The sequence below is a fragment of the Streptomyces canus genome (assembly GCF_030816965.1).
GTDB lineage: Bacteria > Actinomycetota > Actinomycetes > Streptomycetales > Streptomycetaceae > Streptomyces > Streptomyces canus_E.
This window is the reverse complement of sequence record NZ_JAUSYQ010000002.1, coordinates 5379281-5436951: the sequence shown is the minus strand read 5'-3', so window position 1 is coordinate 5436951 and position 57671 is coordinate 5379281. Positions and strand designations below refer to the sequence as shown.

Sequence of the window (57671 nt, the reverse complement as noted above, 5' to 3'; positions counted from 1 at the left end):
CGGGTAGCCGACCGCCTGGACGAACAGCAAGGCGGCGAAAGACGCCATGAGGTCGGTGCCCACTTGGATCCGGCCATGCATCGTCCAGGAGCCCACGCCGGGTCCGAGCGCAATCATGAGCGCGCCCACAACCAGGCCGCCCACGGCGAAGCAGGTGGTCAAGCGGAAAAGGTCCCGCCTGGGCTTGCCGGACGACCTCCTCCGACGCGCGAAAATCGCCCACAGCGGCAACCCCGCAGCGCCCAGCAAGCTGCTTGCCGCCAGGAAGAATTGGGCACCGGCTGAATACTCGGCCACCGCCGCTGCATCAGCCGTGTGGCTCAGGACCAGACGATCCGTGGCATACGCCACCGCCGTGGCAGCAGTGACGATGGCCATGGGAACCGCGAGCTGCCCGATGCGGACTCGGTCCTTCCGTGCCCGGCCACGGGCACTGCCCATGATGATCCGCAGCAGAGGCAGGCGGAGGTACCGGCTTGCCAGGACGATACTGACCACACCTACAACGCACTGCGAGAAGAAGAACGTGGCGACAAAGGCCTCGCAGGGAGCATCCAGCGCGGCGACAACCAGGACGAGAGCGAGCAGGAGGATGCTTGCCGCCGCTCGCAGAAGCAATGCCGCCGGGGTGCGGTTCACCGCCGTCAGGAGCGAGCTGCCAAGCCCCAACGGCATGCTGAAACCGAACAGCAGCGAGGCAATGGCACATGCAACGCCTGAACCCGGCTGAGTAACATCGCCCAGCACCCATTTCCACAACCCGAGGACGGTCATGGTCACGCCCATTGTGGCGATGAGGGCACCGGCACACATCAGGTTCCGGGCTGCGGACAAGACAGTGCCGCATACCAGTGCACGCCTGGCCGACCGGTCGCGGGCGACGGCGTCGACAATGGCGGCGCCACCCCCCAGGTCAGTGATGGGCAGTGCTGCCGGAAGAGTGGTCACCAGGGCGAACAGGGCGTAGCCAGGTACCCCCACAGCGCCGACCAGGGTGTGGGTCACGGCCAGCGCGGTGAACGCGGTGATGGGCAGGGTGGCTGCCCTGACCCCGAGGGACTGAATGATCGACCGGAGAGGATGCACACTCGACCGCTCCGACGCCTCGCCGGAGCGTTGTCCGGGCGGGATGCACGACTCAGCCTGCTCAGCCGCGAGGGCACCGGCATGGGAGGGGGGCGCCCCCCCTCGGCCAACATCGGCGGGTGGTCGCGAGGCCGTCACGACGTGACCGGTGGGGCGGGGAGGGCGGCCGGGTCCACCGTGGCCGGTCTTCCTCATCTCGCGCCGTCCGAGCAGGCCGACGCGGCGCGGGGAAGGGAACGGCGGGCACCGCGGCTCCGCCGCTTCCCCAGGAGTGCTTCAGGCTCTTCGTCGGCGCGGCAGACGCTGCCGTACACGGTGCCGCCTTTGTCCAGGAGCACTCCCGCAAGAGAGAAGCCGTGCCGGCCCATGCTCCTCGTCATGAGTGCCTTCCGGGCTGTCACACACGCTCCCTGCTTCGATGTGCGGGCACTCCCACCGCGACCGCGACGTCTTCCCGGAAGCGGCGCACCCGCTTGACGGACACCGGTGGAAAGGAGGTGAAGTAGGCATGGACTCCTTCGGCCACCTGCGAGCGAGGGAGTCCAAGACGGGCTGCAAGTTCGACGACCATCCCTCGGGGATGCGTCAGCTCCCGGACCACTGTGGGCACGTCGACCCATCGAAGGATCGCTCCAGCCTGCACCAGGTAGTGGATCAGATCGCCCAGAGGCTGGTCCGCGAACCTCGCGGCCTCCCAGTCGATGACACCGATCTGCCCGGGGGTTCGCAGTACGTTCCATGGCGCCAAGTCACCGTGTATGAGAGATGCATTGCCCGTCTTGGTCGCGCCGAGAACCTCGGTGATGCCCAGCACCTCGGACCTTGAGAGCGGCCCCGCGAGCCGTGCCTTCCGCCAGGCGTGAGTCACCACCACGTAGCGCTCACCCACAGAGTCCGCGTACACCAATTCCGGGACCCTGAAGCCAAGCCTCATGCCTGAGACCTTCATGAGGAACTCGGCTTCGTTACGGAGTGGATGGTCGTCGGCGCGTCCAATCTTGAGCACATAGCACGGATTCCCCCCGCTGGAGAGCGCAATAATGCACCTTCCGGGCATGGACGAGTGCATGAAAGCGGCGCCATCCGCGTCGCGCAGGAACCTGTGAAGGAACGGCTCCACATCCTCCAGTGGATTGGCAACCTGCGGCCCGACGTTCATGCGTACGGCGATCTGATCGAGCAGCGCAGCGAATCGGCCAATGGGCCGTGACGGGCGGTCGATAAGGCGGGCCGCTGCTGCGGCATCTCGTCCACCCGTGGTTCTCAGTCCGACACGCCGCCCAAGCGGGCCTGCGCGCAGCAGCCCAAGTCGCCACTCGGAATCTTCCATCAGGGTTGGCTCACAGCTCTGGCAATGTACAACTGCTCAATCATCATCCTTCCCGCGAGCGTTCTTACGTTGGGCGATGCAGCAGCGGCATCGGCTCTTCGCAGAACCGATGCAGGCAGGGCGCGGTGGAGAGACGGCGGAAACAGCGAGAAGCCACAGCGACGCTCGATCCTGAAACCCGACGCGTCCAGAAGGTCGACGATGTCACGGTGCCGCAGTTCATTGGGCTGCTGCGGCCTCGGCCTCGGTACGCGAATCGTGAGAGATCGCAGACTTGGACAGTGGCCATGGTTGTTGAAGACGAGCAAGGCACCCTGTTCCATGTGTTGTCTGATCTTTCGCAGGATGGGAAGTCTGAGTCCTTGAGGCGCATTCACGAAAAAGCGAAATACGGTGACGGCATCGTAAGGACCCGTCAACACGTCCTCGGTCAGAACACAGCCGATCCTGACATTGGTTCTCGGGCTTACGGCAGCAGCACGCCGTGCCATCTCAGCGGAGATGTCCACGCCCGTGATTTCGTCCGCTACTTCATCCACTGCTTGAAGGATGCGACCGGTCCCACATGCAAAGTCGAGCAGGCGGAGGCGACCTCGCCTTTCGCGTTCCCGCCGCAGCGACTCGACGACAGCGGGGCGCTCCAGGGCCCAGACATAGTCGTCATAAGTACCCTCGCCGTATAGGCGATCGTACGATTCGACGCTCTTAGTATCGACGAACCGTGCTGCGTAGTCGCTCCAGCCCGAACGCATCATGTTAGGGTCCGTTCCTGTAATCGCAGCGCGAAGCCAAATGCCTCGACGCAGGTTGTTTCATAACTCTAAATCGACCGCTTGGCCACCTTTGGGAGGCTGTCGACAAGGTAACCCGCGTGTCCGTCGCGCCGCGGGGACAGCCGAAGCTGACCAGGTGTGAAACGAGTCGTCACGGACGCACCTAGGCTTTAGGTACCATTTGGACCCACAGATGCCAGCCGAGGGCCCGCTCTCCGATCATGCCGTGAACCGGAAGCGGTGGGGCATGCATAAACCGCTTCTCCGAGCGGCGCACCTCGAAAAGGGGGAAGTCTCGCTCGACCCGCCGGAGGTCATAGACTCGGGAGAACGGATTGTGGGGGCCGTCGGTGTTGCGGTGGATGAAGTTCTCCATGCGAAGGTAGCGCAGCAGACCGAGGCAGCGGGCGTTCTCCACGTGGGAGCCGATAAGCGACCGGCGGCCGCCGAACAACCCCAACCGCATCAGTGGATAGCCCGCCAACAACGCAGCACGACGCACCAGACCGATCGCGACCAGATAGTTGAGGGACCAGCGGGCGTAGAGCATGACGACCAGTTCCCCGTCCGGCTTCAGGACCCGGCGGATCTCCCGCTGCGCCCCGAGGATGTCGGGCACGTGATGCAGTACACCGTGGCTGAAGACGACATCGAAGGAAGCATCGGGAAACGGCAGGTCCAGGACGCTGGCCTGCTGGATACCTTCGTGGGGCAGCTTCCGCAGGGCGAGCCGGGTTCCTGTCCGTTTGACAGCCTCTTCGGTGAGGTCGACGCCTGTCCACACACCTCCCCTGCGGATCAACTGCTCCGCCTCCGAGCCCTGGCCGAGACCGATCTCCAGGACCCGGCGCCCCGCGATGTCCAGGCGCTCCAGACACCCTGGAATATGGGACTCCAGCTGATACTTGGCCATGTCGTATCGCGTGAAGAACGCCTCATAGTCTTTCTGCCCGTCTCCGTCCGGCGGGCCGAAGACGTTGTCCCCGCATGGGTGGGCGGACCAGAAGTCTTGGATGGCCGACTGCCGCATGGGAATCTCCCGATCGTTTCACAAGCGCCTGTGAAGAAGGACGAAGTACGACCTCAACCCCGTGAGCACACCGTCGGCACGCCGGGCAGAATCCGCGGTCCCCGGCCCGGGACTGCTCCCTGCTCGCTGCCCTGCTGAACGCTCGGCTTCGGTTCACGCCGCTCGGCCGTCTCCTCGCCGCGGGGCACGCCCACGAGCGAGTAGGCACCGGCGATAACCAACCACGAGGGAAGCCCGATGTATGTGGTCTCGAAGGCCACGTTGGTGAACGCTGTCACGCACACCCCGACTGTCGCTCCGAACCAGGACGCGGCGACCAGATGATGCCGGGCCCGCCATGTACGGCGCAGGGTGACGCCGACGATCAGGATCACGGCGATCCCGGCCGGCCAGCCGACGTAGTAGATGTAGCCGACGAACGAGTTATGCGGGCCGGACTTGGGATCGTTCAGGGGTTGGCGTTCGAACACCACATCCAGCGGCCTCCCTGCCCCCGTCCCGAACAAGGGTTCTTCGCTGGCCGCCCGGAGCGCTTCCTTCCACATCAAGAGCCTCAGTTCCACATTATTGGCCGACTCGCTGTCGGGGTTCTCCGCACTCGCCTCCACACGAGCGATCAAACCACCCACCACGGGAGCCTCAGAAAGGCGTTCACCTGACATGGAAAGCCCTATCGCGCCCAACACCCCCATGGTGACGAGGGTCAACGAGACGAACGGCAAGCGCTTGACACGCCGACGATTGGACCGGGACGCGATCGCTGTCGCCAGCATGGCAGCAACGACCGCAAGCAAGGGGCCTCGTTTGCTGCCGATGGCGGTGAGCGCAGCAGTCCCTACAAGAGTCCAGACGAGCAGCCGGCTGTCTCCCAGATGGTGCAGCTGAATGCTGAAAGCGCTGGCGATCACCAGATAGAGCCCGGAGGCAGCAGGCGTAATGGGCATACCCAGCGCCGCGTTGAGAAATACCCCGAGAGTGGGGACGAACAGGATCCAGCGCCACCGAGTGAGCTCCCATTCGGAGCGTGTCAGCATCCATGTCGCCGCCAGCCACCCCAAGACCGGGTACAGGCCCAGGATTCCCCCCTTGAGCGGGTCCGAGTATCCCGCCTCAAGACCCCGGTAGACGGCCAGCGCGGCGAGGACGGCCAGCAGAAGGGCCGCTCCTCGGAATCCGCGCATGCGCTGCTCCGAGAAAGCACGGGGACCCCACACCCCGACCGCTGAAATCGACGCTATGACGGCGAATAGGTCCAGGAGGTACACCGGTGAAATACCCACCGCCGCGTACGTCCGACCGAACAGGAAGAGTGGAAGGAGACACAGGCCCCACAAAAGCCAGACGGTGCTCTGAACGCAGATGCTCACCACAAGAACAGCCGCGGTACAGACCACGGCGAAGACGCACAAGAGCAGCAGTTCGGTATCGCTGGGCGACGTCACGTTGCTCCTTCCACCAGTCTCCGAATTTTTGTATCACGCGCAGGCGGCACATTCCGCGCCGACTTGCCGCATGGTTCCACGCCGACGTGTTGTGGTACTTCTGGGACCGGCCTCACATATCCTGTGCACAATAAATCTCGAAGTGTTGGGCTGGACTGCTCCAGCCCAGTGATGCCCGTGACGTTATGCGGATGTATGACGAACTACCAAGTTCCGCATCCCTACGTGGAAAGACGGGAGAATGCACCCGATCTGCCGAATGAATCCACAGCAAGGCTCGCCACCCACCGTCCTCGTCCTCAGGCACAGTCCGGAACTCGGTGGAATGGGAAGGGCAGCCGAGTTCTTCACACCTGTTCTTGAGAACAACTGCCATGTCACGGCTGTCGTTTCCCTCTCGGCGGACCGCGCCGGTTCGGACCGGTTCAAGGCGTCCTGGGATGCGAAGGTAAGAGCTGCGGCGGCGGTCCTCGGGCAGTGTGCCACCCTGCTGGCGGTGAGAACACCGGAGGCTTTCTACCTGCCGATCGCTCAGTGGGGCCTGGCACTGCTTCGGGACTGTCTTGTCGTCACACTGGGCAGAGTCGCCGGCTGCACCCCCGTGCTGCACCTTCACGGTGCGCAACTCCCGTCCCGGCTGTCCGCAAGCCGGGGACTTCGCGCAGTGCTCGCCGACGCCCACTGGATCGTGCTGAGCGAGGCCGTCGCGGAGCAGTTGCGAGCCAGCGGCTGCCGGACAAGATCGGTCACGGTGATCCGGAATCCGGCCCCTCCGGCATCGACGTTCCCGCAGACGCGGCCGACCGGCCCGTCTCTGGCCCTGCGCGTCGGCTGGCTCGGCACGGTGTGCCGGGCCAAGGGGTTCGACGTGCTGTGCGGAGCGGTCGAGCGGCTGAAGAGCCAGGGCGCCGACGTGGAGTTCCGCGTCGCCGGGATGCGCCTCGACGTTCCGGCTTCCGCCATGGCATGCGTGGACGAGGACTTCGGTGTCCTCGACCCGGCGGACGTCCCCGCGTTCTGGGCCGAGGTCGATGTGTTCGTCCTTCCGGCCCGTTGGGCCGAAGGGCTGCCCTTCGTCCTGCTCGAAGGGCTCCAGGCGGGCTGTGCCGTGGCGGCGACCCCGTCCCCCGGCTGTGCCGAGCTCTTCGGCCAGGGATGCGTCGAGCCGGTCGAGGCCACCGTGGACTCGGTGGCCGGATTCCTCAAGGCGTGCGGTGACGATCTGGCGGAGATCCGCGGCCGCCAACAGAAGGCCTGGGAGGAACTGCGGCCGCGCTACGAACCCGGGCGCGTCGAGGAGGCGTTCGTGCGGTTCTGGCGGAACGCGGCGGTGCGGCTCCGGTGACATGAGTGACGCGGCCTGACGGGGCGGAGGGGTGACGCGGCTTTGGGACAGGACCACGACGGAACGGAGGCACAGCGTGCGTACGACCGGACTGCTGGACGAGGACCCATGGCCCGGGCAGGCCGGCCCGGGTCGGCCTGTGACGGTGTGCGGGCTGCCCGTCCACCCGCTCACCCTGGAGGCGTCGGTGGGGGCCGCCGAGGCGCTGATCGCGACCGGCGGCCCCCACCAGCACGTCGTGCTGAACGCGGCCAAGGTCGTCAAGGCGCACGACGACCCGGAGCTGGCACGGATCATCCGGTCGTGCTCACTCGTCAACGCGGACGGGCAGTCGATCGTGTGGGCCGGACGCCTTCTCGGAAGTCCGCTGCCGGAGCGGGTGGCCGGCATCGACTTCATGCTGGCCCTGTGGCGCAGCGCCGCGCGCAACGGGTACCGCGTCTACCTGCTGGGAGCCGAGCCGGAGGTGGTCGCGCAGACCGCGCGCGTCGCCGCCTCGCGGGGGATCGAGGTCGTCGGACACCGGGACGGTTACTGGGACGAGGCGGCGGAGGAGGCAGTGGTGGCGGCCGTCCGCGAGACCCGCCCGGACATCCTGTTCCTCGCGGTGCCGAGTCCGCGCAAGGAGTACTTCCTCGCACGCCGGCAGAACGACCTGGCTTGCGCGCTGGTGGTCGGTGTCGGCGGCTCGTTCGACGTGGTGGCGGGGCTGCGCAGCAGGGCACCGCGATGGATGCGAAAGGCCGGCCTGGAGTGGTTCCACCGGATGGTCCAGGAGCCACGCCGGATGTTCCTGCGCTACGCCGTGGGCAACGCCCGGTTCGTCGCGCTCACCGCCTCCCACTGGGCACGTCGGGCCGGTCGGTGAGGGGCCGGGAGACGAAGGGGCGGCACGAGCACCTCACTACCGGACATGAAGGAGCGGCACGAGAACCTCGCCGCCGGACATGAAAGAGCGGCGCGACTCCCTCACTGCCGGACACGAGGGAGCGGCACAAGCATCCCGCCACCGACCCCGAAGAGCGGAGGCAAGTACCTCACCGCTCGCGCATCCCTCGCCTCACTGCCCGCCGCCTCCCGGCCTCGCCGATCCCGCGGAGCTCCTCGTCGCCGTACCGCCCGGCACCCACCCCGGTGCGGACTGCCGGGGCGGCCGCGCTGAACCGTAGGACTCGCCCGCAGGCCGGGTCGCGAGCCCCGCGGCGGTGCGGCGGGTGCCGTGCACCCCGGTGCGCACCCCGGTGCCGGGCGCTCCCGTGCCGCGCACCACGGCCTGCCGCCCCACCCTGTGCACGCCCGTCGGGCGCCGCAGCCCGTACACCGGAACCCTGAGCAGTCCCAGGACGACCGCCAGGGTCACGCCGGCCACCCACAGCGTGGCCGTCCGTGTGCCCCAGCCGATGTGCACGAGCACGCCGACGACCACCGCGGAGAAGGCGGCGGCAGCGACCAGCACGGTCGCGCCCGATGGAGTGAGCCCGAGCCGCCGCAGCCGGTGGGCGAGATGGTCCGGGCCCCCTCGCAGCAGGGGCCGCCCCGCCAGCCGCCGCGACAGCAGCACCAGGAGTACGTCCGCCGTGGCGACCGCCGTCAGCGCGAACAGCACCTCCGCGCTGGAGGCCAGTGCGTACCCGGTGCGGGCGAGCGCGGCCACCGAGGCGAGCAGGAACCCGGTGAACAAGGAGCCGCAGGAACCCAGCCCGACGCGGGCGGGAGGCCAGTTGTGCATCAGGAACCCGGTCAGCGCGGCGGCCAGCACGCTCAGCAGCACGGCCGGCCCGTCCATCACCTCGGCCGCCGCCACCACGCCCACCCCGAAGGCGGTCACCACACCCACGGTCCCGGCCAGCGCGTCCGCGTGGTCGAGCGCGCGGAACCCCAGGGCCACGAAGACGATCCACCCCACGGCCAGCACCCCGCCGCCCAGACCGAGTTCGCCGTACGGCACCACGCAGGCCGCCGCCACGGCCGTACCGCAGACGAGGAACCGTGCCTTGACCCGCCGCACGTCGGCGACCAGCCCGAGCGCGGCGACGGCGGACCCGGCCACGAGCAGTTCCCGGATCCCGTCCCCGAGCGGCGGGGCCCCGGTCCACTCCCAGGCCGCCACGACCAGACAGGTGGTGAGCACGACCGCCACGCCGCCGCACAGCGGCACGGCCCGCTGCCGCCGTCGGTCGATCACCCCGAGGCGCCGGGCCGGAACCCGGAGCAGGGCGGCGAGCGCGGCGGCGAGGAGCAGGGCGGCGACGGCGGCGAGAATCTCGTAGAGCACAGGTCCAAATTAAGCCGGATGTAATGATTTGCCGTGAATAACACGAGCGATTCGGCGCGCCGCCGCCGCAGGGCCACTGAGGTCTGCCTCAGTAGCACAGATCACCGCACCTCTGGCTACAGTGCGGCGCAGGATGCGGGTACTCTCAGAGGACCACATAAGTTACCGCTTAGTAATTCCGGGGAACCCCCTTCAGGGAGAGACCCCCGACAACACCCCTCGCAGGCCCGAGGAGCCCCGAAATGCAACTCGCCGCGATCATCGTGTCGCTGGTTCTGATCGTGGTCGGCGTGGCCCTGTTCGCCCGCGCCCTCCTTCAGATCTACGCCTTCATGCGGCTCGGTCAGGACGTGCCCGCGGGCACCCGAACCGACGAGCCCGGCCGGCGCACCGTCACCGTGGCCAAGGAGTTCCTCGGCCACACCCGGATGAACCGCTGGGGCATCGTCGGTGTCGCGCACTGGTTCGTGGCGGTGGGCTTCTTCACCCTGCTGCTGACGATCGTCAACGCCATCGGCCAGCTGTTCCAGGCCGACTGGATCCTGCCGGTCCTCGGCGACTGGGCGCCGTACAACGTCTTCGTCGAGTTCATCGGGACGATGACGGTGCTCGGCATCCTGACGCTGATCGTGATCCGCCAGCTGAGCAGGCCGGGCAAGCCGGGCCGCAAGTCCCGCTTCGCCGGCTCCAACGTCGGCCAGGCCTACTTCGTCGAGACCGTCATCCTCGTCGTCGGCGTCTGCATCTTCATGCTGCACGCCCTTGAGGGCGCCCAGCACCACGTGGACGGCTACGAGGCCTCGTTCTTCATCTCGTACCCGGTGGTCCACTGGCTCGCGGGCATGGACCTCTCCACGCTCCAGAACCTCACGTACTTCTTCGCCGGCCTGAAGATCGCGACCTCCTTCATCTGGATGATCGTGGTCGCCCTGAAGACCGACATGGGTGTGGCCTGGCACCGCTTCCTCGCGTTCCCGAACATCTGGTTCAAGCGGAACGCGACGGGCGAGACCTCCCTGGGCGCCCTGCTCCCGATGACCTCCGGCGGCAAGCCGATCGACTTCACCGACCCCGGCGACGACGACGTCTTCGGCGTCTCCCAGGTCGAGCAGTTCTCCTGGAAGGGCCTGCTGGACTTCTCCACCTGCACCGAGTGCGGCCGCTGCCAGTCGCAGTGCCCCGCCTGGAACACCGGCAAGCCGCTCTCCCCCAAGCTCCTGATCATGTCCCTGCGCGACCACGCGCACGCCAAGGCCCCGTACCTGCTGGCCGGCGGCGGCAAGACGATGGAGGGCGAGGAGAAGGCGTCCGAGGAGCAGCTGGCGGGTGTGCCCGCGTCCGCTCTCGCCGAGGCCGAGCGCCCGCTGATCGGCACGGCCGAGGAGAACGGCGTCATCGACCCGGACGTCCTGTGGTCCTGCACGACCTGCGGCGCCTGTGTCGAGCAGTGCCCCGTCGACATCGAGCACGTCGACCACATCGTCGACATGCGCCGCTACCAGGTGATGATCGAGAGCGCGTTCCCGTCCGAGGCGGGCACCATGCTCAAGAACCTGGAGAAGAAGGGCAACCCCTGGGGCCTGGCGAAGAAGCAGCGCCTGGAGTGGCTCAAGGAGGTCGAGTTCGAGGTCCCGGTCGTCGGCCAGGACATCGAGGACCTCACCGAGGTCGAGTACCTGTACTGGGTCGGCTGCGCCGGCGCCCTGGAGGACAGGGCCAAGAAGACCACGAAGGCCTTCGCCGAGCTCCTCCACATCGCGGGCGTCAAGTTCGCGATCATGGGCGGCGACGAGAAGTGCACCGGTGACTCCGCCCGCCGCCTCGGCAACGAGCCCCTGTTCCAGGAGCTCGGCATGGAGAACGTCATGGCACTGAACATGGCGTTCGGCGAGGAGCTCGACGACGACGGCAAGGTGGTCCCGGAGTCCGCCAAGCCCAAGTCGGCCAAGAAGATCGTCGCGACCTGCCCGCACTGCCTCAACACGATCGGCAACGAGTACCCGCAGCTCGGCGGCGACTACGAGGTCATCCACCACACCCAGCTGCTCCAGCACCTGGTGGACGAGGGCAAGCTGGTCCCGGTCACGCCGGTCGAGGGCATCATCACCTACCACGACCCCTGCTACCTGGGCCGCCACAACAAGATCTACACACCGCCGCGCGAGATCATCGCGAACGTCCCGGGCCTGCGGAACGAGGAGATGCACCGCCACAAGGAGCGCGGCTTCTGCTGCGGCGCCGGTGGCGCGCGGATGTGGATGGAGGAGCGGATCGGCAAGCGCATCAACAACGAGCGCGTCGACGAGGCCCTCTCCCTCAACCCGGACATCGTCTCGACGGCCTGCCCGTTCTGCCTGGTCATGCTGACCGACTCGGTCAACGGCAAGAAGAACGACGGCAAGGCCAAGGAGTCCATCAAGGTCGTCGACGTGGCCCAGCTGCTGCTGGAGTCCGTGCGGACCCCGCTCGACCCGGAGGACGAGGCGGAGACGGTGAACGAGCCGGAGCCGGAACCGGTGAAGTAGGAGTCGGTGAAGTAGCGGTCACAGCTGTGCCGTTCGGCGCCCCCAGGTCCCATCGGACCCGGGGGCGCCGTCGCGTCGGGGATCAGAAAGCCGCGGGTCAGAAGTGGGTGGCGATCCCGAAGACCCGCCGGAGCTGAACCATGTCGTGCCGATCACGCTCCGCGGGCTCGTAACCCTGGTGGAAGTAGACCTGCTGCTCGGCGGACAGACACGGAACGGCCGTCCCGCCGACGGTCCCGGTCACGAAGCAGGAGGCCGGATAGCCGAAGGGCCGCTCCGGCTCCCCGGACGCCTGCACGGCGGAGCCGTCCCGGGCGAAGACCAGCGGATGCAGATGCCGCCCGTCCAGGCTCTCCACGAACCCCGCGGCGGCCAGCGCCGCCACGACGGCCGGCTCCTGCTCCTGCCGGTGCATCAGATCCAGGTCACGGTGGTCCTTGGTCTGCCTGCCGACCAGCGCGTCGATCCCCCAGCCGCCGCCGATCCAGACCTCCGTGCCGGCCCGCCGCAACAGGTTGAGGACATGCAACACATCGTCAGCGTCCACCGCTGCCCCGCCTTCAGCTCTCGCCTTCAGCTCTCTCCGATACTCCGGCCCCGCTACAAGCATGTACGCCATCACCAGGAGCCCGAAGCCCCCACCCCGAGGAGCCCCTCCGCCACACTCGCATCGTCGCCCAGCAGCAAGGGGTGGCCGGCCGACGAAGACCGCGGTGATCAGGACGGCGCACACCGTCCGGACCGGGGCGGACCGCACGCTTTCCGCCTCTTCCCCGTCGACGGCGCACCCAGGGCTGTCGCCGTATGTCGAACAAGTGCATCATTGCTGGGGTCGTTGCCAATGATGCTGACGAGGTGAACGGTGCGCGTGCGGAGAGACGTGATGTGTACGACGCCCCCCGGCGGCACCCTGGTCACCGCACTCGCCGCACTCGCCGCCACCCTCCTCCTCGCCGCCTGCGGACCCACCCACCACACCGGCTCGGCGGACCGCACCCCCGTACGGATCGCCGACGCCCCGGCCCGGCTCCCGGTGCCGAAGGGCAAGGGCAGCAGGGCCCCGGACGACTTCAACGGCGACGGCCACCGCGACCTCGTCCTGGGCGATCTGGTCAAGGCGCAGGCCCACGCCGACGACCCCGGCATCGGCATCGTCTACGGCAGCGAGCGCGGACTGGTCCCGGGCGCACGGCAGTTGATCACCCCGAGCGGGCAGGGAGCGGCCACCGACGGCCAACTCCCCGCCGTGTTCGACGCGGAGGCCACCTGCGATCTGGACAAGGACGGCTTCACGGACCTCGTCGTCTCCACCGACCCGCCCTACGACGGCCAGGGCCGGCCCCCGGTCCCGCTCCAGATCCTCTTCGGCTCCCCGACCGGCCTGGCGGGCAAGGCCGTTCACCTCACCGTCCCGTCCGCCGCCCGCGTCGGCAACGACTGGCCCGACCAGCCGGTCTGCGGCGACTTCGACGGCGACGGCACGAAGGACCTGGCCCTGCACGCCACCGGCGGTCACCTCACCTACCTGCGCGGCCCGTTCACCCGCCAGGGCGAGCCGAGCAAGGCCGGCGCCCCGATCCCGTCTCCCGGCGAGGTCCCCACGGGCCCGGCCGCCGACGTCGACCGCGACGGCTACGACGACCTGATCGTCCGTACGACACAGGGCACCGGCCCCTCGGCCGTGGTCCTCGGCGGTCCGGCGGGCCCGACCCGCACCGGAGCCGTCCTGCCGTCCGGCATCGACGTGGCCCTCGGCTCCTTCGGACGCGGCATGGCCCTCGACGCGGCGGTCGGCGCCATGGGCGGAACGTCACTGCGCTACGACCTTCCCACCGCGGCGAAGGGTTCCCTGGCCACCCCGGGCTCGGTCCTGGACGCCGCCGACTTCGACGGCGACGGCCTGAGCGACCTGGTCTCCAGCGGCTCGCGCCTGCGCATCTTCCAAGGCCGTACGACAGGGCTGTCCGCCCGGACGACGGCCACCGTCGAACCCCCCGCCACCGGCACCAGCCGCGTCGTCGCCGTCGCCGACTTCGACGGCGACGGCCGGGCGGACCTGGCGGTACGGACGTACCGGAGCGAGACGAAGGACACCGTCGCCGTCTTCCCCGGCGCGAAGAAGGGGCTCGTGAGCGCCGAGCCGGCCGTCACCTTCTCCACGTCCGCGTTCCTCAGCCCCTGACCTCACCGGGGGCGACACGGCGCCGGGGTGCGGGAGCCCCGTAGGGGACGGATGAGAACCCCCTTAAGGGATGTCACAGCTCGGCAGCAAAGCCGTCCCCGAAACGCCGGGCCGCGCACACCGCTCCCCGGGACCAGGTACGTTCGAAGACGTGGCTGGATTCAGGATCGGACGCGGCCGGGACAACGGCGCTCCTCACGCGCGACCGCAACAACCTCCGTACGGGCAGCAGGCGCCCCAGGGACAGCCGTACGGCTATCCCCCCGCGCCGCAGCCCCACCCGGGCCAGTGGACCCAGGGCGGCGGCGGGGGTTACGACGAGCCGGAGTACTTCGGCGACGGCGCCGACGCCGGTGGTGCCCCGCACCCGCAGGGCGGCCATGACCCGTACGCGGCCAACAACCCGGGCCACACCCAGGCCTTCTCGGTCGGCGAGGACCCCTACAACCAGGGCGGCACCTACCGCGCGGGCTCGGCCCCGGCGGGCCCGGCGGGCCCCCGCCTGCACTGGAAGGAACTCCTGAAGGGGATCCTGCTCTCCCCCAGGCAGACCTTCCTCCAGATGCGGGACTACACGATGTGGGGCCCGGCCCTCGTCGTGACCTTCCTCTACGGCCTGCTCGCGGTGTTCGGCTTCGAGGGCGCCCGAGAGGACGCGATCAATGCCACCCTGTCGAACGCGATCCCGATCGTCCTGACCACAGCCGTCGCCATGGTCCTGTCGGCCTTCGTCCTGGGCGTCGTCACCCACGCCCTGGCCCGGCAGCTGGGCGGCGACGGCGCGTGGCAGCCCACCGTCGGCCTCTCCATGCTGATCATGTCCCTGACCGACGCCCCCCGTCTGATCGTGGCCATGTTCTTCGGCGGCGACGCGTCCTTCGTCCAGCTCCTGGGCTGGGCGACCTGGGTCGCGGCCGGCGCCCTGCTCACCCTGATGGTGTCCAGGTCCCACGACCTGCCGTGGCCGAAGGCGCTCGGCGCCTCCGCGATCCAGCTGATCGCGCTGCTGTCGATCGTGAAGCTGGGCACGTTCTAGCGTTCCGGGCTTCTTCAGGCGTAGACGAGAAAGGGCTCCCGGTACCGACCGGGAGCCCTTCTCTTTCGCGCCGTCCGCTACGCCGGGAAATCCCGGTCCAGAACCGACCGCACGTCCCCGATCTCACGCTTCCATCGGTCGCTCTTCATGAGCTCGCGATCCCAGACGACCACGGGCTCATCGCCCGTCACGCAGTAGCCGTAGACCTGGTCCGCGATGTCGTCCGTGAAGAGGTGGTCGAAATGGAAGGCTCCCTCGAACGTCAGCCACGCGATGCCCTGCGCGTGCGCGGACGCCTCGCGCAGGCACTCCCGGAGGTAGCCGGGAAGCTCCGGGTCGTCCAGCCGTTCTTCCTCGAAGGTGAGGTCGTAGGCCTGGACGACCGCCTGTCGATCCCAGGACTCGGTGGAGACCTGAAAGCGGCCGACGTCGTCCGGACGCGTGCCGACGAGGTCGAACGCGCCCTCCGCCATGGCGGATTCGGCCCGTCCGAGGGTGAAGAGCACGACGACCGCCGGGCCGCTCCACGTGAGGGCCTCCTTGAGGGAAGTCACCACAGTCCCCACTTCGTCATGTTCTTGGCACCCGGCACCATCGAGCTCAGGATCTTGCCCTGATAGGGCCCTTCCTTCGCCACGAAAATCACCACCACCTTGCCGTTGACCTTCTTGGCGAAGCCCTTGGCCTGGGTGCCGCCGATCTTCCAGTCGAACGTCTTCTCCGGTGACGTCAGAACGTGCCCGAAATTGTCCTGGAAGTACTTGACCTGCGAGGCGACGCTTCCCTTGTTGGGAATCAGACCGTCCGTGATCAGGTGCCGGATGGCGTGGCCACCGCCCTTGTTCATCCCGGTGAAGGCATCCGCGACGGTGTCCTCGGTGAAACCGATGGGGCAGCTCGCGTTGTGCACCAGAACAGGGGTCGCGCCCGCCAGCACATAGTACGTATGGAAGTCGGCGACGGTCAGGTTGTGGACCCGCTGCTCGGGCACCGCCCACGCCCGGGTCGTGTCGACCTTCGCGGCGGCACCGGCGTCGGTGCGCAGCGCGGCACCGCGCTCCAGGTCCCCGGCGTCGACCCAGGTGCCCTGGTCACCGTCCACCCGGAACGCGTGGTTCTCGGTGGCGACCACCGAGCCCGTGGACCGCCCGTCGGGACCGGTGACAGTGACGTCCACCAGATTCTTCGGACCGCCGCTGCCGATGGTCGCCCGGACCCGCTTCGCCTCGGTACGGCCCGTCTCCGGGTCGGTGGCGACGACCTGGTCGCCGATCCGGATGTCCTCGATCTCCGCGGTCCGGCCGTCGGCCATCAGCACCCGGGTGCCCGGCACGAAGCTGCTCTTCCCGCAGTGGATCTTCTTGAGGAACTTGAGCTTGAGGGCGCTGAGAGCGAGGCCCGTGAGGCACGAGGGCTTCTTGGTCTGCAGGCACTCCTCGATCTCCTCGGCACCGACGTACCAGGCGATCAGGCGGTCGAGGGTGGTGCTGGTGATGCAGCCCATTCCGCCGGCGCCGTCACCGCCGCAGACGAGCATCGTCTCGCCCGGCCTCAGTTCCCCGTTCTCCCAGAGGATGGAGCGGTAGTCGACCAACCGCCTCTCCAGTGCCGCGCGCAGCTCGTTGTCGGAGAGCGGCTTGCTGGTCTCCAGCGCGGCCTCCTCCTTGATCTGCTCCTTCAGCTCCGCCACCAGCAGGTCGGCCGCGGTCTTCATCGCCTCGGTGGCCGCCTTGGCGGCAGCGGCGGAGTCCGCTTCCGCGGCCAGCTTGGAAAGACCGGCCTGGTAGGCGGAGTTGTTGGCCTCCACGGAGTAGCCGTAGGCGATGGCGGCGGAGTGCTGGGCACGTTCGGCCGAACGGGCCGCCGACTGGGCGTCAGCCCGGGCCGAGGCGGCCGCGTTACGGGCCGTCCGCGCGGACTCGGCCGCCTCGGCGGCGGAGTCCTCGGCCTGGTCGGCGGACTTGTCGGCCTGCTCGGCGTACGCGTTCGCCTGCTCGGAGGAATCGTTGGCCTTGTTGGCCCACTCGGTGGCCTTGACGGCGTCCTTACGGGCCTCCGCGGCGACCTTCTGCGCCTCGGAGGCGTCCTTCTGCGCGAGCGCCGCCGACTTGTAGGCGGCCTGCAGCAAGACGTTGACCTCGGCGATGTGGGCGGCGGTGTTGGCGTCCCGCTGCCGCGCCTTGTACAGACCGATCTCCAGGAAGGGCCGCAGCCCGGACGCCGGACCCGACAGCACGGCCTGCGCCGCGGCCCGCACCTCGGGGCCTCCGGTGGCGAGGGCCTCGCTGACCGCGACGCGGTCGTCGTCCTCCTGTGCCTTGTACTGCCCCGTCTCCAGGAACGCCGCCAGATCGGCCGCGGTTCCGTCCAGCGCCCTGCTCGCCGCGGCCTTCACGCCCGGACCGCCCCCGGCGGCGATCTTGCCGACGGCCACCCGGTCGTCGTCCGCCTTGCCCGGATAGTCACGGGTCCGCAGCCAGGCACGCACCTCGTCGATCGGCTTGTCCAGCACGTCCAGCGCGGCCTGCCGCTGCGCGGGGACCTCGCTCGTCGTGGCAATGTGGCCGACGCCGGCGCGGTCGTCCTGTTCCATCGCGAGAGCCAGCCTGACGCGCACGAACTCGGCCACGTCGTCGTCGCTGCCCGCGAGCGCGTCCCCGGCGGCGTCCTTCACCCAGGTCCCGCCGCTGCTCAGCAGGTTGACCGCGGCCTGGCGGCCCTTGGCTGCCGTGACCGACAGGTCGGTCGCCGCCGCGGCCTCCGTCAGCAGTCGCTGCGTCTGAGCACCGAGCTCCTGGATGCGGCCGATCTCCCACTGGGAGGCGGCGACCTTCTCGTCGTAGGCCTCGGCGGCCTCCTCGGCCGCCAGGACCGCCTCGTCCTGCTGCTGGGCCAGCCGCTCGGTGTCCGCCTTGCGAGCCAGCTCCACCACGGTCGAGGCCTGTTCGGCCGCCGTCATCGCCCTGTTCGCGGCCTCGGTGGCCGCATTCGCCGCCTCGGTGGACGCCTTGGCCGCGTCCACCGCCTTGCCCGCCTCGTCGGCGGCCTTGTTCGCCGCGATCGCCGCGGCCTCGGCGTGCGCGGCGGTCTCGTTGGCCGCGTCGCGCGACTGCCGGGCGGCCGTGGCGGCCTGCCGGGCGTTGGACTGCGCCGAGTTGGCCGCGCGCGTCGCCTGGTCGGCGAGCCGCTTGGCCTTGGCGGCCGCCGCGGCGGCCTCCTCGCCCTTGGCACCCGCCTCGCCGGCCCACCGGCCCGCGTCCGCGGCTGCGGCTGCGGCAGCCGCCGCGTTCGCCCCCGCGCTGGCCGCGGCACCGGCGGCGGTCGCCGCCTGCTCGGCGGCGATACCTGCCTGGTCGGCGGCGTCCGCCGCCTTGCGCGCCCCGGCGGCGGCCGCGTTCGCCTTGTCCGCCGCCTTCCTCGCCGCCTCGGCCCGCCCCGCGTCACTGGCCGCCGCACCGGCCGCGGACCTGGCCACGGCCGCCGCGTTGCCGGCCTGTCCGGCAGCGAAGGCCGCCTGCGCCGCCGCCGAGGCAGCCATCCGTGCCGTCGCGTTCGCCGCGGCGGCCGCCGAGACCGCTGTACGCGCCGCCTGTGCCGCCCGATCGGCGGCAGCGGCAGCCCGCGACGCGGCCGCGGCCGCCCGGCCCGCCGACTCCTTGGACTCCTGCGCCTCCGCCGCCGCTTCCAGCGCCGCCGCCTTCGCCGCCTGGGTGGCTTTCGCCGCCTTGGCCGCCTCTTCCTTGGCGGTCTCGGTCAGCTCCTTGGCCCGCTTCTGCGCCGTGTCGGCGAGTTCGGCGAGCTGCGCGACGGTGATCGTCTCCTGGTCCCGCGCGGCCGCGACCGCCCACCCGTCGTCCAGGAACTCCTGTACGTCCTCGTCCGTGCCGTCCAGTGCCTGGCCCGCGAGCAGCCTCACGTTCGTGCCGCCGGTGTACAGCAGCTTGGCGACCTTGACCCGGTTGTCGTCGGCCCGCGCCTTGTACTGCCCGGTCTTGAGGAACGCGTTCACGTCGTCGGCCGTGCCGCTGAGCGCCGTGTTGGCGGCCTTCTTCACGCCCGGACCGCCGAAGGCCATGATCTGCGCCGCCTGGACGCGCTGGTCCTCCTCGTACGCCGCGATGTAGCCGTCGTCCAGGAAGGCCTGCAGCTCCGCCTCACCGCCGCCCATCGCGGCGTCGGCCCCGGCCCGCACGGCCGGACCGCCGATGGCCATGATCTGCGCGACCTCGACCCGCAGGTCCTCCAGCTGGGCGGTCGGCAGGTCCACGTCCATGAACGTCTGGATGTCGTCCATCGAACCCAGCAGGGCCGCCTCGGCCTCGCGCCGGACGCCCTGACCGCCGTACTCCCACTCCATGAGGACGGCGGCCCGGTCGTACTCAGGCTCCTCGTCCACCGCCGCGGCGGGGCGCGGATCGATGCCCAGGACCATGACCAGGGCTATCAGCGCTGCCACGGAGCCGCGCCATACCGGCGCGGTCCGCAATCTGACACTCAACGTGTTTCTCCCTCGCCGAGCACGGGGAGCGAATCCGGTGACAGATTTGCGTACGCCATCACATGCCCCCCGTACAGACCGTCAATCTTTAACGGCACCTTACATTTTTCACACCCAATTCACGGCCTGCTTCCATCCGAGGAGCCCCGTTTGACCAATTTATTATGCCTCGTCCTGACATTTTCGTTACCTTTTCTCAATCCTCTTCAGTACAACCATTTGCGAGCGTGACCGGCCTCACGTCACCCCGTCGACTCCCGCCCGATCTAGGAGAGTTCACGAAGCGGACAGGCTCACGGGTGCGCGGTTGCATTGCCGGGAGTGGGAGGCTGCGTATGTATTCCGTGTTCCTTCACGCCAGTGCGCGAAATGCGTTCCCTGCTGTTGTTCCTCGTCCGGAACAATGAGCCAGGAATGTGACGAAGGGACTTTTTCCCATGCCGTCGAGGTCGTATCGCAAGAAACTCATGGGCACGGGCGACGGTGCGCCCGCCGGCACGGCGGCAGTGGCCGGCGAGGCCCCCGGGCCGGCTGACCCTGGACTGCCGTCGGTCTACCTCATCCGCGGCAACGACTACACGACCGAGGCGGGCATGACGGTCGGCACCGAGGAGCAGTCGTACGACATCACCAAGAACGCCTGGACCCCGGTCGGTGAGAGCGCGGACGAACAGGCCCGTGAGTGGACGCTTGCTGGAGCTGCGCACCTCCAAGTAGCGCCGTGTCGCGCCCTAGAGCAGGCTGAGGCGAAAACCAGCCAACACTCTGCGTCATATTACTCACCGGTATATGACCTGGAGGTCATACAACTCTCCGTAATGCAAGCTCTTCTTGCATTTCCCATGACGCCCGGTATCCGTGGTGGTGGACGAATGATCCGAGAGTGATCGCACCGCCCAGGGAGTCCGCTTGTGGCTGGCTAGAGTCCTCATCGTCACGACGGAGCCCACCTGACCGCGCATGCTGACAGGCCGAGCGGCAGGTGGGCCATTGAACCCGGAGGCTCAGACATGAGTTTGCCCCTTGCTGAGGGCTGTGTGTCAAACCCGCGCCAGCAACTCGCAGTGATCACGATCATCGTCGTGGTCGTGCTCGCTTCACCGACTTGGGCCGAGATCGTGGGTGCGTACGCGGATGCAGCAGCGCTCCTTACGCTCGCTCTCACAGTCAGCGGTGCAGCAGCGACTGCCGGACCTGTCAAGAGGGCACCCGGTGCCTGACACCAGCGGCTGACACCAACAGTCACGGAGTCAGGCGGTCGACCGACCTCGCCGAGACCTCATGATCGACCTGATAAGGATGAGGCCAGGTTCCAATCCTGTGTCCAAAACGAAGATCCCTGGTCTACCAAGGCCGGGGATCTTGCAGAGCAGCAGGTCAGAGCGCTTCCTTCGACGGAGTGATCGGCTCGCCCGACTTACGAACTACAGGCAAAACACTCCACGGAAAGTTGATCCAGTCGTCCGTGCGCTTCCAGACGTACTCGCACTTCACCAGGGACTGGGACTTCTCGTAGATGACCGCCGAGCGGACCTCGGCGACGGCGTCGAGGCAGAAGTCGCGCACCAGTTTGAGTGTCTTGCCGGTGTCGGCGACGTCGTCGGTGATGAGGACCTTCTTCTCGGAGAAGTCGATGGTGTTGGGAACGGGGGCCAGCATGACCGGCATTTCCAGAGTGGTCCCCACGCCGGTGTAGAACGCGACGTTCACCAGGTGGAGGTTCTTGCAGTCGAGGGCGTACGCGAGGCCGCCGGCGACGAAGACTCCGCCGCGGGCGATCGAGAGCACGATGTCGGGCTCGTAGCCGTCGTCGGCGATGGTCTGCGCGAGCTCACGGACGGCCGTGCCGAAGTCCTCGTACGTCAGGTTCTCGCGTACCGCGCTCATACCTGGGTCCGGTGGAAGTTGAGGAAGGAGCGGGAGGCGGTCGGGCCGCGCTGGCCCTGGTAGCGGGAGCCGTAGCGCTCACTGCCGTAGGGGAACTCGGCCGGCGAGGAGAGCCGGAACATGCACAGCTGGCCGATCTTCATGCCCGGCCAGAGCTTGATGGGGAGCGTGGCCAGGTTGGAGAGTTCGAGGGTCACGTGTCCGCTGAAGCCGGGGTCGATGAAACCGGCCGTGGAGTGGGTGACGAGTCCGAGCCGGCCGAGGGAGGACTTGCCCTCGAGGCGGGAGGCGAGATCGTCGGGAAGCGTGATGACCTCGTACGTGGAGGCGAGGACGAACTCCCCGGGGTGCAGGATGAACGGCTCGTCGCCCTCCGGCTCCACGAGTCGTGTGAGGTCGGCCTGCTCGACGGAGGGGTCGATGTGGGGGTAGCGGTGGTTCTCGAACACCCGGAAGAAGCGGTCGAGGCGCACGTCGACGCTGGACGGCTGCACCATGGATTCGTCGTAGGGATCGATCCGTACCCGCCCGGCGTCGATCTCGGCCCGGATGTCCTTGTCTGAGAGAAGCACGCCCCGAGGATACGCAAGGCGCGCGGACCGACCACCATCGGACGGACCGCGCGCCTGGTACCGATCTTTCAGTGCTTCTCCAAGGTCACCGGAACGACACTCCGAAGCCGCGCACAGCGAGGACAGCGGACGAGCCGTCCGGGACCGAGTCGCTCGGCCTGCTGCATCGGGAACGAAGCGGTGCTGAACACGTGCCCATCGGCACAACGGACGACGGTGCGCTCCATCAAGTCCAAGAGTCCCTTCCCCAAGAGCCGCGTCGGGCTACTGCTCACCTGACGACAAATGCCACATTACGGGATGAACGGGACGGCCCTCCAGGCGGCACTCCGGTCCCGCCCGGACCCTCTTCCACCTCTCCACCGTACGCCCCAACTCCCGCCGCCCGCAGCCCCGTCCCGCCCCTGAGACGCACTCAGGCCCCACGGCTTCAGCGCCGGGGGCCTGGGATGAGGTAAGGTAACGTTGCGTTCGGCACCGGTCCGTCCGGTGTGTTACGCGGGTGTAGTTTAATGGTAGAACATCAGCTTCCCAAGCTGAGAGCGCGAGTTCGATTCTCGTCACCCGCTCCATGCGAAACCCCCAGGCCAGAGGCCCGGGGGTTCTTTGTTGTCTAGACCGATGGGCAGGTCGCGCACCACAACTGCACCATAAGGACTCGGCTAGCTTCCGGTGGACTTCTCCTTGTGGTGCGCGGGGCGGTCGCTCCCCTGCTTGTGGTGCTTCGCACGCTCGGCACGGACCATGTCGTCGAGGCCGGAGGCGATGTCTCGCTGCCGCTCCTCGTCGGAGTGCTGATAGATAAGCGCCGCCTTCTCGGAGGACTGGCCCGCGCGGACCATCGTGTCCTTGAGGGTGGCACCGGAGCGGGTCGAGAGCGTGTGTCCGGTGTGGCGAAGGTCGTAGAAGCGGAAACCGTCTGGGAGACCGGCAGCGGCGCGGGCCCGACGCCACTTCCGGCCGAAGGAAGTGCGCCGGAACGGAGCTCCCTTCTCGCCGACGAACACCAGCCCGTCATCCCCCTTCTCCGCGAACCAGGCGAGGTGCTGCTTCACCTCCTTGTGAAGAAAGGCCGGGAGGACGACGGCACGGACACCCGCGTCGGACTTGGTCTCACCGGGAGCCCGCTTGCCGTTCGTGCGCTCGGGTTCGGCGACGCGGACGTGGATCACGAGGTTGTCCGGGTCTACGTCTCGGCGGCGGAGGCCGGCCAGTTCCTCGGGCCGCATGGGGCCGTACGCGCCCAGGTAGACCATCAGGCGCCAGCGGATGCCGATGGCGTTGGCGAGGGCGTCGACCTGGGCGACAGTGGCGATACGACGTTCGGTGGCTGACTCCTTGCCTGCGCCCTTGATACGGCACGGGTTGCGAGTGATCAGATCGTCGTCGACGGCTGTCTCAAGAATGGCCTTGAGGAGGCGGTACGCCTTGGCGACGGTTGTCTTGGCTTTGGTCGTACGGAGTCGCTCGGCCCTCCATTCACGGACGCGGGGAGCGGTGATCTCGTCCAGGTCGAGGGCACCGAAGGTGGGGAGGATGTACAGGCGGAGCAGGTGCTTGTACAGGTCGTCGGTGCGAACGGCCAGCTCTCGTTCCTCCACCCACTTTTCGGCGTAGACGCGGAAGTTGACCTCTCCGGCGTCGGGAGCGCGCCAGTCTCCTCGGGTGAGGTCTGCCTCTACCTGGGACAGCCAGACTTCCGCGTCCTTCTTGGTCTCGAAGGTCTCCTCCGCGCGGATGCGTTCACCGTCGGGACCGAGGTACGAGGCGGTCCAGCGGCCGGACCGGTACTGCCGCACTGCCCCGAAGCGGCGACGTCTCCCCTTCTTGTTGGCCATCAGGCGACCCTCCGAAGTCCGGTGCGGCGGAGTCTGATCGGCTCGACTGTGCGGGACTGGACGAACTCCTCGACCGCGCTCTCCGGGATGCGCACATGCCGGCCGAGCTTCACGTACCGGATGCGCCGTTCCTCGATCAGCCGCCGGGGAAAGCGGGCGGTCGTGCCGAGCAGCTCGGCGACCTGGTCGACGGACAGGTAGCGATCGGTCATGCGGTGGGTTCCCCTTCCGTTCCGGGGGCGGGTTCGAGGGATGCGGACAGCCAGGCTTCGGTGTCGGAGAGGCCGGTTCCGGCGAAGACCCAGTGGGCGAGGACGTACGTCGTCTCCGGCTGAGGGTTGGTGGCTTCTGCGGCTTGGGCGCGGCGCCATTCGGCGCGGGCGTTGCGAAGAGCGCCGAGGGTGGTGGAGTAGCCGCGGGATTTGGTGGAGAAGTGGCCTCGGAAGCCGAGCATGTGGGCCCAGTCGCGCAGGCGGAGGTGTTCGAGGTCTTTGCGGGCGCCGAGGGTCCAGGCGGTGCGGATGAGTTGGCGGGCGTGGTCGTTGATGTCGAGTTGGGCAAGCTCGGCGACGAACTTAAGCGGGCGGTCGAGGGCGCCGGTCGCTGTTTCGGCGCCCTTGGTTGCGTACTTGGCGATGTAGGCGGCGACGGCTCGTTCGGTGAGCTCCTGGCCGTCGTTGAAGTCGGCGGATCGGATGGTGCGGACGTCGAGTTGGTCGCCGAAGGTGAAGGTGTGGGTGCGGCCGCTGATGACCGGGCCGTCCACGCGGACCTTCGTGGTCGCGGCTTGGATTGCGTCGGTGAGCAGCTCGGCGGTGGCCCAAGCAGGCGGTGAGGTGTCTCCACCGCCGGGGCCGTCGAGGCGGATGACTGCATGGAAGTGGACGGCTCCGCGCTTCTGGTACTCGGCGACCTTGGCGAAGGACACGCGGGCGTGGTCGCGGAGTCGGCGTTGTGAGAGGCCTGCGCGCTTGGCGACTTCCCGGCGGAGGTAGATCGAGAAGCGGCGCCAGAGAGCTCCCGCGTGGGCGTTCCAGAGGACGGCGGCTTCGTAGTCGTAGGTGTCGGGGTTGAGCGGGGTGCCGAGGGTGTCGTCGTCCTGGTCGTGGTGGAGGCCGCAGCGGCAGGGGCGGCCGTCGGTGCGGCGGTTGTGGACCGGGCCGAAGCCGGGGGCGGTGAAGGTGGCGAACACGCGGGGGTGGGCGCCGACCTGTTCCGGGGTGCCCTTGCCGCCGCGCAGTCCGGCGGTGATCAGGTGGAAGGTGTCGCGGCGGTAGACCTCTGCGCAGGCCGGGCAGCGGGTTGTGCGGCGGTTATTGCAGCGGACGAGGAGTTGGCCGGCGGGGAGGCTGGTCGAGTCGAGGTGGTGGAGGATGCGGCCGATCTCGCCGGTGGTGGTGTCGAGGTCGTATTCGGTGCGGTGGCCGTCGAGGCGGATGGGGTGAGTGCAGCCGCCGAGGCTGGAGAGCTGGCGGAGGATACCGGGGAGGGTGCCCTGGGCGGCCAGGTTCGCGAGTTCCGGCACGGGGGCTGGGGTGGTGCGGGTGAAGATGACGCTTCTCCTTCTGACTGGCTCGGTCGGGAGGAACAGGCCCCGGGGCGGCGAAATGCTTGGTCGTGTGCCGCCGCCCCGGAGGCCAGGTTCAGCGGCGGTTGTGGTCGCGGAGCAGGGAGCGCAGGACCACGGCGGCCACGGCTACGGAGATGGCCGTGACGGCGACGGCGGCCAGGAGCGCGGTGAGGACAACGCCACCGACGACCAGGGCGACGACCGTCTTCTGATCGATGGACACCGAGGGCAGTGCGCGGCGGGCGGGTGCCGGGTCGGTCGTTGCGGTGTGGGTGTGTGCGGGCGGCGGGGTCGGGTTGTCGGGGTACTTGGGCAGGAACACGGCAGAGCCTTTCTTATCTACTCGTCTAGGCGTGTGAGCCGTTTATGACGGTCACGCCGGAGCGCGTGCCGGACTCGATGGCGGGGGCGAGGAAGGTGTGCGAGAGCCAGAAGCCGAAGAGGGCGATCAGGACGACGATCCAGGTGCGGACGCCGAGGAACTTGACCGCTCCCCAGGCGAAGAAGCCGAGGACGACGACGAGCGGAAGGCTGACGGTCACAGGGCGACGGGTCCTTTCAGCGGGCGGGGCAGCGGTGGGTGCGGGCGGCCAGTTCGGCGGCGGCGCGGCTGTCGTAGTCGGCGGAGAAGCCGCAGCGCGGGGCCGTGCAGGCGGCGGTGTGCTTCTCGCGTCCCCGGCCGTCGTAGGAGGTGGCGACCTGGACGGGGCCGATGCGGGTGGCGTTGCGGAAGCGGCGGTTGGCTGGCACAGCCGGTTTCCTTTCCTTTGTTCGCTTGTCTGGGGCGCGCGGACGTGCGTAGATGAGCGGCATGTCACAAGGGGCGCGGCAGCTGGCCGCCTTCGGTTCGGCCGCGTTGGTACTCGGGCTCGCTTGGGTCGGGGCAAGGTGGTGGTTGGGCGAGTCCTGGGCCACCGTGATCACCACGTGCTGCCTTGAGGTACTGATCATTTCGGCCGTTGTCGGAACGCGGCGAGTGTGGCGGAAGCGGTAAAGCCTCCCGACAGGGCCCGCCTTCAGAGTTGGGCGGCGATGGCTTCGGCCAGGGGTGCGGGAACGCCGAGGCGGGCGCGGAGGGTTGGGGTGTCGATCCGGGTTCCGGTGCGGGTGTGGTGTTCGGCGGCGACCTTGCGGGCGTGGTCGACCAGGGCGACCGGGACCGGGACGGGCGGGTTTGGCGGGGTCGATTCGGTGGTGGGTTGGTCAGCCGGGTCGGGTGTGGCTTCGGGCTCGTCCTCCTGGTCCTCCATGACCTCTGTGCCGAGCTCGTCGTTGGCCGCCTTGGGCGCCGAGTGGGCGAGGAGGGTCCCGCCGAGGAAGGCGACCGCGGGCCAGCCCGCGACGAGGATGCGCAGCCAGGCCGGCACGTCGGTCATGTCGAGCAGTCCGGCGGTGGCGACGTTGGCGCCGAGGGAGGCGGTGAGTGCGATGACGAACCAGCACCAGGCCGCCGCTTTGGCCGTACCGGAGCGCAGTCGACGCCATGCGGCGACGAGCAACAGGTCAACGCTGATCGAGTAGGCCCACGCCTTCCAGCCGTCCTGTCCGGCCGCCATGGCGATGTCGTGGATGTGGGCGAAGGACAGCGCGGCGGCGATGAGCGCCTGGACCAACACCGCGTCGACACGGGCCAGATGGGCGCGCACGGTCCGGCTCCTTTCGGTTTCGGGCATGGCAGGGGTAGGGACGTGGCACGATGCGGTCACGCCGACCGGGTTGAGGGGAGCGTCAGTCGGTCACCGGGTGCGGCAGGATTACCGGGCCCGAGGTCTCTACGAGGCGTACGGGGACGTCGGGCCGGAAGGGCTTGAGCGCGGGCAGGTCGGGCACGAGGTGCGCCGACTCCCGGCAGATCTCGGCGGCATCGCCGAGGGAGAGATATGGCGTGCGGATGCGGGACCAGCCGCCGGAGTTGTCGCCCGCGACGGCCAGGCCGGGCAGTTCTGGGGCGATGGCGCAGGCAGCGGAGACCGCTTCCGGGGCGATGTCGCCGAGCGCCATCTTGGCGGAGGCCTCGTCGTTGACACGGTGGCAGACCCGGCCGGTGAGCTGGGCCCGGAGCATGGTGGCGCCCTTGCCGAGTTCGGCACCGAAGCGCTGCCCGCACACCTCCAGGTAGATGCCGGCCGCTCGGCCGAGCTGGGCGAGGCGGATGAGCTGGGTGACCATCTCGTCCCGGCGTTCCTCGTCCTTGCGGGTGGCGGTGAGGAAGAGCTCGGCCACCTCGTCGACGAACAGGACGATGGGCACGGGGCGTTCGCTATCGGGCAGGCCCCAGATGTCGGAGGTGATCTCCTCGTCCGGGGTGCCGGGCGCGATGCCCTGCCTGGCCTTGATCAGGTCGTATCGGTCCTCCATTTCCTTGACCAGCACGGGCAGCAGCTCTGCGGCTTCGTCCGGGTCGGTGGCGAGGGCGGACAGGCGAGCGGCGAAGGGCGCCAGTTCGACGCCCCGCTTGCAGTCGATGCCAACGAGAGCGACCGCCTGTCGAGCCAGTCCCGCGATGAGATGGCGCAGATACATGGACTTGCCGGACAGGGTTGCGCCGAGGGTGAGTTGGTGGGGAACGGTCTGGTAGTCGCGTACGAAGGGCGTGGCGTTCTCCCGCAGCGCTACCGGCACCTTGAGAAACCCGGAGTCTGCCTTACGGGGCATGCGCACCCGCCGCAGGACGTCGTAGCCGACGAGCCGCAGTTCGACCACACCCGGCTTGATCGTGGTGACGTAGACGGCGTGAACGCCCCAGGCGTGCCGCAGCCGTTCGGCCGAGGCGGCGACGTCGGCGGGTTCCTGCCCGGGTGCGAGCCGCAGCCGGATGCGCAGCCCGGTCGAGGTGGGTCGGATGAGTCCCCGGCGGGGCGGGACCGGCCGGACTTCTCGCCGGGTGGTGGCTTTCACGGCGAGAACCCGCAGCCGGGAGGGTGCGACGGTCAGGCCGCAGGCCTCCATGACGGAGCTGTACGAGTTGAGCAGGCGGACGGTGGATATCGGGCCGCCGACGGCGGACCAGTAGACCGCCGGGTACTTGGCCCGGGTGTAGGCAGCCCCGCCGCCGAGCGCGGCGACAGGACCACCCACCTCCAGGAGCGTCGTCAGGTCGGCCATCAGGCGGTGGCTCCCATGGCGGCCGGGAAGGCGGCCGGGGTGACGGCGGCGGCGCGGTAGGCGATGCCGTGACGCTGCTGCCCGTTGAACACGGACTCCCACGGCCGGGCGAAAAGCCCCGGCAGCGAGACCGGAGCGCCGAGGTTCAATCCCTCAGAGACACCGCCCTCCGGCACGGTGACCTTGATCAGCGAGGACTCGCCGTCCTCGATGTAGACGACGCCGAGCGTCATCAGCGCCTCACCACTGACGGCGTCCTTGGCGATCTCGCCGGTCTGACGGTCGCGGACCTTGGGCTCAGGAGCCTCGGTGAGGAGGATCGTGGCGGCGGAGGTCTCAACACGGATGGTGCGCAAGGCAGTTTCCCTATCTACTCGTCTATACATGTAGCGATCTGCGAACCCGATCTCCCGGGCTCACGACGATCACCCTGCCACACAACTTGCCCACTCGTCTATACGAGTATGCATGCTGAGGTGTACGAGTTCGGGAAGCCTCACGGACCAGGCCATTGTCAGACCCCTCCGACATGCTCTGCCCATGCTGATTGCGACCAACAGTCAGGGCCATGTGGTGAAGCGCCCTTCGAAGCCGAAGATAGGCACGATGCTCGCTGACCTGGATCAGGGCGATCACTTGATTCTTGAGCGGCAAGACGAGAGCCGGGAAGGCAACTGGTACGTCCAGGTGCTGGTCCGCGAGAACAACACCTACCAGCTGGAGTGCCGAGACGGCGTTCCCGCAGAGCACTACCAGACGCAGACGGTGTCGCAGGAGAAGGCCCTGCAAGCACTCCTCGACTGGGTGGCCGACAAGCCCGCGTGGCGGGAGGGCTTCATGTGGACCAACATTGGCCACTGGTTCACTCCAGCCCATGAGAATGAGGACCATCCGACCGTCCAGAACTGCGCCGCCGCCCATGCGATCAGGTCGCGGGGAGCTGGTACGACAGGACGTATGCGTCTGCCGCCATGACCGTGTCACAGACTTCAACGGCTCGACCCTCGGTGTCGAAGGCGGTGCGGACCAGGTGGATGACGGGCACGCCGGAGGCCAGCCGGAGCGTCTTGACCTCGTCCGGCGAGGGCATCCGGGCCCGGATCTCCTCCTCGAAGTGGTCCAAGCGGTGGCCGAGTTCTTCGAGACGGGCGTAGATACCGCCCGGCCCGGGGTTCGGCTCGGCGATCTGCGTACCGCGGGCGATGTCGAGGGGGAGATAGGAGGTCGCGAACTCGACCGGCCGACCGTCGAGGAGGTACCGCCGGCGCCGGGCGAGTACACGCCGTACCGAGCCGAGCCGCGTGGAGATGTCCTGACTGGCCTTCTCTTCCTTGACCTCAAGGCTGTCGACCTGGGGATGGCTGCCGACCGTGTCCGCCTCGACGATGAAGGCAGACTTGCCCTGCTCCCGATGCCGGCGGGCGAACCGGTCGGAGGCGAGTCGCCGTACGGGCGGGCGGGGCCGGACGAACACACCCTTGCCATGCTCGGCATGGACGAGTCCTTCCCCCTGCAGGATGGAGAAGGAGTTGCGGACGGTCATCCGGGATACCCCGTAGTGGTCCACAAGCTCAGCCTCGGAGGGCAGCTTCTCGCCCTCTCTGAACCGCCCACGGTCGATGGCCTCGCGCAACTGGTCGGCGATCTGCCGGAAGACCGCACGATCGCTCGTGGGGTCGAGATCACCGAGCTGGCCGGAGGGAAGGGCAGGGGTCACGAGTGCACTCCTTTAGGTATCTAGACGTGTGGGCGAGTGTTGTTGCTACGGTGGAGAGCCTAGCCATCCGAGAGGGCCGAGGAACGTGAGCAGAGAACGCCCGCACTCCGTGAGCGTGGCCGGAGTCGTCGTCGACAACCTGGGCCGGGCCCTCCTGATCCAGCGCCGCGACAACGGCAAATGGGAACCCCCGGGCGGCGTCCTCGAACGCGAGGAGACCATCCCCGAGGCCCTGCAACGCGAAGTCCTCGAAGAAACCGGCATCAAGATCGCCCTTCCTGCGACTCTCACCGGCGTCTACAAGAACATGACGGGCCTGATCGTCTCCCTGGTCTTCCGCTGCCAGGCCGCCGACGGCACACCCACCACAGGCGACGAGACCCGCGCACTGCGCTGGGCCACCCGCGAAGAAGTCTCCGAGCTTGCCGACGAGGCGTACGCCATCCGCGTCCTGGACGCGATGGACGCGGCGTCTCCACCCGCCATCCGCGCCCACGACGGCGTGAAACTCGTCTAGCCCGAACCCGCTGCACATGGCGGCCTACCAGCACGAAGGAACTTGTATGCACGAGTATACGAGTACGGCCCGGGTCTGGGGGCTCACTTGCCCAGGTTTCCCGGAAGAGGTCAGCCGGGCCCGCCGCTGGACCCGCGACATCCTGCACGGATCACCGCTGGCCGAGGACGCCGAACTGATCGTGAGCGAACTGAGCGCGAACGCGATCCTCCACACCGCCAGCGGCCAGGACTCGGGCAGCTTCCATCTGGCCCTGGCCGTATCAGCACAGGTAATCGCGCTGTCGGTCACGGACGACGGAGGCGCCGGCACCGCCCCGAAGATCGAGCGTCAGGACCAGGACGCTGAACACGGCCGAGGCCTGGGCATGGTCAGCGTGATCGCTCACCGGGTTGTGGTCCACGAGAGTGACGGCGGCCACACGGTCACCGCGGAGCTCTTCACGGGCCCGCCTGTGGGAGGCCACCCATGCTGATGGACAAGCCGCAGCGCGGCTACTGGTGCGAGTGCTGGACCGAAGACCTCACCGCCGAGACACTGCCGACCCTCCGGGCTTCCTTCGACGCGTACTCGGCACCACAGGCCGACAGATGGGTGGCGGTCGCACTGCGCACGATCTCACCGGCACTGGATCCCGACGCCTCCCAGGACGCGTGGGAGTGGCTGTACGACGGCCGCATCACCACGAGGAAGGCACTCCTACGCGCCGAGCCCTGCACAGTGACGCTCACCCAGGCCCGTACTCGCATCAACTGGACGATCCGACCCGTGATCTTCCTGCCACTGGCACACCGCCAAGAGGCCGAACTTCCGTCCTGCGCTCAGGACTTCAAACCACACACAGAGCCTCACACGCCCCGGCAGGCCGACTGAGTTACAACTTTCTCTACTGATTCAAGGCGGCTCGCTCCGCTCCCCGCGCGCGGCCCGGCCCCCGGCCGGGCCTGCGCTCCTGTCTCCGCCCCGCTCCAACCCGGCCGGCGTCCGCGCCGCGCTCAAAGCGTGCAGCCACCTGATGCCAGAGAAGGGGTACGTCGTGGCTGGGGCGGTCGGCTCCGCGGCTTTACGGAGCCACTTTGGCGCGAGCCTCGAAGATCATGGCCCCAACGTCGTGCTTTAACGGGCAGGTCCACAGACTGCCCGACGCGCCGGAAGCTTACGGGGCCATGATCACTCGCGCCAAAGCAGCGCCACCCCAAAGCCGCTCCACCGACCTTCACTCAGTAACTCACCTACGCGTTCAAAGCGATGTCGCATGTTGCGGTGATGTGCTAAAAGGGAATATGGAGATTCCAGAGCTAGACGAGACACTGCTGGCCCACCTCGTCGACGAACTGAACGACGATGGCAAGCGGGCAGTTAGCTTCCTGCGATCGGCCCAGGCCTTGACTGCTCTTGACGACAACTCCATCCCAGAGCACGGTTCACTCATTGCCTACGCCTTGAGGGAGGCGATGAAGGCGATCCCCTCTTCACAGAGCACAGCCAGCAGCGGCGGGGAATGGAAAGTCTTGTCTCGTGAGGTCGTAGAGGCCAAACAGCAGCTTCTGGCCGCTGCCGAACTGACTGATGAAGATAGAGAGAGTGCGATTCAACGCCTCTTCAATAAAGTCGACGCTCTCGACACCTTCCACAAACAAGACGCCGTACATCAACGGCGACTAATTGCGGTAATCGTAAACCGTACCGGCACTCAACCGCTTACTGCTGGAGACGTAGCCCCAATCACGTCATACCAGAAGATTTTGAGCCGCTTGGATAGGGGTCTACACAGCGGAATAACGATCAATGCAGCCAGAGACCTATGGCGTGACTGCGCGTCAATACTGCGGCAACTCTTCACGCCGCCAGAGGTCCGAATTGCCGAACTCGATGAATTGGCACTACTGCATTCTCCAACCCCTCAGGACCTTGAAAAACTCAAACAGCTGATTGTAAGTCCCTACCATCTACGCCGCTTCCTGGGACAGCTTAGTCACCCTGCATGGCTAGAACTCCTTTTGGATACGCAGCTTTTGGACCCACCCACAGATGGTCAGGGATGGCCTATGTTTGCTGCAGTTGACGAACTTAAGGATGAGCATGCCTATCAACTGGCTGGCATCCTTGAAAAAATAGCTAGGAAGTTCATCCGCACCGAGACAGCCACTTGGTATCCCGCACGAGCCGCTCTCGACATCGCTGAACACGGACACTCGATCCTAAGGCTTTGCCTGCAGAAGCATCCGCGGTCGCCAGCCATATCGACCTTTGCTGTGAGCTCGGCCGAGGCAAACCCCGATGCAGGCGCCTTCATGGAGTTCGTCGCCAATATTGTATTGAACCATTCTAATTGGTCTCACTCCCAGACCTACATCCAGAAATTCATGGACACCTATTGCTCTGGACTGAATCAAGAAAATGGCTTGAAGCGCCTGAAAATTCTGGCATACAGAATATCCGACGCGCCGAAGGAAGACTTGACCCACACCCTCTTCCTAATGCAAAATGCATCTTTGAGTGAATATAGCGGGCAAGAAAGTGATCGCGGAATACTTCCAATACTGTTGAAAGGATTGGTTTCCTGCCTCAAGCAGTTGGTTGAGCTGTTCAACTCTGGTGATCTACTTACAGCAACGAGCCCGCTTCCCGCTGCCTTGAGGGAGCGTGCTCGATCGTGGATTCTGGCGAACTCGCAGGATGTCGAAATTGGTCCGATTAATGACGAGCTAGTGTCGGCCATCGCAACGCGTGATCCACTTTCCGATGATGAGCTGCTGATACAGCGCGTGGTTGACGAAAGTCTAGAGGAGTCATACGTATCCGCTTGGCAGGATTCGCTGGGGACTCCACCTGGGCTGCAAGAGCTGGGAACTGCACTCGCTGAGCGCAATATGGACGACGAATGGCTTCGAGCCTATCGCTGGAGTGTCTTCCTTCCCGCCGAGGTAAGCGTATCTTGGGCAACTGTTGTAGCAGTGATCTCAGGCGCATACGGGCCACCGGTAAAGCACAAGGATCCTATTAGGACAACGTTTGGTTTCGGCAGAAGTCCGATAGCCAGCGAAGAACTGGGTGCCATGTCACCTCAAGATGCTGCGCTGTGGGTAGCTAACTGGTCCCCCAGCGACGCTGAGTGGCTGGTTAGTGCGCGCGAGCTCGGGAGGGCTCTAGAATCTGCCGTGTCATCCAACGCCGCAGAGTGGGCGCGAGATCCAGTAGTCATTGCCAGCCAGCTTCGCCATCCGACATATATCGCCCATTATCTGCAGGGCCTGGCCAACGGTATCTCCGCAGTACAGAATGAATCAGCCAGCAAGATAGTTGATTTGATCGAGCTGACTCGCACTCATCCGTGGCCAGTCGCGTCCCTGGGGAATAATGACTTTGATTATGACCCTACATGGCGACCGACGGAACATGCCGGTGTGGCTCTGATCAAAGCACTCGCGCAATCCAATATCGGTTTCGGTAATCGAGATGACTATGTCTGGTCCGCCCTTACAAGTGAGGTTGAAGACCGGTCTGAATCTTCCGGCATCATCTCGGACTCAGTCGATTACCTGGAGACGGCGATCAACAGGCCTTTCACGCGGGCCTTGGAGGCGATTTTCTCCGTAGTCTCAATGGAGCACAAAGCAGGCCTTGTTCGGCCAGATGGCCTGCGCATCATCGACTCACTGTTGACGCTTACCGGACGTGACGGCGCGGAGGCTCGCGCCATTATTGCACCAAAAGTTAGATTTATCGCATACGTCGCTCCTGAATGGCTACATGCGATTGCACCAAAACTCTTTGGTGACGAATCCCCTCCGGCCTTGGGGCAAACGGCTGTCGACCTTGCCTTGCAGTGGGGGCAACCCTACGAATGGCTCCTCGAAAATTATCGGAGCGCTATCAGGGATGCCGTTCGGAGAGGAGTGCAAAACGCACTCTCCCATTACATGATTGCAATGCTTTGGAGAGTTCAAGGTTACTCCCCTAGTGAGACCCTTGCCTTCCTCTCCGAAAACGAGGGGGAGGTTTCTGAGGCAGGAAAGACACTCGGACTCGTACTGAGAGGCGAAAGCGTCTCAGATGATCATGTTGCTGCGGCTACAGAATTCTGGGAGATAGCGGTAAGGGATCATTCTCACGAGTTGTTCGGATTTGGCTGGATGGCCGAAGTTCAGACTATTGCAGATAGCGACTGGAGTCGCATAACACAGGTCATGCTGACCTCCACCCGCGGAAAGATTGATTTGCCGCAATCCGTAGCCGAGAGAGCGGCAGGTCAGGAACAAACGACGGAAACTTTGGCAATACTTGACTCACTTGTTAGAGGGCTCGAAGAGGAATGGGATCGGAGGGAAGTGGCCACACACGCTCGAAATGCGCTACTTTCCGCTGGTTCACTTGCCAACACGGCCGAATACCGTCGGCTCCGCAATACACTGCTAGAGAGAGGGCTCATGGATTGATAGCCGCGCGTGCCCGATTACAGTTCGTTCGGGGAACCACGGGGAACACCGGGCAACTCGTCGACCACCCGCCAGGCGACGAGGCTACGCCGCTGCAGATCAGTCCTCGAACACACCCTGAACACCCTGAGCTTCCCAAGCTAAGAGCCAGCTTTAGGGATCACGCACCTCCCCGCTGCCGGATTCTCTTGACTCGGTTACGGCATCGCGCATGCGGCGAGGAAGCCCCTCCCAGTCCCCCATCGCACCCTGTATCAGTCGCTGTAGGCGTTCCTTGCCTTCGACCTTGAGCACGTCTCGCAGGCAGGCGCAGTCGGCTAGGTCCCGGTTGCCAACGATGCAGATGTAGATACCCGCGATCTGCAAGCCCCTCGCAGCTGCCGAGAGTTTCGCATCAATCGGCAGCGGGATCCTCCGGGCCAGCTCTTGTGCAAAGACCCGCTCGATCCTGGGGCGGCCCAACAAGCCGAAGAGGCCGCCTGCAGCGCGGCCAACGGCCTCATGCAACCGCTCCTTGCCTTTGAGAACGCTGCGCGCCAACTGGGCGAGGTCATCACAGCCTCGTCGGCGATGGCGCTTCACGAGCGTTTTCCACGTCTCGTCCGAGACGTAGGCAGACGCGCGCTCAGCGATGACCGAGGTGCCACCCCGTTCGATGACGTCCAGACATAGTCGTGCCGCCTCCTCTGCTCTCTGACGCTCTCTGGTGGCTTGGGTTGGAGACTGAGGGCGTGGCTGGGACCGAGTAGCGGGTCTGGGCGCGGCTGACCGCCGCGGTGCTCGACGCGGGGGGTGTGCGCGTTTCGCAGGTCGTTTGCGGGGCGTGGGGACGCGCCCAGCCGGCCGACCGCGATGGAGGTGACATCGCACGTCTGGGCCGGTCACTCGGTTCTTGCACAATGTCCTGTCGTCGGTCTGCGCACGGCACCGATACACCATGGCGGAAGTGTGAGGACATGCCAAGAAGTGGACAAGCGTGCCTGTTCGGCCAACAGAAGCTGTGTGACCTCCTCTTGGGCCTATCACGGCAGCAAGAAGGTCTGTAGAACGCGCGACCGCCTCAATTTCCGTCTCATACAGCTGCGTTCACGGCCGTTCAGGCGAGACTTGCACCCGTCCCTGCATCGGCGGCCAACCGGCCGTGAACCCAGGTAAACGCCCCTGAACTCAGCCCACAACCTCACCACCACAGTTGGAAGGCGTGTTGGTCCTCACGGCAGCGCCGGCCCACGACGCCGCCAGTCGCGGCAGCTAGGTTGAGGGCGTGGACGAGGAAGCGATCAGCATCAAGCTCACGCGCGATCAAGCGTTCGTGCTGTCGGACTGGCTCTACCAAGTCATGTTCCAGTCGGACGACCTTGACGGGATCGTGCACGACCGAGCCGTCTGGTCGCCGATCTACGCGATTTCCGGAACGCTGGACAAGACGCTGAGCGAGATCTTCATGCCCGACTACGGCCCACGCCTTGAAGCGGCCAAGGAGCGTCTCCGCGCCGATCTGTACAGCGGAGCCGACGAGTCGACGGCAGCGGGCCAGGACATGACCGACGCACCACAAGCGCACCAGATCGAGCGGGGAACTGCGGGGAACCACGGTGAAAGCGACCGAGGGCGATGAGACCCGGTTCCAGGTGAACGCCCAGTTCAGCAGCCCTACCCGCCGCAAATGCCCGCAGCTTCCCAAGCTGAGAGCGCGAGTTCGATTCTCGTCACCCGCTCCAGAGTTCACCCCCAGGCCAGCGGCCTGGGGGTTGTTTGTTGTCCAGACCAATCCGAGGGGAGAGTCGCCGGGCACGTCACGTACGTCATCACCGAGCACGCAGGCTCCGCGCCGATGGTCATCATCGTCACCGCTTCGTCCGGAGCAGGAGGTCGACCTCGTGTTCCCGGTCTCCCGACGCCGTGCCCCGCTCGTCCACGGTGAACGCGGCACCCAGTGCTTCGACGTCCTGACGGTGGGTGAGACGGTCGTTCATCAGGGTCCAGCCGAGCCATCCGGCCAGGCCGTTGAGCACGGCCTGGCACCACACCACCACCAACGCGCCCTTGACGCCCCTCGGCATACGCTCCGGCACCTGGGCCTGGCCTGAGTGACCACGAGATCCTCCCCCCTCTCCCCTCCGAACCTGAACGCGCCCCAGCTTCCCGGGGCCGTTCCGGGACCCCTCCCGACGCTGTGCCGGTAGGCATTGCCCGACAGACTCGTGAAGGGGGAAGTGCATGGTGCGAGCACGCTCGGGGGCGTCCCCGGCCGTCGTGGCCCTGGTCGCCGTACCGGTGTCGGCGTGTGGCGCGGCGGCGCCGCAGACGTCGCGGAAGGAGTTGTTCCAGGAGTACGTCAATCCGACCCACGTGAAGAACGACTGGTCGGGCGGCGAGGGCGGGACGAGTGCGGATCGGACTGCGAACTTCGCCTCTCGCGGCACGCCGTTCGAACGCTCCGTTCTGGTCAAGCGTCGCAACCGGTCGCTGGAGCTGATCACGCTGCTCCTCCCCGACGACGTGATCCTCGTGCCGGCCGACATCACCTCCGTGCCGGGTGAGGGAAAGGTCGTCGCGGTGCTGGTGCTCGGAACCGCGATCGGCGCGCGGGCGGCCCGTCGGCGTACAGCGGAGGTACGCCCGTGACCGGCTCGCCGAACGAAGCTGGCGCGGCGGAACTCCTGCCCGAGGAGCCCGAGGAGCCCGAGGAGGAGGAAGAGGAGGTAGAGGTAGAGGTAGAGGTAGAGGTAGAGGCGGACGCCCGCAGGCCCCGGGTGATCACCGTGGCGTTCTGGCTGTTGATCACGTCCGCGGTGCTCTGGGTGTTGGTCAGCGGGAGCGTCGGCCTGGCCGAGCAGCAGGGGACCGTTGCGATCTTCTGCTGCTACATCTGGGCCGCCGCACGCATCCGTCGCGGCCGGTGGACAGCCAGGATCGTCGGCACGGCCGCTGCCGTGTGGCTCCTCGTCGTACCGGGGTCCCTGGCGTGGGGCTTCATGGACCCGGAGAATCCGTACGGGCGGGAGTACGCCGTGTTGGCCGTCGTGGCGGTGGTCCTGACCGGCACCGGCGTGGCCCTGCTCTACGGCCGTCGCGGCAACACGTATTTCCGTCGGCGGCCATGGTGACGGCGTCAGGCGGCGTCGATCAGTGCCAGGTCCATCGGTACGAGCGTGGTCGACGCCAGCAGGGCCCGGATCAGGTGGTCGTTGAGCGCGTTGCCCACCGGCTCGCCGAGCTCCTCGCGGGTCAGCCAGGGCACCCCGTCGCGGGACAGCCGGGTGCGCACGCCGTTGACCAGGTGCTCGACGCGCTTGTCCGTCCAGCCGGCACCGGGCTGCACCTCGGCGAGTTCGGCGGCGGTCTGCCGCCAGGTCAGCGGCTGTGGCCGGGGTTCGTGCAGCAGGTAGCGCCGGCCGAGAACGACGAGGGCGAGCTTCTCCTGTTCGGTGAGCGCCCACACCCGGGGCGGGCGGGTGACGTCCTCGTGCCGGGGCGGCGGCCGGTCGCCCCCGGGGCCGGTGACGAAGACCTCCAGCAGGTGCTCGCGCCCGCGGGAACCGCCGACGAACAGCGGCGTGTAGCCGGTGTCGAGCGGCAGTGGCTCCTCGTCCCGGAACAGCAGCCGGCCACCCGGACAACGGATCGGCAGCCGCCCGGAGTTGCTCACCCACCAGCGGCCGCCCCGGTGCGTGAGCGTGCCCTGGTGGCGACTGACCTGCGGGTCGTCCTCCCCGAGGCAGACATGCACCTCGGGGCGGTTGCGCCCGAACAGCACCTGGCGGCCCTCCCCCGGCCCCAACGTCATACCGCCGGTCAGCGCGAGCGCGAAGACGGTGCCGGGCAGCGGTGCGGACGCGCCACGGGCGAGGCTCCCATGGGTGGCGGGCAACCGCCTGGCGCCTGTGCCGTCGGGAGTTCCCAGCTCCGTCATCTCACGCCTCCGGCAGCCGCTTCGCGATGTTCCGCACGACGACGGCCGCGAACTCCGCCGCGCTGTCGCACAGTTGCCGGTCCGGCTGCGGGGCGTACACGGTCAGCTGGACCAGTTCGGTCGTGCGGTCGCCGACGGAGTCCGTGTACGTACGGTGCGGTGTCCGTACGGTGCAGCTGTCGTCCTCGGCCTCGTCCGCCACGTAGTAGCTCCGCGTCCCGGCGACGTCCACCGCCGTTCCGTCGTCGGCGTCCAGCGAGTTGTCCCGGCTGAACTGGATCTCGACCTCGCGCTTGCCGTCGTCGCTGGACCAGTCGCAACTCCAGGAACCGAAGCCGCGGTCCCGGTTGTCCGCGTCGACGCCGGGCAGCCGCTTGAGCGCGGTGGCGTCGAGCAGGGTGCAGGTGTCCAGCCGGGCCAGGGAGTTCGCGGCCGGTGACGACGAACGCCGGGGCACCGGGCCGTCGGCCAGCACGCCGACCACGCGGTCGGTGGCGGCGTCGGCCATCTGGCACGGGTCGGGCGCCACTTCGCCGAGCTGTTTCCCGATGACGCGGATCTGCTTGCCGTCGGCGGTGAGGACGGCCCGCTCGCAGGCCCTCCCGTTTCGTTTGAGGGTCACGACCGTGAGGCCGCCGGCGAGGTGGGTGGATTCGATGTCGTCGAAGTCGTCCCGGTCCGAGTCGAGGTTGACCTGGACGTCCGCGTTGTCGTCACCGCTGTTGTTGCGCACCAGGACGTCGCAGCGGTCGAACTCCCCGTACTCCGGGGCGAGTACGGTGTCGCCGAAGCGGCTCAGCGAGGCGGCGTCGAGCAGTCCGCAAGGGTCCGCCGTACGCTCGTCGCCGACGGCACCGGCCGGCGCCGTGGCCGAGGGTTTCGCGTCGGTCGCGCCCTTACGGCCGCCCTCGTCTCCTTCGTCCTTCGAGGCCCACGGGCCGAAGACAACCAGCCCTGCCGTGATCGCGCCCGCCGCGGCCAGCGCCACCGCCGTGATGGCCAACCGGCGTCGGCGTGGGGGCTGTTGCGACTGCGGCACGAAGGAGGGCGTGGAGTCCGGTGCGCGGCGTACGAGTCGCCGCAGCCGGAGGGTTGGGGACGTGAAGTCCCGCATACGGCTGTCGTGCAACTGCTCCGCTATGTGCGGGGGTGGTGGCGCGGCGCGCGTCAGCAGCCTCTGCGCCTTGGCGGCGTCGGGCCGGCGCCGGGGCTCCACCTCCAGCAGGGCGGTGAGCGGCCCCTCCAGCGGGCCGGCCCGGTGCGCGGGCTCGATGTGTCCCTCGACGGCCCGGGCCAGGTAGGCCATGGGGTGTTCGACCTCGCCGTACGGCGACCGGCCCTCGACCGCCATGAACAGGGAGGCGCCCAGGGAGAACACGTCGGACTTCTCGCCCGCGGGCTGCCCCTTGGCCAACTCGGGGGCCAGATACCGGGGTTTGCCTGGCACACTGCTCGTCCCGCTGTGTGTGACGTCGCTCCACAGGGCCCGCGAGATCCCGAAGTCGGTCAGTCTCGCGACGCCTTCGCCGGTGACGAGGATGTTCTCCGGTGTCACATCGCCGTGCACCACGCCCTCGTGGTGGGACTTCGCCAGCGCGGCCGCGATCTGGCAGCCGATCGACCCGGCCGCCTCGGGCGTGAGCGGACCGCTCTCCGTCAGGATCTGCGCGAGGCTGCGCGAGGGGACGTACTCCATGATGATCCAGCAGGTGGCGCCCTCGTCGACGAAGTCGAAGACGCCCACGATGTTCGGGTGGTGCAGCCGCCCGGCGTTGCGCGCCTCGCCCATGAGCCGTCGCGTGGCCCGATCGTCGTCCAGGCGTGCGCACTTGACCGCGACCCGCCGTTCGAGCCGCTCGTCCCAGGCCAGCCAGACGACGCCCATCCCGCCTCTGCCGATGGGCTCCCGCAAGAGGTACCGGCCGGCGATCTTGTCCCCGGCCTCCGGCGTCACCAGCACCGACCCGCCCCTCACCCCACCGCCAATGGTCCTGCCAGACCACGGAGTGTACTCAGCCCACACCTGGCGGTGATCTCTTTCACCGGACTTCGCGCGGACCCGCCCAGATCCCCCACAGCACGGCCGGTTCACGGTCCGCCCCGGGACCCCTCCCGGGAACGGCGCCGCACCATGCGGGCACCGGACCTGTTCGTGATCGAGACCGGGGGAGATCAGGATGAGCGACCCGACGTACGCCCTGCCCACCATGCCGAGTGCCGCGCCCGACGAGCCCAGGGCACCCGACCCGGTGGCCGTCGCCCTGGGCAATGCCTCGCTGCTCGGCGTCGGCTATCTGATGCTGCGGCGACGCCGGCTCGCCCTCGCCGCCGTGGCCGGCACCGCCGTACTCGTCTTCGGTCTCGTCACGACCGCCTCGCCGTCGTACGAGGTGGCCGTGCTCGTGTGGTGGGCGGCCGTGGTCGTCCACGGGTGGTTCCTGGCGCGCGGAGGCGGTGGCCGGGGCACCGCGCGCAGACAGCGCCTGGTCGCGCTCGGCGTCACGCTGCCGGTGCTGCTGGTGGTGGGGCTGTTGCGCTTCGACGCGTTCAGGATCGGTCGGAGCGTCACCGAGGCACGCGAAAGCGGCGACTGCGCACGGGTGTCGACCGCCCAGGACAGCGTGTGGTTCGGGCACCGCGTCGCCGACGCCCCGCTCACCGCCCGCGGTGACGAGGCCGTAGCGGCGTGCGACCGGCTGGGGACGGCCCGGGCCGAGCTGAGCACGGCGCTGACCGGGGACACCGAGGCCCTGGCGGACGGCTTCGGCACACTCGCCTCGGTGCTGGCAGAAGGCGGCAACGAGAAGACGGTCGAAGCGACCTTGAACGGATTCCTCGGCAGGCTGCCCGCCAAGGACCCCTGCGACACCGCCGCCGTCACCGACTGGCTCAGCGACCGGGGGCGCAGCCACGACGTACTGGACCGGGCCGCCGACACGGCCGCGCTGACCGCGCCCGCGGCACTCGTCGGATGCGGTGACGACCACCTGGCGGACGACAGTTGGGAGGAGGCGCGTACGTACTACGAGCGGCTGCTCGACCGGTATCCCGGCAGCGTCCTCGCGGACCGGGCCCGGAAGGGAGCCAGGAAGGCCACCCTGAGCATCGAGTTGGCGAACGTCAGCAACCTGCTCTCCGGAGAGACCGGCACACAACCCGAGTACTGCGCCAATCCGGCGAAGTACAGCGGCGCCAAGCCCATGGGCAAGGGCACCAACCGCGCGCTGTTCTACGCCTTTGACGAGGACGGCACCGCGTCCGGTTACCCGAAGCAGTTCCCCGGTTCCTGGAAGGCGCACGATGCCGCCGACGCGGTGCTGGTGGTCTGCATGGGCGAGGACACCTTCGGGGATTCTGTCGAGACCTGCCCGTACTACAACAGCGGGTTCTCCGGATCCAGTTCGTACGTGAGCTTCCACAAGATCGAGATCCCGGTGAAGGTCTACGAGCTGCGCACCGGCAGGCTGGTCGCCGACCGCAAGATCCAGATCAGCGGTACAAGCTGCCCTTCGACCATCTTCACCGCGGAGAGCACGGTCTCGATGTACGTCGACCCGTCCACGTCCGATGTGCGGTCCGCCTTCCGCCCGCTGGTCGTCCGGTGAGCGGCGGCGCGGACCGTGGCCTCGGCGGGGTCATCGCCGGACGGTACCGGCTCCGGGAGCGGCTGGGCTCCGGCGGTGGCGGACACGTGTGGCTGGCCGAGGACGAGGACCTCAAGGTCCGGGTCGCGGTCAAGGAGATCGCCGTTCCGCACCAGTCGGACGGACCCGGCGACGACCCCGTCCACCGCGGGCGCAGGGAGGCGCTGAAGGCGGCGCAGCTGCGCGAGCACCCGAACGTGATCACGGTGTACGACGTGGTGGAGGACGACGACCGCCCGTGGATCGTGATGGAGTACCTGCCCGGCACCCGGGATCTGCGGGCCGTGGTGGAGGACCGCGGGCCGCTGCCGAGCGAGGAGGTGGCCGGGATCGGGGCCGCCACCCTCGACGCGCTGTCCGCCGGGCACCGGCTCGGCATCATCCACCGGGACGTGAAGCCCTCCAACGTCCTGTTGGCGCCGGACCCGTCCGGCGCCGCCGATCGACGGGTCCTGCTCACGGACTACGGCATCTCGCTGTGGCCCCGGGAGACCCGGGTCACCCGGAGCGGCATGGTGGTGGGCACCCCGGGCTACCTGGCGCCGGAACGGCTGTCCGGCGGCGAAGCGACGGAAGCGACCGACCTGTTCTCGATCGGTGCCACTCTCTACTTCGCCGTCGAGGGCGCCTCCCCCTTCGAGCGGGACACGCTCGACGCCTCCCTCATGGCGGCGCTGACCGCGGAACCCGCCGTACCGCAGCGGGCGAGCGACCCGCTGAGGCGCGTGATCATGGGGCTGCTGGCCAAGGATCCGGCGGAGCGTATGCGAGTGGAGCGAGCGCGTGAGCTGCTCGCGGAGGCCGAGGGAACCGGGACCCCTCGTACGCCGCTGCCCGCGCTCGCCGGAACCGCCCGGGAGAGGACCGGTTCCAGCGCCGGTTCCACCGCCGCGACCGGCTCCAGGAGCGCGTCGGGGAGCGCCTCGGGCGCTGCTCGCCGAGCGCCCGGCCTGCGAACGTCCGTACTGCTGACGCTGGTTGCCGTGCTGGTGGGGGGCGGCGGATTCGCGCTGGGCGCCGCCACGTACTCGGCGGAGAAGGCCGGGGTGAAGGGGTCGGAGGTCGGCAAGAAGGTGGCCGCGGGCCCTTCCCCGACCGTGACCCGACTTGCGTACCCGTACGGCCGGCAGGCGGGGCTGCGCGAGGAGCTCACACCGGGACAGTGCGTCGACGCCGACGGGAAGGACGGGAAGTTCAAGGAGCTGCGCAAGGTGAAGCTCGTCGACTGCTACGACGACAATCCCGACGGCCAGGTCATCACGACCGTCGCAGCCGGCGGCGCGCGGGCGGTGCGGGACGAGTGCACCCGGCGCACCGCCAAGCTGCGGGCGACCATGGCCGACCCGGTGCTGTACGTCCTCACGCCCGGGACGGGGCAGAGCGAGCCGCCGCCCTCGGCCTGCCTGCTCTTCCTGAAGAACGCCACCGCAGGCGGCCCGCTCGGCGACTTCCGCAAGTTCGGCGACGAGGTGTACGTCACGCAACTGGGCCCGGGTGACTGCATCGACACGCGGGAGGAGGAGGACGACACGCACACCGAGACCCTGGTGAACTGCGGCGGACCGCACGACCAGCAGATGGTGGGCTGGACCCGGGCCTCGGGCGACGGCTCGGCGGGCAGTGTCGACGCGGGAGACCTCTGCGACGAGAAGTACGGCGTCAACTGGGCCCGTGGCCAGGGACACGAGATGTGGGGCTGGTACTCCTCGGACGAGGAGTGGGACGCCGGGTTCCGATGGGTGCTGTGCGGCGTGGCCCGGGAGGACGGGAAGAAACTCCCCGGAGGAACGCTGAAGTCGGCGTACTGACCTGCCCGCAGGGACACCGTCGCCATCGACGCCGCGTGACGGGGCACGGGGCCGGAACTCTTCCAACCGGCCCCGCCCGCTCAAGGCTGCTGCCCGACATCCTTCACCGAGGTCGGCCCCAACTGCTTGGCGCTGGCGTACTCCGGCATCGTCATGGGCTTGTCGAACAGGAAGAACGACTGGTTCGTGCCGACCGTGAACTCCATGTACGCGCCCGTCGTGGCATCGAAACCGTAGTAGGCGTTGCAGGTGGAACCCGACGTGTACGTGCCGTCCATGCCGGGCTGTGCGAGGACCGCGACGCCGTTGGAGGAGGACTCCACCCTCTCCGTCGGAGTGAGCATCTTGCAGCGCGGCACCGGCAGGCCCTTCATGATGAAGTACCCGTACTCGCCCTTGGCGTTCTGGATGTAGACGTACGAGAGTTTGCCCCGCTTCCCCCACGTCCTGATCCACTGGTTGATCGCTTCGCGGGTCGGCGAGTACGCCATGCGGCCCGCCGGCTGCTGGGCCACGAGGTGGTCGTAGTTGTCCTGCTTGGCCTTGTTCTCCTTGTCCTGGCTGGAGTCGGTGCAGGACGTCAGGGCAAGGCCCACAACGAGTGCGGCAACGGTGGCCTGGGCCATGCGTGCGAACTTCTTCATGCGGTGCTGCCCTCTTCCCGGGATGAGACGGGGATCAGTTGGTGCACGTGGTGTGCTCGGCGGTGGCATCCAGCCGGTACGGCAGATCCTTGTCGCGGAAGGGTGCGCGGTGCTCCTGGGCGGCCTTCGAGTTGTAGGTGTTGACCGACTCGATCCGCGTGGCCTTCAGCGCGGTGATCGACTGGTCGATCTGCGTCGTGCGAGTTTCCGAAGCGACCTCCCGCTCCTCCTGGAGCGCCTGGATCGTCCCTTCGGCGTTCTGCACCGCCTCGCACAGATCGAAGAACTCCTCGTACGCGGTCTGACGGAACTCGCCCGAGCCGACGGTGTTCTCGCGCTTGTCCGCCTCACCGCGGAACGGGGCGGTGATCCACTCGGCACCGCCGAAGGCGAACACCCCGATCACGTACAACACCGCCAGGCCGATGACCCCGCTGACGGCCCAAGCCGCCAATCGTGCACCCTCGCGCACCTGCCCCACGGTCGTCCCCCTTCACCGGTGTCTCCAGCACACACTGCATCTGCAATGAAGACCGGGCTTGCGCGTACCGGACCCGAATCGTTGGTCGCACGCGAGGCACTTGACTCCGGTGGAGGCCGGTCGTGGGTGCTGCCCGCAGCTGATGTCGGATGCTAGGACGAGCGTCCGGGACCGGTCCCCGATCCGCTCCATGTGATCTCGCAAACCAGTGCGGGGACCGGCATCCACGTGCAGTCGCGACGCCCTCCTCAGTCGACCTACGCGTCGACGAGCCCCGAGCACGGAGAAGGCGACGCAGTCACGGCACTCGTCCCCCTCACGGCGTCGGGCCATGGCGTGCCCTTCAGGGTGAACCCGTGGGCAGCCTCACAGGGGCCAGGATTGCGAGGGAATCGGAAAAAAACGTACCTTGACCGCCTGCTGTCCGGGTTCACCAGGTGAAAGGTACTTTCGGTGGGACGTCGCGAAAAGCCGGTCGACCCGGACGCCGGTCCCGTACAACGGCTCGCGCACGACCTCCGTGTCCTGCGGGAGAAGGCGGGGAAGCCGCCGTACAGGGAGATGGCCGAGCGGTCGGGATACTCGCTCACCGCGATGTCCCAGGCGGCGGCCGGAGATCGGCTGCCCTCACCGGCGGTGGTGCGGGCGTACGCCGAGGCACTGGATGCCGACCCGGACGAATGGGAACGGCGCTGGCGGGAGGCGGACGCCGAGGTCCGGGCGCCTGCGCCGGACGAGAGGCCGCCGTACCGGGGGCTGGCCCGCTTCGAGCCGGACGACAGTGACCTGTTCTTCGGCCGGGAGGCTCTCGTCACCGACCTGATGGAGTTGGTGCGCGAGCACCGGTTCGCGGCGGTGTTCGGGGCATCCGGCAGTGGCAAGTCGTCGCTGCTGCGGGCAGGGCTGATTCCGAGACTGCGGCAGGCGGAAGGTGCCGAGCGGCCGGCGGTGATCCGTGTGCTCACCCCCGGTGAGCGGCCGGCCCGCACGCACGAGAAGGCGTTCCTCCCCCGCGACGGCGACGGGGAGACCTGGGTGATCGTCGATCAGTTCGAGGAGCTGTTCACCCTGTGCCGCGACCGTGCGGAACGGGACCGGTTCCTGGATCTGCTGCTCGCGGCCCGCCGGCCGGAGAGCCGACTGCGCGTGCTGGTCGCGGTGCGCGGCGACTTCTACGGCCACTGCGCCGATCACCGTGAGCTGGCAGAGACCGTCTGCCGGGCCGCTCTGCTGGTCGGGCCGATGAGCCGGGACGAGCTGCGCGAGGTGATCACCGGACCGGCCGCCTCCGTCGGCCTGAACGTGGAGCGCGCTCTCACCGCCCGCATCCTCGACGAGGTCATGGACCAGCCGGGCGCGCTGCCCATGCTCTCCCACGCACTACTGGAGACCTGGCACCGCCGCCGCGGTCGGTTGCTGACCCTGGCTGCCTACGAGGAGACGGGCGGCGCACGCGGCGCGATCGCCGCCACCGCGGAGGAGGCGTACGGGGCGCTGCCGGCGGAGCAGGGCAGGGCGGCCCGACGCATCCTGCTGCGGCTCATCACGCCCGGCGACAACACGGCCGACACCCGTCGTCCGGCGTCCCGCGCCGAGCTGGGCAACGGTGTGCAGGAGGTGCTGGAACGTCTCGTCGCCGCCCGTCTGGTCACCCTGGACGGCGACACGGTGGAACTCGCGCACGAGGCGCTGATCACCGGCTGGCCGCGGCTGGCCGGCTGGATCGAGGAGGGCCGGGAGCGGCTGCGCGAGCAGCGTCGGCTCGGTGAGGCGGCGCGCGGCTGGGAGGAGCTGGCACACGACCCCGGCGCACTGTACCGGGGCACGCGGCTGACCCGGGCCGAGGAACTGTTCGCCCGGCAGGAGAACGACGGCCAGCGGGCACGAGAAGACGATCTGACCGGGCCGGAACGAGCCTTCCTCACCGCTTCCCTCGCCGCCCGGGACGCCGAGCGGGAGACCGCGACCCGCTCCGTGCGGCGGACACGTTCCCTGACCGTCGGCCTGTCCGTGTTCCTCGTGCTGGCGCTGGCCGCCGGCCTGGTCGCCTGGCAGCGCAATGAGGTGAGCCAGGAGGAGACCGCCAAGGCCACCGCCCGCCGCCTGGCCACCGTGGCCGGCAGTCTGCGCTCCACCGATCCCCGTACCGCCGCCCTGCTCGGGGTGGCGGCATGGAAGACCGCCCCGCTCACCGAGTCCCGCTCGGCGCTGCTGGGTGCCCTGGCGCAGCCGGAACGGGACGCCTTCACCGACCCCCAGGCGGGCAAGGGCGTCAGGCGTTTCCTCTCCGACGGCGGCCGGACGCTGGTCAGTGTCGAGGGCTCCGCGGTGACTGCCCGGAACGTGGCCGACCACAAGGTCACCGCCACTTACCGCCTGCCGAGCGGCACCGAGGTGGCCGACGTCGGGCCCCGCTCCCGGTATCTCGACGTCATCGGGCCGGACGCGGGCGAGAAGGTGTGGAACCTTCCGCGGGGCAGGTCCGAAGCCGAACTGGGCGACGCGTCGCTCCAGGGCAGCGCGCCCGACGGGAGCGCTTATCTCGTCGCGCCGCCGGACGGTCCGGGCACGGTCCGGCTGCGCCGGACGGACGACGGCAAGGTCCTCTTCACCACCGGCCTCGGGCGCACGCTCGCCTCGGCGGCCGTCGGCCCCGGTGGACGCCTGCTCGCCCTCTGTCCCGCCGAAGGGCCGCTCCAGCTGTGGGACACGGCCGGCCGCAAGCGGCTGCCGGGTGCCTGGGAGAAGGCGGACAGGACCGTGTGCGGCACCGGCTCCGGCGCGGACGGCGGTGCACGCCTGCTGCGGTTCAGCGCGGACGGCAGACGGCTGGCCGCCGCCTCCGGCACGAGGGCCCTGGCCTGGGACATCCGCAGCGGACGCACGCTCGCCGACTTCGCCGGTGACGGGATCACCGGCTTCACCCAGGCCGCTCTCTCGCGCGACGGCGAGTTCCTCGCCACGGCGGACGACCACGAACTCGCCGTGTGGCGACTGTCCACCGGCGGTACGCAGGTGTTCCACCGGCAGCTGTCCAAGGACGAGGCCGTTGGGCTGACCTGGGACCTGGGCACGCCTCGCCTCCTGCGCTACCTGGACGGTGCCACAGTCCACACCTTCGACCTGACCGACCGTCTCACCCCGCCATGGCAGAGCACTCCGGCCGACGCGAGCGCGCTCAGCCCGGACGGCACCGCCCTGGCCATCGTCACCGGGTCCGGCGGCGGCTACCGTTTCGAGCTGCGTTCGACGCTCCCCCACTCCCGGCTTCGCTCGAGCGGGGGAACCCCCATGGGCGCGGTCCTCGCCCGCGCAGCGCTCGGCACACTGCCGAGCGTGTCCGATACGGACGTCCCCCTGCTGGCCTTCAGCCCGGACGGGGGATCGCTGGCCGTCGCCGACACCGTGTCCTCGCACGGCTCCCTGCGGCTGCGCTTCACCGTGTGGGACGTGAGGGCGCACCGGGTGCGTACGGTCCTCGACACGTCCGGCGCCGCCGACCGTCCGGTCACCGCCCTGGCCCTGGGTCCCGGCGGCCGCACGCTGCTGGCGGCCCGCGCCGCCCCCGACGTCTCCACCACGGAGGTCTGGGACACCCGCGCCCACCGGCGGTCGGGGACCGTGCGCGGTCTGTCCGGGGCGGCCCTGGCCGTGCGACCCGACGGGGATCTGCTCGTGACCTCCGACGACCAGTACGCCGATCCGAGGGCCGGGAAGGTCTCCGGGCGCGCGCTCGCCGACGGCCGCCAGGTGACCGCGCTGGCGTTCAGTCCCGACGGCACCCGGCTCGCCGTCGGCGACTCCACCGGGCACGTCACCCTGTGGGACGGCGATGTCCGTCACCGTGCGGGTGCACTGACCGGCACCTCCGACACGGCCTCCCAGGGCGAGCCGGAGGCGGTGGGGGCGCTCGCCTTCTCCGCGGACGGCGGCACGCTGGCGGTGGGCGGCGCGAACGGAACCCTGCGGCTGTGGGACACCGCGACCCAGCAACCGCTCGGGACGGACCTGCCCACGCCCGGCGACGGGATCCGCTCCCTCGCCTTCGCCGAGGACGGCGGGACGGTCTACGCCGGCGGCCCCGACGTACTGCTCCAGCGTTTCGCCATCGCCCCGGACCGGGCCGTCCGCACCATCTGCGCCCGGACCGGTGGCGGGCTGACCGAGGCGCAGTGGCGGACCTACGTCCCTGACGCGCCGTACGAGAACGTGTGCGCCAAAAGCGACTGAAGCCACTGAAACCGGACGAACCACCTGGGGACCGGATTGTTCAGGGTGGCCTCGCGGGTCGCTGAAAAACGCCTCTGACCTGGACGATCAGTGACCAGAACGACCGCGGCGTCCCGTCGGCGGCGTCCGCACATCCCCTCAGTCAGGTTCTGGTCTCATGCGCACTCACGTCCTCGTCCCCTCGCTCCTCCTGCTCGGCTCCCTCTCCCTCACGGCGGCCTGCTCGTCCGGATCGGACGGCTCCTCGGGTGTGGCGGGCGCCGACGCCCGACACGGATCCGCCGCCACTCCCTCACCGGTCCGCAGCATCGATCCTTCCAAGATCGAGGACCTGCGGATCGTCAGCGACAGCAGCGAGCAGAGTTCCTGCCCCTTCGCCGCGAGCTATCCGGACGTGCCCGGTGCGGAGGCGATGACGGCCGCGATGAAGAAGGACGTGGAGGAGCGCCTGTCCGGCTTCCGCTCGGACACGTGCGGGGGCGGTTCGGACAGCCCGGAGGGCCGCGAGCTCAACATCAGCCATCAGTTCCTGGTCGCCTCCGGGGACGTCCTCGGTGTCCGGCTCACCACGCTGGACCACGCCGCCGCCGGGTCGGGCCTGTCGAGCAGGACGTACTGGTACGACGGCCAGGCCGGCGCGTACCGCACGGCCCTCGGGCTCGTCGCCGGAAACTCCCGGGAAGCCTTCCTCGCCGCCCTGAAGGACCGGCTCAAGGGGCGCGAAGGCGTCGACACCGCTGCCCTCGACGACACCTTCTCCGACCCGGCCTCCCGCACCACCGTCCTGGACGACATGGCCTTCACCGCCGACGGCGGGCTGCGGGTGACCTTCGACCGCGGTGACGTGGGCGTCCCGGCGGCCGGGGCCTACACGGTGGTCCTCTCCAGGGGGACGGTCACCCCCTGGCTGTCCGCGTTCGGAAGGCGTGTCCAGCGGCAGACGGTGACGCCCAGCCGTTCGCTCGACCTGGGTGCGACCCACACCTCCACGCCGACCGCCGCCGCCCCCACCGCCTCCGGCGACGACGACACCGACTGCAAGAAGGTCACGTGCATCGCGGTGACCTTCGACGACGGGCCGGCGGCGCCGGAGACCGCGACCCTGCTGACCTACCTGGCGCAGTACAGGGCGCGCGCCACCTTCTTCACCGTCGGCCAGAACGTCGCCGCCCACCCCGACCTGGTCCGCGCCGAGGCACGCGCCGGACACGAGGTCGGCAACCACTCTTGGAACCATCCCGACCTCACCAAGCTCACCTCCGAGCAGATCACCTACCAGCTGAGCCGCACCAGCGCCGCCATCAAGGCCGCCACCGGCGAGGCCCCCACCCTCTTCCGCCCGCCCTACGGCGCCGTCAACGCCCAGGTGAAGGCCGCGACCACGCTCTCCCCCGTGCTGTGGGACGTGGACACCGAGGACTGGAAGTACCCCGACGCCGACAAGGTCGCCCAGACCGTCATCGCCAAGGCGCGGCGCAACAGCGTCGTCCTGATGCACGACATCCACCCCACCTCGGTCGCCGCGGTCCCGCAGATCCTGCGCACGCTGACCGCCCGCGGCTACCACTTCGTCACGGTCAGCCACCTGCGCGCCACCCTCTGAGCGCACCACACCCTCATCCCGTACGCCCAAACCCCCGTACGCACGAACGGAACACCCATGCCCCAGCACGCTCGCCGACACCTGACCCGACGCACCGTCCTGCGCAGAACCGCCGTCGGCGGCCTCGCCCTCGCCGGGGGCGCCGCGATCGCCGGACCGCTCGTCTCGGGCGCCGACGCGGCCACCTCGACCTTCGGCTACCGCGACGACGGGAACGCGTACGTGGTCGGTACCGGCGCCGACCTGGTCTTCAAGGTCGACCACCGCAACGGCGACCTGACCTCGCTGGTGTACAAGGGCACCGAGTACCAGGGCTACGGCGGCAAGAACTCGCACGTCGAGACGGGCCTGGGGACGTCGTCCGTGAGCATCCGCAGGACCGGCGACACGATCCTGATCACGGTCGTGCACGGCACGATGCACCACTACTACGCCGCCCGCCGCGGCGAGAACAACGTCTACATGTGGACGAACAAGGCGGACGCCTCCATCACCGCCACCCGCTACATCGTCCGCGTCCGGCCCGGCCTGTTCCCCAACAACCTTCCCGACTCCTGGGACGCCCGCACCGACACCGTGATCGAGGCACAGGACGTCCGCCGCAAGCCGAACGGCACCACCCGCTCCAAGCACTACTCCAACCAGCGCGTCATCGACTACGACCACGTCGGCTGGAGCGACGGCAAGGTCGGCATGTGGATGGTGCGCAGCAACCACGAGAAGGCGTCCGGCGGACCGTTCTACCGCTCGCTCATGCGCCACCACTACGAGGACGGCGCCGGCCTGTACGAGATCCTCTACTACGGCGAGAACCAGACCGAGCCGATGCGCTTCGGCCTGCAGGGTCCGTACGTCCTGGCCTTCACCGACGGCGGACAGCCCGCTGCCTCGCTGCGCCACGACCGTGTCGACACCTCCTGGGCCGACGGCCTGGGACTGGCCGGCTGGGTCGGCCGCAGCGGTCGCGGCCGGGTCGCGGGGGTCGGCATCGCCGGGCGGGACACGGCGTACGCCTACACCGTCGGCTTCGCGAACGCCGAGGCGCAGTACTGGACCGAGGTCGACCCGGCCACCGGGCGTTTCCTGTCCCCGTACATGCTGCCCGGCACCTACACGCTCACCGTCTACAAGGAAGAACTGGCGGTGCACACCACGAGGGTCACGGTCACCGCCGGGCGGACGGCCCCGCTGCACACCCTGACGATCGGCGCCGACCCGAGCAGGAAGCAGGCGATCTGGCGCATCGGCGACTTCAGCGGCACACCGCGCGGCTTCAAGAACGCCTCGCTGATGACCACCATGCACCCCTCCGACGCACGGGCCAGGCCCTGGACCGGCGCCGTCTTCACGGTGGGTGCCTCGCGGACCGACGACTTCCCCTGCTACCAGTGGGCGGACGTCAACGACCGCCAGAAGATCCGCTTCAGGCTCACCGCCCAGCAGCTGGCCTCGGGCCACACCCTCAACATCGCCATCACCACGGCGTTCGCGAACGGCAGGCCGCGCGTCCGGGTCAACGACTGGGTCTCGGCCGTCCCCGCGCCGGCCAAGGAGCCGACGACCCGGTCACTGACCGTGGGCTCCTACCGGGGCAACAACCACACCTACAGCTACGCCGTCCCGGCGAGCGCCTGGGTCAAGTCCCCTGACGCCTACCAGGAGCTGACTCTCGACATCGTCAGCGGATCCGGCGGCAGTGCCTACCTCAGCCCCGGCGTGTCGTACGACGTGATCGAGCTCCTGCCCTGAGTGACCAGGGCGGCAGGAACTCCGCTCAGCAGCACCTCTATTGACGATTCATCAGATTCCGGCACGGAGCCGGACACCGAAGGAGTATGCGTTGCTGCCCAAGTCAGTCAGGTGGGGGATGCTCCCCGCCGTCGCAGGCGTGGTGACCGTCGCGGTCGCCGTGTCGGGGCCGGTCGCCGAGGCCGCCGGCCCGGCCGCGACGTCGGCCCAGCGGCATGCGGGGACAGGGAAGGAGGCGGCCAGAACGGTCACCCTCGTCACCGGAGACCGGGTCACCCTGCGCACCCGGGCCGGCGGCGGCAGCCCCTCCGTGTCCGTGCTGCCCGGCAAGGGCCGGGAGGACATGGGCTTCCGCGTGGAGCACACCCGTCGTGCCGGGAAGCAGCACATCAGCGTGGTCCCCGCCGACGCCGAACGCCTGCTGTCCGCCGGTACGTTGGACGCGCGGCTGTTCGACGTCACGGAGCTGGTCCGCATCGGCCGGGACGACGCGCACTCGCGCTCACTGCCGTTGATCGTCGCCGGGCGGCGCGGCCGGGCACCCGCTCTCTCCGCCCTCACCGCTCACGGCGCCGGGCTCGGCCGCACCCTGAGCGCCTTGAACGGCAGTACGCTCACCCAGCCCAAGGACGGCACCGGCGGCCTGTGGCAGTCGCTGCTCAAGGGCACGTTGTCCGACCGCGTCAGCAAGCTCTGGCTGGACGGCAGGGCGAAGGTCCTGGACGACGAGAGCAACAAGATCATCGGTGCCCCCACCGCCTGGAAGTCCGGTGTCACCGGCAAGAACGTCCTGATCGCCGACCTGGACACCGGTATCGACGCCGGCCACCCGGACTTCAAGGGCCGCATCGCCGGCACCAAGGACTTCACCGGCACCGGCATGAAGGACGGTTACGGCCACGGCACCCACACCGCCTCCACCATCGCCGGCACGGGCGCGGCCTCCCACGGCACGTACGCGGGAGTCGCGCCGGGCGCCAGGCTGCTCATCGGCAAGGTCTGCGACGACAACGGCGAGTGCCCCGACAGCGAGATCATCGCGGGCATGGAGTGGGCCGCGGCCCAGCACGCCGTCGCCGTCAACCTGAGCCTCGGCGACACGGCCACCGACGGCACCGACCCGGTGTCCACCGCCCTGAACCGGATCACCGCGCAGACCGGCACCCTGTTCGTGGTGGCCGCGGGCAACGAGGGCGGACCGACGGGCAACGGCGTCGACGGCACCGTGGGGAGCCCCGGCAGCGCGGATGCCGCGCTCACCGTCGGCAGCAGCACCAAGCGCGACACCCTCAGCGACTTCTCCAGCCAGGGCCCCCGGCTCGGCGACGACGCCGTCAAACCCGACCTGGTGGCGCCGGGCGAGGACATCGTCGGCGCCCGCGCCGACGGCACCAACATGGACGCCCCGGTGGAAAACCCGCGCTACGAGCAGGCGTCCGGCACCTCCATGGCCACCCCGCACGTCACCGGCGCGGTGGCCCTGCTTGCCCAGGCCCACCCCACCTGGAAGGCCGCCGACTTCAAGCAGGCCCTCACCTCCTCCACGCACGGCCTGAAGAACCTGACCGCCTTCCAGCAGGGCTCCGGCCGCCTCGACGTCGTGCGCGCGCTGAGGCAGAAGGTGTACGCCACCTCCGGAGCCGCGAACCTGGGCCTGTTCGCCTGGCCGCACGCCGGCACCACCGCCGCCCGGCAGGTCACCTACCGCAACGACGGCGACGAACCGGTCACCCTCAAGCTCGCCCTGGACGTGTACGGTCCCGGCGGCAAGCCGGCCCCGGCGGGCATCTTCTCCCTGGGCGCCACCGGCCTCACCGTCCCCGCCCACGGCACCGCGACCGCGACCGTCACCGGCCGCACCACGAAGGCCCAGGTCGGCCGCTTCGGCGGCGCCGTGGTCGCCACCGCCGGGACCACCACGGTACGTACCGCGGTCGGCCTCTTCGCCGAACCCGCACGCCACACGCTGACCATCACCGGCCTCAACCACGAGGGCAGGCCCGCCGCGGGCACGCTGCTGACGGTCTTCGGCCCGCGCACCGGCATCCAGCAGGAGGTCAAGCTGGGCCCCGACGGCACGTTCCGGCTGCGGCTGCCCGAGGACGACTACGACATCGTCGGCCTCGACGACAGCCTCGCCAGGACCGGCAGTTCCGGCACCACCACCGGCCCCCGGACCCTGCTCACCGCCACCGGCGTACGCACCGACCAGGACCGCTCCGTGACCCTCGACGGCCGCACGGCAGGCAAGGTCGGAGCCCGCACCGACCACCGGGACGCCACCGCCCTCTCCACCACGGCCACCGTCGAACTGGACCCCGTGCAGGGAGACGGCGTCTACGCCCTCACCGCTGTCGCCGGACGCAAGGCCACCCTGTACGCCACTCCCACCGCACAGGCCACCGGCCACCGCGTCACCTACGCCGCCTCCACCACCCTCACGGGCACGGACGCGGGCCACGCCTACCGCTACTCCCTGCGCACCTCCCACAACGGGGGCGTCCCCGCAGGCACCGACCCCGTCGTCCACAACCGGCAACTGGCCACCGTGCACGCCACCTACGCCTCCCAGGGCGGCAGGCGGGCGGTCGCCGTGCGCTCTGACGAGCCCTCGACCAACGACTACCAGATGCCGTTCATACCGACCCTGCGCACGACGCTGCCGAGCCGGGTGACCGAGTACTACTCTCCCGGACTCACCTGGACCCACACCCTGGACCTCTTCGGCAGCACGCAGCCCCTGCCCGACGGCAGCCTCCCCGACCACGACACGACCACCGCGGTCCGCCGCTACCAGGCCGGCCACACCTACCGCACCGACTGGAACCGGGCTCCTGTCGGCCCCGCCGTCTACAGCCCCACCCGCGAAGGCGACGACCTGTACCTGGACCTCGCGCCCTACGCGGCCGCCGGCACCGGGCAGCAGTCCGACGAGTCCTACGCGACCGGGGAACTGGACGGAGAGGTGGTGCTCTCGTCCGGCGGACGGGTGATCGACCGATCCAGCCCCTTCCTGGTCGACATCACCACACCCACCGCCGGCAAGCGCCGCTACACCCTCACCGCGCACACCACCCGCACGGCGGACTGGACGGCACTGGGCACCCGCTCCTCGGTCACCTGGGGCTTCACCTCCGCACGCCCACGCGGCTCGGCGTCCTCGGTCCTGCCGCTGCTCACCGTGCGCGCCGGCGGAGCGGTCGACCTCACCGACTCAGCCCCCGCCGGCCGCGCCTTCCGCCTCCCCCTCACCGTGCGGCGCCCCGCGGGCGCCGAGCGGACCCCCGTGACCCGGCTGACCCTCCAGGTCTCCTACGACGACGGCCGCACCTGGAAGACCGTCCACGTCACCCGCCACGGCGCCACGGCCGACGCCCTCCTCCACCACCCGGGCCACGCCGGTTACACCTCCCTGCGCATCGCCGCCGCGGACAAGGCGGGCAACACCGTCACCCAGACCGTCATACGGGCCTATCGCATCGCCACGGCCCACTGACCCACTCTCGCCGGGCACCGGCGAAAGCTCCCGGTTCCGGACACCCGGAGCCGGGAGCTTCCCGTGGGCACGGCTTCGTCGATCTCCGGGTGGATCACCTCGGCCGGCGCCGCCGCCGAGGTGATCACGGGCAGGTCCGCGTCGCGGCGTACGCTGCCTCGTCCCGTCAGGCGTACTCGGGCTGCCACATGGCGTCCTGGACCTGCTGAATCACGTCGTCGAGGCGGGTCCTGGCGACGCCCTCCTCGGCGGCGCGGCGGGCGACGGCCGCGGCGACCACGGCCGAGGAGGTGCGCAGGTTCCCCACCTCCGGCAGCAGGGGGGCGCCGGACTCCGACAGGTCGGCGAGGCCGGCGACGGCTTCCGCCGCGGCCTGGAGCATGCCGTCGGTGATCCGCTCGGCGCGGGCCACCACGGCGCCCAGCCCCAGCCCCGGGTAGAGGAGGGCGTTGTTGGCCTGGCCGATGACGTACGTGGTGCCGTCCAGCTCCACCGGAGGTACCGGGATGCCGGTGGCGATCAGGGCCTTGCCGCCGGTCCATCGGAGCACGTCCTGCGGCATGGCCTCGATCTTCTCCGTAGGGTTGGACAGCGGCAGGACGACCGGCCGGTCCACGTGGCGGGCCATGGAACGCACCACGTCCTCGGTGAAGGCCCCGTGCTGGGTGGAGGTCCCCACCAGCACGGTCGGGTGTGCCCGGTCCACCACGCCCGGCAGGTCGGCCGGGCTGTCGTCGGGCCACTCGTCGTCGGGGCGCGCGTACGGCCGCTGGTAGTCGCGGAGTCCCTCGGTGGACTGCCGCAGCAGGCCCTGGCGGTCCACGCACCAGATGCGGCGGGTGGCCTCCTCCCGTTCCAGTCCGTCGCGGACCATGGCGTCGCGCAGCTGGTCGGCGATGCCCACGCCCGCTGTCCCGGCGCCGAAGACCACGA

Annotated in this window: 48 protein-coding genes and 1 tRNA gene (2 of these 49 running past the window's edge); 21 read left to right on the top strand and 28 right to left on the bottom strand. The window is 68.7% G+C overall.

The window, feature by feature from the left end; all coding sequences use genetic code 11:
* From QF027_RS26025 to QF027_RS26005, 5 genes are all read right to left on the bottom strand, one after another.
* Nucleotides 1–1005, bottom strand: the 5' portion of a protein-coding gene (locus QF027_RS26025) for a lipopolysaccharide biosynthesis protein (protein ID WP_306978593.1). The gene continues 228 nt to the left of window position 1, outside the view; only the first 1005 of its 1233 coding nucleotides appear in the window; the start codon lies at nt 1003–1005; the stop codon falls past the left edge of the window.
* Nucleotides 1006–1483: 478 nt separating this feature from the next.
* The gene (locus tag QF027_RS26020) at nt 1484–2245 is read right to left on the bottom strand and encodes a phosphotransferase (RefSeq protein WP_306978594.1); all 762 of its coding nucleotides are present in this window, start codon (nt 2243–2245) and stop codon (nt 1484–1486) included.
* A 170-nt stretch (nt 2246–2415) separates the two neighbouring features.
* On the bottom strand, nt 2416–3171 hold the full coding sequence (locus QF027_RS26015) for a methyltransferase domain-containing protein (RefSeq protein WP_306978595.1): 756 nt from the start codon (nt 3169–3171) through the stop codon (nt 2416–2418).
* A 181-nt stretch (nt 3172–3352) separates the two neighbouring features.
* Nucleotides 3353–4219, bottom strand: coding sequence for a class I SAM-dependent methyltransferase (locus QF027_RS26010; protein WP_307077415.1), 867 nt, complete (start codon nt 4217–4219; stop codon nt 3353–3355).
* A 53-nt stretch (nt 4220–4272) separates the two neighbouring features.
* A complete protein-coding gene (locus QF027_RS26005) occupies nt 4273–5661 on the bottom strand; it encodes an O-antigen ligase family protein (protein ID WP_307077413.1) in 1389 nt (462 codons plus the stop codon).
* A 496-nt stretch (nt 5662–6157) separates the two neighbouring features.
* Here QF027_RS26005 and QF027_RS26000 point away from each other — a divergent pair, with 496 nt between their 5' ends.
* Together QF027_RS26000 and QF027_RS25995 are read left to right on the top strand one after the other, a co-directional pair.
* Nucleotides 6158–7006, top strand: a complete 849-nt coding sequence (locus tag QF027_RS26000; RefSeq protein WP_307077411.1) for a glycosyltransferase family 4 protein — start codon at nt 6158–6160, stop codon at nt 7004–7006.
* Between the two features lie 76 nt (nt 7007–7082).
* Entirely contained in the window at nt 7083–7874 is a 792-nt protein-coding gene (locus QF027_RS25995; RefSeq protein ID WP_307077409.1) for a WecB/TagA/CpsF family glycosyltransferase, read from the top strand.
* 192 nt (nt 7875–8066) lie between these two features.
* Here QF027_RS25995 and QF027_RS25990 read toward each other — a convergent pair whose 3' ends face one another.
* On the bottom strand, nt 8067–9281 hold the full coding sequence (locus QF027_RS25990; protein ID WP_307077407.1) for an MraY family glycosyltransferase: 1215 nt from the start codon (nt 9279–9281) through the stop codon (nt 8067–8069).
* Between the two features lie 242 nt (nt 9282–9523).
* Here QF027_RS25990 and QF027_RS25985 point away from each other — a divergent pair, with 242 nt between their 5' ends.
* Nucleotides 9524–11806, top strand: coding sequence for a (Fe-S)-binding protein (locus QF027_RS25985; RefSeq protein WP_307077405.1), 2283 nt, complete (start codon nt 9524–9526; stop codon nt 11804–11806).
* A gap of 97 nt (nt 11807–11903) precedes the next feature.
* Here the strand turns inward: QF027_RS25985 and QF027_RS25980 are convergent, their stop codons facing one another.
* Nucleotides 11904–12353, bottom strand: coding sequence for a nucleotidyltransferase domain-containing protein (locus QF027_RS25980; RefSeq protein ID WP_307077403.1), 450 nt, complete (start codon nt 12351–12353; stop codon nt 11904–11906).
* Between the two features lie 336 nt (nt 12354–12689).
* On the opposite strand from QF027_RS25980, the gene QF027_RS25975 reads away from it, so the two are divergent.
* The gene (locus tag QF027_RS25975; RefSeq protein ID WP_307077401.1) at nt 12690–13988 is read left to right on the top strand and encodes an FG-GAP repeat domain-containing protein; all 1299 of its coding nucleotides are present in this window, start codon (nt 12690–12692) and stop codon (nt 13986–13988) included.
* Nucleotides 13989–14058: 70 nt separating this feature from the next.
* Nucleotides 14059–15024, top strand: coding sequence for a Yip1 family protein (locus QF027_RS25970; RefSeq protein WP_307077399.1), 966 nt, complete (start codon nt 14059–14061; stop codon nt 15022–15024).
* Between the two features lie 77 nt (nt 15025–15101).
* Here the strand turns inward: QF027_RS25970 and QF027_RS25965 are convergent, their stop codons facing one another.
* Both QF027_RS25965 and QF027_RS25960 read right to left on the bottom strand, forming a co-directional pair.
* Entirely contained in the window at nt 15102–15578 is a 477-nt protein-coding gene (locus tag QF027_RS25965) for a hypothetical protein (protein ID WP_307077397.1), read from the bottom strand.
* Entirely contained in the window at nt 15575–19480 is a 3906-nt protein-coding gene (locus QF027_RS25960) for a polymorphic toxin-type HINT domain-containing protein (protein WP_307077395.1), read from the bottom strand. The genes QF027_RS25965 and QF027_RS25960 overlap by 4 nt, the downstream gene beginning before the upstream one ends.
* A 458-nt stretch (nt 19481–19938) precedes the next feature.
* On the opposite strand from QF027_RS25960, the gene QF027_RS25955 reads away from it, so the two are divergent.
* A complete protein-coding gene (locus QF027_RS25955) occupies nt 19939–20409 on the top strand; it encodes a hypothetical protein (protein ID WP_307077392.1) in 471 nt (156 codons plus the stop codon).
* A gap of 490 nt (nt 20410–20899) precedes the next feature.
* On the opposite strand, the gene QF027_RS25950 is transcribed toward QF027_RS25955, so the two are convergent.
* Nucleotides 20900–21409: a phosphoribosyltransferase gene (locus QF027_RS25950; protein WP_306978607.1), complete on the bottom strand. Its 510-nt coding sequence runs from the start codon at nt 21407–21409 to the stop codon at nt 20900–20902.
* Nucleotides 21406–21981 carry a dCTP deaminase gene (dcd, locus tag QF027_RS25945; RefSeq protein WP_037735257.1) on the bottom strand — a complete coding sequence of 192 codons (576 nt, stop codon included), beginning with the start codon at nt 21979–21981 and terminating at the stop codon, nt 21406–21408. The genes QF027_RS25950 and dcd overlap by 4 nt, the downstream gene beginning before the upstream one ends.
* Nucleotides 21982–22479: 498 nt before the next feature.
* On the opposite strand from dcd, the gene QF027_RS25940 reads away from it, so the two are divergent.
* Nucleotides 22480–22553 (top strand) — tRNA-Gly (locus QF027_RS25940).
* Nucleotides 22554–22643: 90 nt separating this feature from the next.
* Here the strand turns inward: QF027_RS25940 and QF027_RS25935 are convergent.
* From QF027_RS25935 to QF027_RS25895, 9 genes are all read right to left on the bottom strand, one after another.
* A complete protein-coding gene (locus tag QF027_RS25935) occupies nt 22644–23819 on the bottom strand; it encodes a tyrosine-type recombinase/integrase (protein ID WP_307077390.1) in 1176 nt (391 codons plus the stop codon).
* The gene (locus tag QF027_RS25930) at nt 23819–24031 is read right to left on the bottom strand and encodes an excisionase family DNA-binding protein (RefSeq protein ID WP_307077388.1); all 213 of its coding nucleotides are present in this window, start codon (nt 24029–24031) and stop codon (nt 23819–23821) included. The genes QF027_RS25935 and QF027_RS25930 overlap by 1 nt, the downstream gene beginning before the upstream one ends.
* The gene (locus QF027_RS25925) at nt 24028–25344 is read right to left on the bottom strand and encodes a replication initiator (protein WP_307077386.1); all 1317 of its coding nucleotides are present in this window, start codon (nt 25342–25344) and stop codon (nt 24028–24030) included. The genes QF027_RS25930 and QF027_RS25925 overlap by 4 nt, the downstream gene beginning before the upstream one ends.
* Nucleotides 25345–25462: 118 nt before the next feature.
* Nucleotides 25463–25711, bottom strand: coding sequence for a SpdD protein (locus tag QF027_RS25920; RefSeq protein WP_307077384.1), 249 nt, complete (start codon nt 25709–25711; stop codon nt 25463–25465).
* A 25-nt stretch (nt 25712–25736) separates the two neighbouring features.
* Nucleotides 25737–25931 (bottom strand): hypothetical protein, encoded by a 195-nt coding sequence (locus QF027_RS25915; RefSeq protein WP_307077382.1) that lies wholly within the window; start codon nt 25929–25931, stop codon nt 25737–25739.
* Between the two features lie 16 nt (nt 25932–25947).
* Nucleotides 25948–26139 (bottom strand): mobile element transfer protein, encoded by a 192-nt coding sequence (locus QF027_RS25910; protein WP_307077380.1) that lies wholly within the window; start codon nt 26137–26139, stop codon nt 25948–25950.
* Nucleotides 26140–26405: 266 nt separating this feature from the next.
* Entirely contained in the window at nt 26406–27035 is a 630-nt protein-coding gene (locus QF027_RS25905; protein WP_307077379.1) for a DUF2637 domain-containing protein, read from the bottom strand.
* 82 nt (nt 27036–27117) lie between these two features.
* Complete coding sequence (locus tag QF027_RS25900) at nt 27118–28494, bottom strand: FtsK/SpoIIIE domain-containing protein (RefSeq protein ID WP_307077378.1); 1377 nt, start codon at nt 28492–28494, stop codon at nt 27118–27120.
* Nucleotides 28494–28850, bottom strand: coding sequence for an SCO3933 family regulatory protein (locus QF027_RS25895; protein ID WP_307077376.1), 357 nt, complete (start codon nt 28848–28850; stop codon nt 28494–28496). The genes QF027_RS25900 and QF027_RS25895 overlap by 1 nt, the downstream gene beginning before the upstream one ends.
* Before the next feature lie 184 nt (nt 28851–29034).
* On the opposite strand from QF027_RS25895, the gene QF027_RS25890 reads away from it, so the two are divergent.
* Nucleotides 29035–29469, top strand: a complete 435-nt coding sequence (locus QF027_RS25890) for a hypothetical protein (protein ID WP_307077373.1) — start codon at nt 29035–29037, stop codon at nt 29467–29469.
* Here QF027_RS25890 and QF027_RS25885 read toward each other — a convergent pair.
* Entirely contained in the window at nt 29420–30211 is a 792-nt protein-coding gene (locus QF027_RS25885; RefSeq protein ID WP_062244632.1) for a GntR family transcriptional regulator, read from the bottom strand. The two genes, QF027_RS25890 and QF027_RS25885, sit on opposite strands and share 50 nt — an antisense overlap.
* Before the next feature lie 109 nt (nt 30212–30320).
* Between QF027_RS25885 and QF027_RS25880 the strand changes: the two genes are divergently transcribed.
* The 4 genes from QF027_RS25880 (at nt 30321) to QF027_RS25865 (ending at nt 35167) form a co-directional block, all read left to right on the top strand.
* Nucleotides 30321–30728, top strand: coding sequence for an NUDIX hydrolase (locus tag QF027_RS25880; protein WP_307082484.1), 408 nt, complete (start codon nt 30321–30323; stop codon nt 30726–30728).
* A 46-nt stretch (nt 30729–30774) separates the two neighbouring features.
* Complete coding sequence (locus QF027_RS25875) at nt 30775–31203, top strand: ATP-binding protein (protein WP_307077371.1); 429 nt, start codon at nt 30775–30777, stop codon at nt 31201–31203.
* Complete coding sequence (locus QF027_RS25870; RefSeq protein WP_307077369.1) at nt 31197–31601, top strand: hypothetical protein; 405 nt, start codon at nt 31197–31199, stop codon at nt 31599–31601. The genes QF027_RS25875 and QF027_RS25870 overlap by 7 nt, the downstream gene beginning before the upstream one ends.
* 293 nt (nt 31602–31894) lie before the next feature.
* Nucleotides 31895–35167 carry a hypothetical protein gene (locus QF027_RS25865; RefSeq protein ID WP_307077367.1) on the top strand — a complete coding sequence of 1091 codons (3273 nt, stop codon included), beginning with the start codon at nt 31895–31897 and terminating at the stop codon, nt 35165–35167.
* 153 nt (nt 35168–35320) lie between these two features.
* Here QF027_RS25865 and QF027_RS25860 read toward each other — a convergent pair whose 3' ends face one another.
* Complete coding sequence (locus QF027_RS25860; RefSeq protein ID WP_307077365.1) at nt 35321–35749, bottom strand: hypothetical protein; 429 nt, start codon at nt 35747–35749, stop codon at nt 35321–35323.
* Between the two features lie 682 nt (nt 35750–36431).
* Between QF027_RS25860 and QF027_RS25855 the strand changes: the two genes are divergently transcribed.
* Nucleotides 36432–36785 (top strand): hypothetical protein, encoded by a 354-nt coding sequence (locus QF027_RS25855; RefSeq protein WP_307077363.1) that lies wholly within the window; start codon nt 36432–36434, stop codon nt 36783–36785.
* 229 nt (nt 36786–37014) lie between these two features.
* On the opposite strand, the gene QF027_RS25850 is transcribed toward QF027_RS25855, so the two are convergent.
* On the bottom strand, nt 37015–37230 hold the full coding sequence (locus QF027_RS25850) for a hypothetical protein (RefSeq protein WP_307077361.1): 216 nt from the start codon (nt 37228–37230) through the stop codon (nt 37015–37017).
* Between the two features lie 157 nt (nt 37231–37387).
* Here QF027_RS25850 and QF027_RS25845 point away from each other — a divergent pair, with 157 nt between their 5' ends.
* Both QF027_RS25845 and QF027_RS25840 read left to right on the top strand, forming a co-directional pair.
* Nucleotides 37388–37795, top strand: coding sequence for a hypothetical protein (locus tag QF027_RS25845; RefSeq protein ID WP_307077359.1), 408 nt, complete (start codon nt 37388–37390; stop codon nt 37793–37795).
* Nucleotides 37792–38277 (top strand): hypothetical protein, encoded by a 486-nt coding sequence (locus QF027_RS25840; protein WP_307077357.1) that lies wholly within the window; start codon nt 37792–37794, stop codon nt 38275–38277. The genes QF027_RS25845 and QF027_RS25840 overlap by 4 nt, the downstream gene beginning before the upstream one ends.
* A 5-nt stretch (nt 38278–38282) precedes the next feature.
* On the opposite strand, the gene QF027_RS25835 is transcribed toward QF027_RS25840, so the two are convergent.
* Entirely contained in the window at nt 38283–39083 is an 801-nt protein-coding gene (locus QF027_RS25835; protein WP_307077355.1) for an FHA domain-containing protein, read from the bottom strand.
* Nucleotide 39084: 1 nt separating this feature from the next.
* Nucleotides 39085–41043 carry a serine/threonine-protein kinase gene (locus QF027_RS25830; protein ID WP_307077353.1) on the bottom strand — a complete coding sequence of 653 codons (1959 nt, stop codon included), beginning with the start codon at nt 41041–41043 and terminating at the stop codon, nt 39085–39087.
* A gap of 217 nt (nt 41044–41260) precedes the next feature.
* Here QF027_RS25830 and QF027_RS25825 point away from each other — a divergent pair, with 217 nt between their 5' ends.
* The gene (locus tag QF027_RS25825; protein WP_307077351.1) at nt 41261–42688 is read left to right on the top strand and encodes a tetratricopeptide repeat protein; all 1428 of its coding nucleotides are present in this window, start codon (nt 41261–41263) and stop codon (nt 42686–42688) included.
* Complete coding sequence (locus QF027_RS25820; RefSeq protein WP_307077349.1) at nt 42685–44535, top strand: serine/threonine-protein kinase; 1851 nt, start codon at nt 42685–42687, stop codon at nt 44533–44535. The genes QF027_RS25825 and QF027_RS25820 overlap by 4 nt, the downstream gene beginning before the upstream one ends.
* Before the next feature lie 80 nt (nt 44536–44615).
* Here QF027_RS25820 and QF027_RS25815 read toward each other — a convergent pair whose 3' ends face one another.
* A complete protein-coding gene (locus QF027_RS25815; protein ID WP_307077348.1) occupies nt 44616–45179 on the bottom strand; it encodes a hypothetical protein in 564 nt (187 codons plus the stop codon).
* A 34-nt stretch (nt 45180–45213) separates the two neighbouring features.
* Nucleotides 45214–45660 carry a hypothetical protein gene (locus QF027_RS25810; RefSeq protein ID WP_307077346.1) on the bottom strand — a complete coding sequence of 149 codons (447 nt, stop codon included), beginning with the start codon at nt 45658–45660 and terminating at the stop codon, nt 45214–45216.
* Between the two features lie 453 nt (nt 45661–46113).
* On the opposite strand from QF027_RS25810, the gene QF027_RS25805 reads away from it, so the two are divergent.
* From QF027_RS25805 to QF027_RS25790, 4 genes are all read left to right on the top strand, one after another.
* Nucleotides 46114–49890: an nSTAND1 domain-containing NTPase gene (locus QF027_RS25805; protein ID WP_307077344.1), complete on the top strand. Its 3777-nt coding sequence runs from the start codon at nt 46114–46116 to the stop codon at nt 49888–49890.
* 157 nt (nt 49891–50047) lie between these two features.
* Complete coding sequence (locus tag QF027_RS25800; RefSeq protein ID WP_307077342.1) at nt 50048–51493, top strand: polysaccharide deacetylase family protein; 1446 nt, start codon at nt 50048–50050, stop codon at nt 51491–51493.
* Between the two features lie 57 nt (nt 51494–51550).
* Complete coding sequence (locus QF027_RS25795) at nt 51551–53242, top strand: rhamnogalacturonan lyase B N-terminal domain-containing protein (protein ID WP_307077340.1); 1692 nt, start codon at nt 51551–51553, stop codon at nt 53240–53242.
* Between the two features lie 91 nt (nt 53243–53333).
* On the top strand, nt 53334–56738 hold the full coding sequence (locus tag QF027_RS25790; RefSeq protein WP_307077338.1) for a S8 family serine peptidase: 3405 nt from the start codon (nt 53334–53336) through the stop codon (nt 56736–56738).
* A 166-nt stretch (nt 56739–56904) separates the two neighbouring features.
* Here QF027_RS25790 and QF027_RS25785 read toward each other — a convergent pair whose 3' ends face one another.
* Nucleotides 56905–57671: the end of an NAD-dependent malic enzyme gene (locus QF027_RS25785; protein ID WP_307077336.1), read on the bottom strand. Its footprint extends 928 nt past the window's final position; 767 of the gene's 1695 nt are visible here — the last part of the coding sequence; its start codon lies off the right edge, out of view; the stop codon is at nt 56905–56907.

What these genes read in the sequence shown, in the direction of transcription:
- QF027_RS25865 (WP_307077367.1), top strand. Translation starts at nt 31,895, where the DNA reads ATGATCACTCGCGCCAAAGCAGCGCCACCCCAAAGCCGCTCCACCGAC.
- QF027_RS25985 (WP_307077405.1), top strand. Translation starts at nt 9,524, where the DNA reads ATGCAACTCGCCGCGATCATCGTGTCGCTGGTTCTGATCGTGGTCGGC.
- QF027_RS25875 (WP_307077371.1), top strand. Translation starts at nt 30,775, where the DNA reads ATGCACGAGTATACGAGTACGGCCCGGGTCTGGGGGCTCACTTGCCCA.
- QF027_RS25870 (WP_307077369.1), top strand. Translation starts at nt 31,197, where the DNA reads ATGCTGATGGACAAGCCGCAGCGCGGCTACTGGTGCGAGTGCTGGACC.
- QF027_RS25800 (WP_307077342.1), top strand. Translation starts at nt 50,048, where the DNA reads ATGCGCACTCACGTCCTCGTCCCCTCGCTCCTCCTGCTCGGCTCCCTC.
- QF027_RS25890 (WP_307077373.1), top strand. Translation starts at nt 29,035, where the DNA reads ATGCTGATTGCGACCAACAGTCAGGGCCATGTGGTGAAGCGCCCTTCG.
- QF027_RS25835 (WP_307077355.1), bottom strand. Translation starts at nt 39,083, where the DNA reads ATGACGGAGCTGGGAACTCCCGACGGCACAGGCGCCAGGCGGTTGCCC.
- QF027_RS25970 (WP_307077399.1), top strand. Translation starts at nt 14,059, where the DNA reads ATGTCACAGCTCGGCAGCAAAGCCGTCCCCGAAACGCCGGGCCGCGCA.
- QF027_RS25975 (WP_307077401.1), top strand. Translation starts at nt 12,690, where the DNA reads ATGTGTACGACGCCCCCCGGCGGCACCCTGGTCACCGCACTCGCCGCA.
- QF027_RS25930 (WP_307077388.1), bottom strand. Translation starts at nt 24,031, where the DNA reads ATGACCGATCGCTACCTGTCCGTCGACCAGGTCGCCGAGCTGCTCGGC.
- QF027_RS25795 (WP_307077340.1), top strand. Translation starts at nt 51,551, where the DNA reads ATGCCCCAGCACGCTCGCCGACACCTGACCCGACGCACCGTCCTGCGC.
- QF027_RS26020 (WP_306978594.1), bottom strand. Translation starts at nt 2,245, where the DNA reads ATGAACGTCGGGCCGCAGGTTGCCAATCCACTGGAGGATGTGGAGCCG.
- QF027_RS25900 (WP_307077378.1), bottom strand. Translation starts at nt 28,494, where the DNA reads ATGGCCGACCTGACGACGCTCCTGGAGGTGGGTGGTCCTGTCGCCGCG.
- QF027_RS26015 (WP_306978595.1), bottom strand. Translation starts at nt 3,171, where the DNA reads ATGATGCGTTCGGGCTGGAGCGACTACGCAGCACGGTTCGTCGATACT.
- QF027_RS25935 (WP_307077390.1), bottom strand. Translation starts at nt 23,819, where the DNA reads ATGGCCAACAAGAAGGGGAGACGTCGCCGCTTCGGGGCAGTGCGGCAG.
- QF027_RS25815 (WP_307077348.1), bottom strand. Translation starts at nt 45,179, where the DNA reads ATGAAGAAGTTCGCACGCATGGCCCAGGCCACCGTTGCCGCACTCGTT.
- QF027_RS25825 (WP_307077351.1), top strand. Translation starts at nt 41,261, where the DNA reads ATGAGCGACCCGACGTACGCCCTGCCCACCATGCCGAGTGCCGCGCCC.
- QF027_RS25950 (WP_306978607.1), bottom strand. Translation starts at nt 21,409, where the DNA reads ATGAGCGCGGTACGCGAGAACCTGACGTACGAGGACTTCGGCACGGCC.
- QF027_RS25845 (WP_307077359.1), top strand. Translation starts at nt 37,388, where the DNA reads ATGGTGCGAGCACGCTCGGGGGCGTCCCCGGCCGTCGTGGCCCTGGTC.
- QF027_RS26010 (WP_307077415.1), bottom strand. Translation starts at nt 4,219, where the DNA reads ATGCGGCAGTCGGCCATCCAAGACTTCTGGTCCGCCCACCCATGCGGG.
- QF027_RS25850 (WP_307077361.1), bottom strand. Translation starts at nt 37,230, where the DNA reads ATGCCGAGGGGCGTCAAGGGCGCGTTGGTGGTGGTGTGGTGCCAGGCC.